The sequence below is a fragment of the Ferrovum sp. genome, from assembly GCF_027317285.1.
In the GTDB taxonomy this organism is placed as follows: Bacteria; Pseudomonadota; Gammaproteobacteria; order Burkholderiales; family Ferrovaceae; genus Ferrovum.
In genome coordinates, this window is record NZ_DAHVHV010000015.1 from 1 (window position 1) to 40,701 (window position 40,701).

Annotated in this window: 47 protein-coding genes and 1 tRNA gene; 21 read left to right on the forward strand and 27 right to left on the reverse strand. The window is 61.5% G+C overall.

The features are described from left to right. Positions 1–147: 147 nt before the first annotated feature. From M6F29_RS05015 to lipA, 6 genes are all read left to right on the forward strand, one after another. Entirely contained in the window at positions 148–2,430 is a 2,283-nt protein-coding gene (locus M6F29_RS05015) for an EAL domain-containing protein (RefSeq protein WP_298157781.1), read from the forward strand. Positions 2,431–2,494: 64 nt separating this feature from the next. Next, positions 2,495–3,604 (forward strand): D-alanyl-D-alanine carboxypeptidase family protein, encoded by a 1,110-nt coding sequence (locus tag M6F29_RS05020; RefSeq protein WP_298157818.1) that lies wholly within the window; start codon positions 2,495–2,497, stop codon positions 3,602–3,604. Beyond that, entirely contained in the window at positions 3,601–4,443 is an 843-nt protein-coding gene (locus M6F29_RS05025; RefSeq protein WP_298157782.1) for a D-amino acid aminotransferase, read from the forward strand. The genes M6F29_RS05020 and M6F29_RS05025 overlap by 4 nt, the downstream gene beginning before the upstream one ends. Continuing rightward, the gene (locus M6F29_RS05030) at positions 4,436–4,711 is read left to right on the forward strand and encodes a YbeD family protein (protein ID WP_297477342.1); all 276 of its coding nucleotides are present in this window, start codon (positions 4,436–4,438) and stop codon (positions 4,709–4,711) included. Before M6F29_RS05025 ends, M6F29_RS05030 begins: the two co-directional genes overlap by 8 nt. Positions 4,712–4,809: 98 nt before the next feature. Further along, on the forward strand, positions 4,810–5,373 hold the full coding sequence (gene lipB / locus M6F29_RS05035) for a lipoyl(octanoyl) transferase LipB (RefSeq protein ID WP_366525943.1): 564 nt from the start codon (positions 4,810–4,812) through the stop codon (positions 5,371–5,373). A gap of 2 nt (positions 5,374–5,375) precedes the next feature. Next, positions 5,376–6,302: a lipoyl synthase gene (gene lipA / locus M6F29_RS05040; RefSeq protein WP_298157784.1), complete on the forward strand. Its 927-nt coding sequence runs from the start codon at positions 5,376–5,378 to the stop codon at positions 6,300–6,302. A gap of 3 nt (positions 6,303–6,305) precedes the next feature. Here the strand turns inward: lipA and M6F29_RS05045 are convergent, their stop codons facing one another. Genes M6F29_RS05045 through M6F29_RS05070 form a run of 6 tightly spaced genes read right to left on the reverse strand, consistent with a single transcriptional unit; the run spans position 6,306 to position 12,362 of the window. Then, entirely contained in the window at positions 6,306–6,878 is a 573-nt protein-coding gene (locus M6F29_RS05045; protein ID WP_298157785.1) for a septal ring lytic transglycosylase RlpA family protein, read from the reverse strand. Continuing rightward, on the reverse strand, positions 6,875–7,969 hold the full coding sequence (rodA, locus tag M6F29_RS05050) for a rod shape-determining protein RodA (protein WP_298157786.1): 1,095 nt from the start codon (positions 7,967–7,969) through the stop codon (positions 6,875–6,877). Before rodA ends, M6F29_RS05045 begins: the two co-directional genes overlap by 4 nt. Further along, a complete protein-coding gene (mrdA, locus tag M6F29_RS05055; protein WP_298157787.1) occupies positions 7,962–9,851 on the reverse strand; it encodes a penicillin-binding protein 2 in 1,890 nt (629 codons plus the stop codon). Before mrdA ends, rodA begins: the two co-directional genes overlap by 8 nt. A 1-nt stretch (position 9,852) precedes the next feature. Further along, entirely contained in the window at positions 9,853–10,371 is a 519-nt protein-coding gene (gene mreD / locus M6F29_RS05060; RefSeq protein ID WP_298157788.1) for a rod shape-determining protein MreD, read from the reverse strand. Positions 10,372–10,381: 10 nt separating this feature from the next. Beyond that, positions 10,382–11,296 (reverse strand): rod shape-determining protein MreC, encoded by a 915-nt coding sequence (mreC, locus tag M6F29_RS05065; RefSeq protein ID WP_298157789.1) that lies wholly within the window; start codon positions 11,294–11,296, stop codon positions 10,382–10,384. Positions 11,297–11,318: 22 nt separating this feature from the next. Next, positions 11,319–12,362, reverse strand: a complete 1,044-nt coding sequence (locus tag M6F29_RS05070) for a rod shape-determining protein (protein ID WP_297455400.1) — start codon at positions 12,360–12,362, stop codon at positions 11,319–11,321. 73 nt (positions 12,363–12,435) lie between these two features. Here M6F29_RS05070 and gatC point away from each other — a divergent pair, with 73 nt between their 5' ends. From gatC to pyrE, 7 genes are read left to right on the forward strand one after another with little or no spacing between them, the layout of a single operon-like run. Beyond that, on the forward strand, positions 12,436–12,729 hold the full coding sequence (gatC, locus tag M6F29_RS05075) for an Asp-tRNA(Asn)/Glu-tRNA(Gln) amidotransferase subunit GatC (RefSeq protein ID WP_297498179.1): 294 nt from the start codon (positions 12,436–12,438) through the stop codon (positions 12,727–12,729). A gap of 9 nt (positions 12,730–12,738) precedes the next feature. Beyond that, positions 12,739–14,208, forward strand: a complete 1,470-nt coding sequence (gatA, locus tag M6F29_RS05080) for an Asp-tRNA(Asn)/Glu-tRNA(Gln) amidotransferase subunit GatA (RefSeq protein ID WP_298157790.1) — start codon at positions 12,739–12,741, stop codon at positions 14,206–14,208. Then, entirely contained in the window at positions 14,205–15,641 is a 1,437-nt protein-coding gene (gene gatB, locus M6F29_RS05085; RefSeq protein WP_298157791.1) for an Asp-tRNA(Asn)/Glu-tRNA(Gln) amidotransferase subunit GatB, read from the forward strand. The genes gatA and gatB overlap by 4 nt, the downstream gene beginning before the upstream one ends. 9 nt (positions 15,642–15,650) lie before the next feature. Next, a complete protein-coding gene (gene metX, locus M6F29_RS05090) occupies positions 15,651–16,793 on the forward strand; it encodes a homoserine O-succinyltransferase MetX (RefSeq protein WP_298157792.1) in 1,143 nt (380 codons plus the stop codon). Continuing rightward, complete coding sequence (gene metW / locus M6F29_RS05095; RefSeq protein ID WP_298157793.1) at positions 16,790–17,377, forward strand: methionine biosynthesis protein MetW; 588 nt, start codon at positions 16,790–16,792, stop codon at positions 17,375–17,377. The genes metX and metW overlap by 4 nt, the downstream gene beginning before the upstream one ends. After that, a complete protein-coding gene (locus M6F29_RS05100) occupies positions 17,374–18,618 on the forward strand; it encodes an AmpG family muropeptide MFS transporter (protein WP_298157794.1) in 1,245 nt (414 codons plus the stop codon). The genes metW and M6F29_RS05100 overlap by 4 nt, the downstream gene beginning before the upstream one ends. A gap of 42 nt (positions 18,619–18,660) precedes the next feature. After that, on the forward strand, positions 18,661–19,317 hold the full coding sequence (pyrE, locus tag M6F29_RS05105; RefSeq protein WP_298157795.1) for an orotate phosphoribosyltransferase: 657 nt from the start codon (positions 18,661–18,663) through the stop codon (positions 19,315–19,317). On the opposite strand, the gene ptsP is transcribed toward pyrE, so the two are convergent. The 12 genes from ptsP to M6F29_RS05165 form a co-directional block, all read right to left on the reverse strand. Further along, complete coding sequence (gene ptsP, locus M6F29_RS05110; protein WP_298157796.1) at positions 19,307–21,034, reverse strand: phosphoenolpyruvate--protein phosphotransferase; 1,728 nt, start codon at positions 21,032–21,034, stop codon at positions 19,307–19,309. The two genes, pyrE and ptsP, sit on opposite strands and share 11 nt — an antisense overlap. Position 21,035: 1 nt before the next feature. Further along, positions 21,036–21,305 (reverse strand): HPr family phosphocarrier protein, encoded by a 270-nt coding sequence (locus M6F29_RS05115; RefSeq protein ID WP_297455380.1) that lies wholly within the window; start codon positions 21,303–21,305, stop codon positions 21,036–21,038. Positions 21,306–21,337: 32 nt separating this feature from the next. After that, on the reverse strand, positions 21,338–22,657 hold the full coding sequence (phoR, locus tag M6F29_RS05120) for a phosphate regulon sensor histidine kinase PhoR (RefSeq protein ID WP_298157797.1): 1,320 nt from the start codon (positions 22,655–22,657) through the stop codon (positions 21,338–21,340). Between the two features lie 70 nt (positions 22,658–22,727). Further along, positions 22,728–23,417, reverse strand: a complete 690-nt coding sequence (gene phoB / locus M6F29_RS05125) for a phosphate regulon transcriptional regulator PhoB (protein ID WP_297477447.1) — start codon at positions 23,415–23,417, stop codon at positions 22,728–22,730. A 112-nt stretch (positions 23,418–23,529) separates the two neighbouring features. After that, entirely contained in the window at positions 23,530–24,684 is a 1,155-nt protein-coding gene (locus M6F29_RS05130; RefSeq protein ID WP_298157798.1) for a THUMP domain-containing class I SAM-dependent RNA methyltransferase, read from the reverse strand. Positions 24,685–24,692: 8 nt separating this feature from the next. Beyond that, positions 24,693–25,112: a CopD family protein gene (locus M6F29_RS05135; protein ID WP_366525944.1), complete on the reverse strand. Its 420-nt coding sequence runs from the start codon at positions 25,110–25,112 to the stop codon at positions 24,693–24,695. Positions 25,113–25,136: 24 nt separating this feature from the next. Then, positions 25,137–25,748 carry an alpha/beta hydrolase gene (locus tag M6F29_RS05140; protein ID WP_298157800.1) on the reverse strand — a complete coding sequence of 204 codons (612 nt, stop codon included), beginning with the start codon at positions 25,746–25,748 and terminating at the stop codon, positions 25,137–25,139. Then, positions 25,741–26,280, reverse strand: a complete 540-nt coding sequence (locus M6F29_RS05145) for a gamma carbonic anhydrase family protein (RefSeq protein ID WP_298157801.1) — start codon at positions 26,278–26,280, stop codon at positions 25,741–25,743. Before M6F29_RS05145 ends, M6F29_RS05140 begins: the two co-directional genes overlap by 8 nt. A 38-nt stretch (positions 26,281–26,318) precedes the next feature. After that, positions 26,319–27,869: a ubiquinone biosynthesis regulatory protein kinase UbiB gene (gene ubiB / locus M6F29_RS05150; protein WP_298157802.1), complete on the reverse strand. Its 1,551-nt coding sequence runs from the start codon at positions 27,867–27,869 to the stop codon at positions 26,319–26,321. Then, positions 27,869–28,450: a ubiquinone biosynthesis accessory factor UbiJ gene (locus tag M6F29_RS05155; protein WP_297477382.1), complete on the reverse strand. Its 582-nt coding sequence runs from the start codon at positions 28,448–28,450 to the stop codon at positions 27,869–27,871. Before M6F29_RS05155 ends, ubiB begins: the two co-directional genes overlap by 1 nt. Next, positions 28,441–29,175: a bifunctional demethylmenaquinone methyltransferase/2-methoxy-6-polyprenyl-1,4-benzoquinol methylase UbiE gene (gene ubiE, locus M6F29_RS05160; protein WP_298157803.1), complete on the reverse strand. Its 735-nt coding sequence runs from the start codon at positions 29,173–29,175 to the stop codon at positions 28,441–28,443. The genes M6F29_RS05155 and ubiE overlap by 10 nt, the downstream gene beginning before the upstream one ends. Positions 29,176–29,180: 5 nt before the next feature. Further along, positions 29,181–29,558, reverse strand: coding sequence for a gamma-butyrobetaine hydroxylase family protein (locus M6F29_RS05165; RefSeq protein WP_298157804.1), 378 nt, complete (start codon positions 29,556–29,558; stop codon positions 29,181–29,183). 61 nt (positions 29,559–29,619) lie between these two features. Here M6F29_RS05165 and M6F29_RS05170 point away from each other — a divergent pair, with 61 nt between their 5' ends. Genes M6F29_RS05170 through M6F29_RS05180 form a run of 3 tightly spaced genes read left to right on the forward strand, consistent with a single transcriptional unit; the run spans position 29,620 to position 31,671 of the window. Next, positions 29,620–30,294, forward strand: a complete 675-nt coding sequence (locus M6F29_RS05170; protein ID WP_298157805.1) for a YggS family pyridoxal phosphate-dependent enzyme — start codon at positions 29,620–29,622, stop codon at positions 30,292–30,294. Position 30,295: 1 nt separating this feature from the next. Then, the gene (gene proC / locus M6F29_RS05175) at positions 30,296–31,099 is read left to right on the forward strand and encodes a pyrroline-5-carboxylate reductase (protein ID WP_298157806.1); all 804 of its coding nucleotides are present in this window, start codon (positions 30,296–30,298) and stop codon (positions 31,097–31,099) included. Beyond that, positions 31,099–31,671, forward strand: a complete 573-nt coding sequence (locus M6F29_RS05180; protein ID WP_298157807.1) for a YggT family protein — start codon at positions 31,099–31,101, stop codon at positions 31,669–31,671. The genes proC and M6F29_RS05180 overlap by 1 nt, the downstream gene beginning before the upstream one ends. On the opposite strand, the gene rng is transcribed toward M6F29_RS05180, so the two are convergent. The 7 genes from rng to M6F29_RS05215 form a co-directional block, all read right to left on the reverse strand. Further along, positions 31,664–33,118, reverse strand: coding sequence for a ribonuclease G (gene rng, locus M6F29_RS05185; RefSeq protein ID WP_297455353.1), 1,455 nt, complete (start codon positions 33,116–33,118; stop codon positions 31,664–31,666). The genes M6F29_RS05180 and rng overlap by 8 nt on opposite strands. Before the next feature lie 11 nt (positions 33,119–33,129). Beyond that, positions 33,130–33,600, reverse strand: coding sequence for a 23S rRNA (pseudouridine(1915)-N(3))-methyltransferase RlmH (rlmH, locus tag M6F29_RS05190; protein WP_297477393.1), 471 nt, complete (start codon positions 33,598–33,600; stop codon positions 33,130–33,132). Next, positions 33,597–34,019: a ribosome silencing factor gene (rsfS, locus tag M6F29_RS05195; RefSeq protein WP_298157808.1), complete on the reverse strand. Its 423-nt coding sequence runs from the start codon at positions 34,017–34,019 to the stop codon at positions 33,597–33,599. The genes rlmH and rsfS overlap by 4 nt, the downstream gene beginning before the upstream one ends. Then, positions 34,016–34,669 carry a nicotinate-nucleotide adenylyltransferase gene (gene nadD, locus M6F29_RS05200; RefSeq protein ID WP_298157809.1) on the reverse strand — a complete coding sequence of 218 codons (654 nt, stop codon included), beginning with the start codon at positions 34,667–34,669 and terminating at the stop codon, positions 34,016–34,018. Before nadD ends, rsfS begins: the two co-directional genes overlap by 4 nt. Further along, complete coding sequence (locus M6F29_RS05205; protein WP_298157810.1) at positions 34,666–35,931, reverse strand: glutamate-5-semialdehyde dehydrogenase; 1,266 nt, start codon at positions 35,929–35,931, stop codon at positions 34,666–34,668. Before M6F29_RS05205 ends, nadD begins: the two co-directional genes overlap by 4 nt. Before the next feature lie 217 nt (positions 35,932–36,148). After that, on the reverse strand, positions 36,149–36,451 hold the full coding sequence (locus M6F29_RS05210; RefSeq protein ID WP_298157811.1) for a type II toxin-antitoxin system RelE/ParE family toxin: 303 nt from the start codon (positions 36,449–36,451) through the stop codon (positions 36,149–36,151). Beyond that, on the reverse strand, positions 36,436–36,669 hold the full coding sequence (locus M6F29_RS05215; protein WP_297455518.1) for an addiction module protein: 234 nt from the start codon (positions 36,667–36,669) through the stop codon (positions 36,436–36,438). The genes M6F29_RS05210 and M6F29_RS05215 overlap by 16 nt, the downstream gene beginning before the upstream one ends. Before the next feature lie 105 nt (positions 36,670–36,774). Here M6F29_RS05215 and M6F29_RS05220 point away from each other — a divergent pair, with 105 nt between their 5' ends. From M6F29_RS05220 to M6F29_RS05240, 5 genes are all read left to right on the forward strand, one after another. Continuing rightward, positions 36,775–36,927, forward strand: coding sequence for a hypothetical protein (locus M6F29_RS05220; protein WP_298157812.1), 153 nt, complete (start codon positions 36,775–36,777; stop codon positions 36,925–36,927). Positions 36,928–37,108: 181 nt separating this feature from the next. Then, positions 37,109–37,342 (forward strand): hypothetical protein, encoded by a 234-nt coding sequence (locus M6F29_RS05225; RefSeq protein WP_298157813.1) that lies wholly within the window; start codon positions 37,109–37,111, stop codon positions 37,340–37,342. Further along, positions 37,342–37,923, forward strand: a complete 582-nt coding sequence (locus M6F29_RS05230; protein WP_298157814.1) for an ATPase — start codon at positions 37,342–37,344, stop codon at positions 37,921–37,923. The genes M6F29_RS05225 and M6F29_RS05230 overlap by 1 nt, the downstream gene beginning before the upstream one ends. Continuing rightward, positions 37,923–39,293 carry an ISL3 family transposase gene (locus M6F29_RS05235; RefSeq protein ID WP_298157815.1) on the forward strand — a complete coding sequence of 457 codons (1,371 nt, stop codon included), beginning with the start codon at positions 37,923–37,925 and terminating at the stop codon, positions 39,291–39,293. The genes M6F29_RS05230 and M6F29_RS05235 overlap by 1 nt, the downstream gene beginning before the upstream one ends. A 208-nt stretch (positions 39,294–39,501) precedes the next feature. Continuing rightward, positions 39,502–39,840 carry a BrnA antitoxin family protein gene (locus tag M6F29_RS05240; RefSeq protein WP_366525945.1) on the forward strand — a complete coding sequence of 113 codons (339 nt, stop codon included), beginning with the start codon at positions 39,502–39,504 and terminating at the stop codon, positions 39,838–39,840. Between the two features lie 251 nt (positions 39,841–40,091). Here M6F29_RS05240 and M6F29_RS05245 read toward each other — a convergent pair. Together M6F29_RS05245 and M6F29_RS05250 are read right to left on the reverse strand one after the other, a co-directional pair. After that, positions 40,092–40,167, reverse strand: a tRNA-Glu gene (locus M6F29_RS05245). 194 nt (positions 40,168–40,361) lie between these two features. Then, positions 40,362–40,701, reverse strand: a 340-nt coding sequence (locus tag M6F29_RS05250) for a chloride channel protein (RefSeq protein WP_298157817.1), incomplete at its 5' end; no start/stop codon positions are given.

The window sequence follows — 40,701 nt, forward strand, 5'->3', positions numbered from 1 at the left end:
ATATCCTGGTACGAAGCAGTCTTCTGCGCCGCTTTCCCCGGGAAGAACTGATCCGTTTCGTGTTGAATGACATCAAGCCCATGATGGGGTCGGATGAAGTGCTGCATGTGACCCTGGACGTCAAGGTCCAGATACAGACCCGTGTCGATGAAATCGCTCAAGCTGGTTGATTGTCTGTTGACCGATGTGCCGCGTCGGCTCGATGGCGAGCGACCGGAAGGTACGGAAGACCCTTTCGTGGCGGTGTTTTCCGGGTCGGTCAGTCGTGGAAAATTCTGCGGGTTGGCCTCATTGTCGGACATTGCGGTTCATCCCGGCTGGATTTTTGCGGATCTGGTCGAGCATCGCGCCATTCACGCCCTGTCTTCCGAGGATTCGGTGCACTGCGCCTTGCGGGAAATGGGGCGGTGGCGGGTGGATGCCTTGCCGGTGCTGGACCGGAATGAGGCATTCATCGGCCTGGTGACCCGTACCAGCATCCTGCGCGCCCTGTTGCAGCAGGAATCCCGCCTGTTGCGGGAAACCCATCGCCTCAACCGGGAGATCGCGCACGACAAGGAACAACTGGCCTCCTGGACCTTCCGTCTGGCGAATCTGCACGAAGCCTCCCGTACCCTGCTCCAGGTGCTTGCCCATACTTCGCTCGAAGCCGACCTCCTGCAACACGGGATCGAGGCCCTGACCCAACTGCTTCAGGCCCGTTACGGCGCCATCGGCATTCTGGACGAGAAGGGCGCGCTGCTCAATTTTCATCACACCGGAATGACCGAGCAGCAGGTGGCCGGGATCGGCACTTTTCCTGAAGGTCGGGGTCTGCTGGGTGTCGTCATTCGCGAGGATACGGTGCTCCGGCTCCCGGAACTGTCCCGGGATCCGCGCAGCGCGGGGTTTCCTCCGGGGCATCCGGCCATGCATTCCCTGTTGGCGGTCCCGATTTCCCACGGGGGCAGGGTCTATGGGCGGATTTACCTCTGTGAAAAGTGGGAAGGGCAGGAGTTTACCGAAGAGGATGAACTGCTGGCCAAAAGTTTTGCCAACTCCCTCTCCCTGGTTCTGGAAAATGCCCGGGAAATGCGCGAGATGCAACAGGCCCAGCAGCACCTCGATTATCTGGCCCATTTCGATGCGCTGACCGGGTTGCCCAATCGGGGGTTGATCGAGGACCGCCTGCGCCAGGTGCTGGCCAACAGTCAGCGCCATGACCGTAAAATGGCCCTGATGTTCATCGATCTGGATAATTTCAAGGGGGTCAACGACACCTATGGCCATGCGGCGGGGGACGCCCTGTTGAAATCCATGGCAGGCGTTCTGACCGATGCCCTGCGCGAAGGGGATACGGTGGCGCGCCTGGGGGGGGACGAGTTCATCATCCTGTTGCCCGAGGTGGAATCGGTGCAGGATGTGGCCACGGTGGCAAAAAAGATCGTGGAGGCCGTCCGGGAACCGATTCGCCTGCCGGCGCTCGATCATGAAACCTGTGTGACGGTCAGCGTGGGCATCAGCATGTTTCCGGAGGACGGCCACACCCCGGAAGCCTTGATGTCCCGGGCAGACGTGGCCATGTACCACGCCAAATCCGTGGGCAAGAATGCCTTCCGGTTCTTTGCGGCCTCGCAGAATCTGGTGGTTCAGCAACGTTTGCGCCTGGAGATCCATTTGCGCAAGGCACTCGCGCGGGGGGAACTGTTTCTGGAATATCAACCACAAATCGATATCCAGGATGGACGGATCGTGGGTTTCGAGGCCTTGCTGCGCTGGACCAATGAAGAACTGGGGCCGGTGGCTCCCCTGGAATTCATCCCGGTGGCCGAGGAAACCGGAGTCATCATTCCGATTGGGGCCTGGGTTCTGCGGATGGCCTGCAGGCAAGCCAGGGAATGGCACCAACAGGGCTATTTTCTGAGGGCGGCCGTCAATGTGTCGGCCTGGCAGATCCATCACGATCCGGAATTTTTCGAGACGCTCAAACAGTGCCTGACCGAATCCGGCCTTCCCGGGGAGGCCCTGGAACTGGAAATCACCGAAAGCCTGATGGTCCAGAAGACGGAAGCGACCCTTGATTTGCTGGAGCGCATCAGGGGCCTGGGGGTGCGCTTTGCCATGGATGATTTCGGAACCGGCTATTCCTCCCTGAGTTACCTGAAACAACTGCCCCTGGACGTGGTCAAGATCGACCGGATATTCATTCACCACCTCCTCCATGACCGGAACGATGCAGCCATCGTGTCCGCCATACTGGCCATGACCCGACATCTGGGGTTGCTGGTGGTCGCAGAGGGCGTGGAAACCCGGGAACAGGTGGATTTCCTGAAAGAGCACGGCTGTCAGGAAGTTCAGGGGTACTACTATGGTCCGCCGGTTTCCGCCCCGATTTTTGCCGCCTCCTGGTTGAATTTCCTGCCGTCCGGAAAGAATGCGGCAGGAATGTGACGTGGGTCGTATAATCACGGACCAATTTCAGAGGCGCGTACAGGTCATGCGGTTATTCTTCTTGATGCTTTTGTGGGTGGGGGGGGCGACGGCGGTTTTCGCCGATTCCCCGTTGGTGGCGCCTTTCATCGCGGCTCGTGCGTATACCCTGGTGGAGGTGGAAAGCAACCAGCCCCTGGCCAGTCTGAACCCCGATCAGCGGATGGAGCCGGCCTCGCTCACCAAGCTCATGACTGCCTATCTGGTCTTCAAGGCCCTGCGGGAACAGAAAATCCATCCCGAACAGCGGGTGTTTCCCTCCGATCATGCCTGGCATATGCCCGGTTCCCGCATGTTCATTCAGGCTGGTAAAGCGGTCAGCGTCACGGACCTTCTGCATGGTTTGATCATCGAGTCGGGGAATGACGCAGGGGTGGCCCTGGCAGAAACCGTGGATGGGACGGAAGAAAAATTTGTGGAGCGGATGAACGCCATGGCCCATGGGATGGGGATGGAGAACACCCATTTCGTCAATGCCACGGGGTTGCCCGACCAGCAGCATTACAGTACGGCCCATGACCTGGGTATCCTGGCACAGGCACTGATTCGGGATTTTCCTGAATACTATCCGCTTTATGGGCAGAAGGAGTATACCTATGACGGGATCACGCAGCCCAACCGCAACCGCCTGTTGTGGATCGATCCTTCCGTGGATGGGTTGAAGACCGGACATACGGATTCTGCCGGCTATTGTCTGATCGCTTCGGCGCGGCGCGGCGAGCGGCGCCTGCTGGCCGTGGTACTGGGCACCAACAGCGATCTGGCCCGCACCAGCGAAAGCCAGAAGTTGCTCAACTGGGGGTTTCAGGCTTTCGAGTCCCGGATCCTCTTTCGACAGGGGGTGCCGGTGCGCGCCCTGAATGCGTACAAGGGAGGGAAGCCGACGGTTTCCGTGGGATTTGGACGGGATATCTGGGTGACCACGCCCGTGGGCCATGAAAAGGAGACGCGGGAAGTGTTGACGACGTTGCAACCGGTCATTGCGCCGGTGGATGCCGGCCAGAAAGTGGGCTCCCTGAAAGTCTATTACGCCGGGCAGTGGGTGAATGGGGCCGATCTGGTGGCGCTGGAGAGCATTCCGGCGGGGAATGTCTTTACGCGCAGTTGGGATGCGGTGAGGTTGATGCTGAAATGAGCCAGGTTTACCTGAATGGTGTCTTTCTGCCTCTGGAAGAGGCGCGGGTTCCGGTGCTGGACCGGGGGTTCCTGTTCGGAGACGGGGTTTATGAGGTGATTCCGGTGTATGGGCGCAAGCCCCTGGCACTGGAGGCCCATCTCGACCGTCTGGAACATTCCCTGGCGGGGATTCGTCTGGACAACCCCCTGGCGCGAACTGCCTGGGTATCCCTCCTGGAGCGTTTGATCCGGGAAGCAACGACGGACGACCAGTCCCTCTATCTTCAGGTGACGCGCGGCGTGGCCCCGCGGGACCATGGTTTTCCCGCCCAGGTCTCCCCCACCGTATTCGCCATGAGCAAGCCTTTGACGCCCGTGCCCCCGGAGTGGCTGCAGACCGGGGTGGCGGCCGTGACCCGGGTGGATGATCGGTGGCTGCATTGTGATCTTAAGACCACGGCACTGTTGGCCAATGTGCTGTTGCGCCAGCAGGCGCTGGATGAGGGGGCGGTGGAATGCCTGCTGTTGCGCGCCGGTTTTCTGACCGAAGGCGCGGCCAGCAATGTGGTGCTGGTGGTGGATGGGGTGCTGTGTTCTCCGCCCCGGAACCACCTTCTTCTCGCCGGAATCACGCTGGATCTGGTTTTGCACCTGGCAAGGCAGTTGAGGATCGCCCATGCCGAACGCCCGATTCGTGAAGAGGAGTTGCGTTCGGCCGAGGAAATCTGGGTGACTTCCAGTACCCGGGAAATGGTCCCGGTGACGAGACTGGACGGGCAACCCGTGGGGAACGGCCAACCCGGCCCCATCGGCCTTCGTTTGCTGCGTGCCTATCAGGGGTTGAAAAGCCATGGTTGAGGTTCCGCATGACGATGGGGTATTCGAGTTTCCCTGCGAGTTTCCCCTCAAGGTGATGGGATTGAGAACGGAACGCTTCGCCCAGACGGTGCTGGACATCGTCCTGCAGTTCGTGCCGGATTTTTCTGCGACAAACCTGGAGATGCGGGCCAGTTCCGGAGGGAAATACCTGAGTGTGACCTGCACCTTCAGGGCGACTTCGCGGGAACAGCTGGATGGTCTATACCAGGTCCTGTCCGGTCATCCGGACGTGGTCATGGTGCTATAGCGTTGAACGCGTTGCCCGCGGGCCGGGAAGAACGGTTTGAGCGCTGGGTGACCCGCAGTTTCCCCGCCCCGTTGGCCTATGAAACCGTTTGGCAGGCCATGCGCCACTGGACGGCTCAGCGTCAGGCGGATACCCCGGACGAGTTGTGGGGACTGGAACATCTGCCGGTCTATACGTTGGGTCAGGCAGGACAGCGGAGTTACCTGCACCACACCGGGACGATTCCCGTCGTGGAGACGGATCGCGGCGGTCAGGTCACCTACCACGGCCCGGGGCAGGCCATCGTGTATTGTCTGGTGGATCTGCGCCGGCGCGCGCTGGGCATCCGGGCGCTGGTGCACCATCTGGAGGAGGCCGTGATTTCGACCCTGGAACCCTACCAGATTCAGGCTCGAAGACGTAGGGGCGCGCCCGGGGTCTATGTCGGGGAAGCCAAGGTGGCGGCCCTGGGACTGCGGGTAAGCCAGGGCTGCTGTTATCATGGGGTCGCGCTCAATGTGGCCATGGATCTGGCGCCCTTTTCAGGGATCGACCCCTGCGGGTTGAAGGGCACGCCGGTGACGCAGACCCGGGATCTGGGGGTGACGGAAACGCTGCCGAACCTGCGCGCGGCGCTCATGCAGAAGATACGACAGCAACTGGATGGGGAGGAGAGCCGGTGAGCATGAAGGAGAAGGGGGCACTCAAGACCGCACGCATCCCCATCAAGGTTCAACCCCAGGCAGTCCAGCCCAAGCCTGCCTGGATCCGCGTCCGGATTCCCGCCGGGGAAAAGTTTCAGGCAGTGCGTACCCTGTTGCGGGAAGAGAAATTGCATACGGTCTGCGAAGAAGCCGCCTGCCCCAATATCGGGGAGTGTTTCAGCGGGGGGACCGCCACCTTCATGATTCTGGGGGATCGCTGCACGCGTCGTTGTCCTTTCTGCGACGTGGGTCATGGTCGGCCCGATCCGGTGGACCCTCAGGAGCCACAGCGTCTGGCGCGCAGCATCCAGCGCCTGGGCTTGCGTTTCGTGGTGGTGACCAGCGTGGATCGCGATGATTTGCGCGATGGGGGGGCAGGGCATTTCGTGGCCTGCATCCAGGCCATTCGGGCCTCTTCCCCCGCGACCCAGGTGGAAATCCTGGTCCCGGATTTCCGTGGGCGCCTGGAAACGGCGCTGGAACTGCTGGGTCAGGCTCCACCCCAGGTGTTCAACCATAACCTGGAAACCGTTCCCCGCCTCTATCCCTCGGTCCGACCGGGCGCCGACTATGCGCATTCGCTCCATTTGCTGCGCTCTTTCAAGGCGTTGCATCCCTCGGTGGCCACCAAATCCGGACTCATGCTGGGGTTGGGCGAAACCCTCGAGGAGGTGCGGGCGGTGATGGCAGATCTGCGTGCGCACGGGGTGGAGATGCTGACCCTGGGACAGTACCTGCAACCCACCGTCCACCACCTGCCGGTCACCCACTACTGGACGCCGGCGGTATTCGATCAGTTGGGCGAGGAAGCCCGGCGGCTCGGTTTCAGCCAGGTGGCTTCGGGGCCGCTGGTGCGCTCCAGTTACCATGCCGAAAGCCAGGCGACCGGGGCTGCGCGGACGGGTTGAGCCTCATTCCGGGAAAACCCGTTCCACTTCCACCCACGCCGTCCCCTGATTGACAAAGCCGAGTTTCCAGGCGGCGGTATACGTCAGATCGATGACCCGGTCGGATTTGAAAGGACCCCGGTCATTGACCCGTACCACCACCGATTTGTGGTTGACCAGGTTTGTGACCCGGACGTAGCAGGGGAGCGGCAGAATGGTACTTGCCCCGGTCATGCCGTACATGTCATAGAGTTCCCCGGTGGAGGTTTTCTGGTTGTGGAACTTGCGCCCGTACCAGGAAGCCAGCCCCTGAACTTTATAGGGCTTGTTGGAGAGGTCGGGGACGTAGACTTTGCCGAGGGCCGTATACGGGCGGTTGGCAAACTTGTTCAGGGGTTCCTTTCTGGGCACGGCATCAGGAATGCTGGCCAGATTGGCGGGCGGATGAAGACCTGGACCATCGGTCCGATAATGCCCTTCTTCCGGAGGGACGTGCGATACGGTTGAGGGGGGCGGGGTGGTACTACACCCGGCCAGGATGAGCAGGCCCAGACTCAGGGACAGCAGGGCTGCGCCGCGTCTCTTTCGGCAGGTCATTGTTTGACCAATTTGCGGTGGTGATGCACGCTCATCAAAAAACCCACACTACTGAACAAGGTAACCAAGGACGTACCTCCATAACTGAGAAAGGGCAGAGGGACCCCCACCACGGGTAAAATGCCGCTGACCATGCCCATGTTGACAAAGGTGTAAGTAAACAGGGTCATGGACAGCGCCCCCGCCATCAGACGGGAAAAGGGCGTGGATCCCTCATTGGCGATGTAAAAGCCACGGGTGATCAACACCAGCATGGCCCCCAGAAAGACCAATTCTCCCACCAAACCGAATTCTTCGCCAAACACGGCAAAAATGAAATCCGTGGTGTGCTCCGGCAGGAAATCCAGATGGGACTGGGTACCCTGTAACCAGCCTTTCCCCAGTACGCCGCCGGAACCGATGGCGATCATGGCCTGCAGGGTATGATAGCCCGCCCCCAGGGGATCCTGAGTGGGGTCGAGAAAGATGAGGATGCGTTTCTTCTGGTAACCATGCAGGAGGGGCCAGAGCAGGGGGAGGGCCGCCAGGGCCAGTGCGCCCAGGAGCCCCATCACTTTCCACGGCAAACCGGCAAAATAGAGGATGTAGAATCCGGAACTGGCGATGAGGAGCGCGGTGCCCAGATCGGGTTGGCGCAGGACCAGGCCCACCGGCACCAGGACCATCAGGGCTGCCACCACGAAATCACGCCAGTTCCGGGTGCGTGCACGCCACTCGAAAAAAGCGGCCAGGGCCATGGGCAGGGCCAGTTTCATCAATTCCGAGGGCTGCACATGCAGGGGACCGAGGTGCAGCCAGCGCCGGGCGCCATGACTGACTTCTCCAAACAGGGCAACCGCGATCAGGGCCAACAGGGCCAGTCCGTACAGGGGGAAGGCCAGGCGTTCCAGAATATGGGGATTGGTTCGGGCCACCAGTCCCATCACCAGGAAGGCCAGTCCCAGGTTGCGTACCTGACTCAGCACTTTGCCCACTTCCCCCCCCGAGGCACTGTAGAGCACGATCAGGCTGAACAGGACGAGGAACAGGGTGGTATGGAGCAAGGTCCGGTCCATGGGCGCGATCCAGCGGAGATAGGCGCGCTTAATCATGGGGAGCGGCAGCGGGAAGTGCAGGGGGCGGCGGGGACCGTTTGCCCAGCAGGTAATAGTCGAAAACCTGGCGGGCGATGGGCGCAGCCGTCGAGCCGCCATGGCCGCCATTTTCCACCAGGACGGCCACGGCCAGACGGGGGTGATCCGCCGGCGCATAGGCGATGAACAGGGCGTGGTCGCGATTATGTTCGGTCAGGGCGCTGGCTTTGTATTTTTCCCCCTGACGGATGCCGACGACCTGAGCCGTACCGGTTTTACCGGCCATCGAGTAGGGGGCTCCCATGCCAGCCTGGGCGGCAGTTCCCCCGGGTTTCATGACCCCGATCATGGCGTTGCGCACGGTTTCCAGGTCCTCTGGGCGGAAACTGAGGGCTTGGCCGACCTTGGGCGCGATGGGGGTGATCCGACCGGATTCCGCGTGACGGATGGCCCGCACCAGATGGGGCGTCATGCGTTTCCCCTGGTTGGCCAGCATGGCTGTGGCCACGGCCAGTTGCAGGGGGGTCGCCAGTACATAGCCCTGACCGATCCCGCTGATGACCGTATCGCCCGCATACCAGTCCTGGTGATATTTTTTTTGTTTCCAGGCGCTCGAGGGGTAAAGTCCCGCCGCTTCCCCATCCAGGTCGATGCCAGTTTTTTGTCCGAATCCGAACAGGGTGAAGAAATCATGCATCCGGTCGATGCCCATTGCGTTGGCCAGGCTGTAGTAGTAGGTGTCGCAGGACTGAATGATGGAAAGCGCCATGTCCACATTGCCGTGTCCTCCCTCGCGCCAGTCCCGGTAGCGATGGCTGCTGCCGGGAAAGGAAAAGTAACCGGGATCATACAGGACCTCGTCGGCGCTGCGCACCTTCAGTTGCAGTGCGGCCAGAGCCATGAAGGGCTTGACGGTGGAGCCGGGGGGGTACTGTCCGCGCAGGGCACGATCGTTGAGGGGATGGTCGGGCGAGGTATTCAGATCGTTCCAGTGCTCCTGGTCGATCCCGTCCACGAACAAATTGGGATCAAAGCCCGGCTGGCTGACAAAGGCCAGGACTTCGCCCGTCTCCGGGTCGATGGCAACCAGCGCCCCGCGCTGGAGGCCAAAGGCCTCCTCCGCCACTTGTTGCAGCCGGGCATCGATGGTCAGGTACAGGTCGTTTCCGGAAACGGGCGCCGTTTGAGCCAGACTGCGCAGCCCATGTCCTGCCGCGTCGGTTTCGACCTGTTCGGAACCGGTCGTCCCATGGAGGAGGGATTCGTAATGCTTCTCGATCCCCGATTTGCCGATATGGTTGGTGCCCCGGTACTGGTCGCTCAGGTCTTCATCTTCCAGATGATCCTGGTCCTCTTCGTTGATCCGGCCGATGTACCCGATCAGATGGGCGGCGTGCAGGCCCAGGGGGTAGGTTCGGGTGAGGCGGGCTTCGATGTCCACGCCGGGGAAACGGTAGCGATTCACGGAAAAGCGTGCGACTTCTTCTTCCGTGAGATGGGTGCGGATGGCAACGGGGGCCAGTCCGTGGCTTTCATCGCGCATTTTCTGGAATAATTTGCGGTCCGAGGGGCTGATGCTCACCAACTGGGTCAAGGCTTCCAGGGTGGCCGGAATATCCGGGCAGAGATGGGGGTCGATCTCCAGATCGAATTCGTAACGATTCTCTGCCAGCACCACGCCGTGGCGATCGAGGATCAGTCCGCGCTGGGGAACCAGGGGAACGATGGCAATCCGGTTGGCTTCTGCCAGGGTGTGGTAATACCGCTGGGCCACGATTTGCAGCCAGGCAAGGCGGGCGATCAGGGCCAGGAACAGAACGATGACGAACCACCAGGTGACCCCGAGACGAAAGCGGAAATTCCACCGTTCCTGGTGTGGATTGCGCAGGGGGGGCGTCATGTCAGGGGGACTGCGGGGGGGCGGCGGGACGGGGCGCGCGTTCCAGCAAGCGGGGCAGGAAGGGCCACCCCAGGGCGCCCAGCAAGGGCTGGATCACCCACCAGGACCAGTTCGGCCAGGCGTAACCCAGTACGCCGTTCACCAACCCTTCCAGCCATTGGGTCAGCAGCAGCAACATCAGTACGTGCAGCATCTGGTTGAGCCGATAAAAGGACAGAATGCGCGGCCGATAGTACTGAACCAGGACGAAGAGTGCCGAATAGGTCAGGGCGTGGATGCCGAGTACATGGCTTTGTGCCACATCGCTCAACATCCCCAGCAGGAAAGCCTTGCCGGCGCCCATTTCGGTGGGTTCAAAGATACCCCAGTAGATCAGGAGCAGCGCCGTGATATCGGGGCGTATCCACAGTCCCCAGCCTTGCCAGGGCAGAAAAAGAAAGATCAGACTCAGTCCCAGGCTGGCATGAATCCACCCGCGCGAGGGGGAAACACGCAGGGTTGCCGCAGGGAGGGAGGCCATGGAGTCCATGTCAGGGCTTTTTATGAGTCGGTTCATGAACCGGGGAATGGCGTTGGTTGTCCAGCGTGGGCAGGTTCTGGAAAGCCGTGTTGGGCGCCATGACCAGAACGTCGGGATAGGTATCGGTGCCGGCGTTGACACGCGCCGTGATTTCGACAAAGGCGGAAGAGGGATGGCGCGTGACGGAAGTCAGGGTGGCAACGGTCAATCCCCGGGGATACAGGCCATCGATGCCGGAGGTGAGCAGGATATCCCCGACCCTGACATCGGTTTGTGAAGGGACATAGGGCAGGGAAAGTTCCCCCTGATGGCCGGTTCCCATGGCCAGGGTACGCAATCCGGTGCGTTCGATTTCGACGGGGATGGTCAGGTCGCGGTTGCTGATCAGGGTGACTTCACTTTCGTCGGGGTAGACACGCGTGATCTGACCCATCAGTCCCTGATCGGTCAGGACGGGAGAGCCGGCCTGGAGACCCTGACTCTCTCCGCCTTCGAGCAGCACCTTCTGGACGAAGGGGTTGCGCGCGCTGCCGATGAGACGGTGGACCTGCCCTGTAAAGCGAGGGCTGTTCCCGAGTTGCATCAGGGCGTGTAACCGGGTCAGGTCCCGGGTCAGGAGGGTGGCTTGCTGAACCAGGGCGGCCTGTCCCAGCAATTCATGGCGCAGGGCGTCGTTCTCGGCCTGCAGGCGTTCCAGGGTGGTCAGGCGGCGGCCGAGTTCCTGCCCGGTCCAGAGAGGAACCCGAGCCAGTTCCTGGAGCGGGAGGGTCCAGATCCGCAGGATCTGGTGGACTCTTTCCAGGCGATGATAATGGTGGTCGAGAAGAATGCAGGTCAGGGCGAGCAGGCCATAAATCCCGCTCCTCAGCCAGAGAGGGGACGGGCGCGAGAACAGGTCGCTGGGACGGGATTTCAGGGGCGACATGCCGAACCGCAGAAGATCGCCATCAATCGGAGGTGAAGACCACACCCAACTTGTCGATATCCTCCAGGGCCTGACCACAACCGCGCACCACACAGGTCAGCGGGTCTTCCGCGATCAGGACGGGAAGCCCGGTTTCTTCGATCAGGAGACGGTCGATGTCGCGCAGCAGGGCGCCCCCCCCGGTGATGACCATGCCGCGTTCGGCGATATCCGCCCCCAGTTCGGGAGGGGTTTGCTCGAGTACCTGGTGGACGGTGCCGATGATGTTGTTCAGGGGGTCGGTCAGGGCTTCGAGGATCTCGTTACTGGAAATGGTGAAGGTGCGGGGGACGCCTTCCGACAGGTTGCGTCCCTTGACCTCGATTTCCCGAACCTCCGAACCCGGAAAGGCGGAGCCGATCTCTTTCTTGATCTGCTCGGCGGTGGTTTCGCCGATCAGCATGCCGTAGTTGCGGCGAATGTAGTTGATGATGGCTTCGTCGAACTTGTCGCCGCCCGTGCGTACCGAGGAGGCAAAGACCAGGCCGCCCAGGGACATGACGCCCACTTCCGTGGTGCCGCCGCCGATGTCCACCACCATCGAGCCGGTGGCTTCGCGCACCGGCAGGTTTGCCCCGATCGCCGCTGCCATGGGTTCCTCGATCAGGAACACTTGACGCGCCCCGGCGCCCAGAGCAGACTCGCGGATGGCGCGACGCTCCACCTGGGTGGAGCCGCAGGGCACGCAGATGATGATGCGCGGACTGGGCGAAAGCAGGCGGGATTCATGGACCTGGCGGATAAAGTATTTGAGCATCTGCTCAGTGATGGTAAAATCCGCAATGACCCCGTCCTTCATGGGGCGGATGGCGGTGATGTTGCCCGGGGTGCGCCCCAGCATGGCTTTGGCAGCAAGACCGACGGCCTGGATGACTTTTTTGCCATGATTCTCGCGGTCATGGCGAATCGCAACAACCGAGGGTTCATTGAGTACGATGCCCTTGCCGCGCGAGTAGATCAGGGTATTGGCGGTCCCGAGATCTATGGCGAGGTCAGTGGAAAAATAACCGCGCAGAAATTCGAACATGATGCTCCCTTGGATACAGGATCAAAGCCCCTTATGATACGCGATTACACCATTCCTTTCCACGGGAGGTTTCTTGTCTGATTCGTTGAATGAAAGTTCCCTGCGCCATCTGGCGCGTCTGGCCTGCATCGAACTGAGCGCCGGGGAGTTGGACCATTTGCCGGCCCAGTTTCACAGCATTCTGGGACTCATCGACCGGCTGCAGCAAGTGGATACCCAGGGGGTCAAACCCCTGGCCCAGTCTTTTGATCTGCCGTTGCGTCTGCGGGAGGATGAGATCACCACCCGGGATCAGCGCGCACGGTTCCAGTCCCTGGCTCCCGAAGTGGCGGACGGCCTGTATCTCGTTCCCCGAGTCATCGAATAAGGGCACCTCATGAATCTTGATGAATTCTCACTGCGTACGCTCTGCGCAGGATTACGCGAGCGTACCTTTTCCAGCGAAGAACTGACCCGGGCCTACCTGCAGCGTATCGAACAGCACAATGCGCGCCTGGGGTGTTTCATTACGGTGGACCCCGAACGTTCCCTGTCCCAGGCCCGTGCCGCCGATGCGCGTCTGGCGCGGGGAGAAGGGGGGCCGCTGACGGGGGTTCCGGTGGCGCACAAGGACATTTTCTGCGCCGAGGGATGGCTGACCACCTGTGGTTCGCGCATGCTGTCCAACTTCGTGGCCCCCTACGACGCCCACGTCATCCAGCGCTTCAATGAGGCCGGTGCGGTCATTCTGGGGAAGACCAACATGGACGAATTTGCCATGGGGTCGAGCAATGAAACCTCCTTTTACGGCCCGGTGCACAATCCCTGGCGGCCGGCGCACGTGCCCGGGGGCAGTTCCGGAGGGTCTGCGGCGGCCGTGGCGGCCCGTCTGGCCCCCCTGGCCACCGCCACGGATACGGGCGGATCCATTCGCCAGCCGGCGGCCTTCTGCGGGATCAGCGGGATCAAACCCACCTATGGACGGGTTTCCCGTTATGGCATGATCGCCTTTGCCTCCAGTCTCGACCAGGGCGGGTTGATGGCGCCCAGTGCGGCAGATCTGGCCTGGGGTCTGGGTACCCTGGTGGGCTTCGACGAACGGGACGCCACTTCGGTGGCGCGCCCGGCGGAGGACTTCAACGCGCCCCTCGACTCTTCCCTGGAAGGATTGCGCATCGGTTTGCCCCGTCAGTATTTCGGTGCGGGGGTGGACCCCGAGGTGGCGCGCGCCCTGGAGGAAGCCCTGCGCGTCTATGAATCCCGCGGCGCCCGACTCGTGGAAGTCGACCTGCCGCACAGCGACCTGTCGGTGCCGGTTTACTATGTCCTGGCGCCTGCCGAAGCCTCCAGCAATCTGTCGCGCTATGATGGCGTGCGCTATGGATGGCGTGCGCAACAGTACGGCGATCTCAATGAAATGATCGCGCGCAGCCGGGCCGAAGGGTTTGGCGCAGAGGTCAAGCGGCGCATCCTGATCGGCGCCTATGTGTTGTCCCAGGGGTATTATGATGCGTACTACCTGCAGGCCCAGCGGGTGCGCCGCCTCATCCAGCAGGATTTTTTGCAGGCGTTTGAACAGTGTGACGTGTTGATGGGCCCCACCACCCCCAGTACAGCCTTCCGTTTTGGCGACAAGGGGAGCGATCCGGTCCAGATGTACCTGTCCGACATTTTTACCATCGGGGTCAATCTGGCGGGCTTGCCGGGCATGTCCATTCCGGCGGGGTTCGATGGCCAGGGGTTGCCCGTGGGGCTGCAACTGATTGGTCCCCACTTCAGCGAGGCGCGCCTTCTGGCCATTGCCCATGGGTATCAGCAAGTCACCGATTGGCACGCCCGGGTTCCCGGGCAGGGAGAAAAGGCATGAAGTGGGAAATGGTCATCGGGCTGGAAACCCATGTGCAGTTGGCAACCCGTTCCAAAATGTTCTCCGGTTCGCCCACGGCTTTCGGCGCGGCGCCGAATGTTCAGGCCGATGCGGTGGATCTGGCCCTGCCCGGCGTTCTGCCGGTTCCGAACCGGCAGGCCGTCGCCGAGGCCATTCGCTTCGGTCTGGCGGTGGGGGCACAGATCAATCCGCGTTCGTGGTTCGAACGCAAGAATTATTTTTATCCCGATCTGCCCAAGGGGTATCAGATCAGCCAGTACGAGGAACCGGTGGTCAAGGGCGGCGTCGTGACCTTCGACCTGGAGGGCGTGCCGCACCAGGTGCTCCTGACCCGGGCGCACCTGGAAGAGGATGCGGGCAAGTCGCTGCATGAAGACTTCCACGGGCGTTCCGGCATCGACCTGAATCGTGCCGGGACGCCCCTGCTCGAAATCGTGACGGAACCGGTGATGCGCAGCGCCGCGGAAGCGGTGGCCTATGCCCGCACCTTGCACCAACTGGTGACCTGGATCGGGATTTGCGATGGCAACATGCAGGAGGGGTCGTTCCGCTGCGATGCCAACGTCTCGGTCCGGCCGCGCGGACAGGTCGAGTTTGGGACGCGCTGTGAGATCAAGAACCTGAATTCCTTCCGCTTTCTGGAACAGGCCATCCTGCATGAATTTGAACGGCAGGTCGAGTTGCTGGAAAGCGGGGGTAAGGTGGTTCAGGAAACCCGCCTGTACGACCCCGAGCGGGATGAGACACGGGCCATGCGCTCCAAGGAAGATGCCCAGGATTACCGCTATTTCCCGGATCCGGACCTGCCGCCCCTGTGTATCGATGCCGCCTGGATCGAGCAGGAACGGGCCGCCCTGCCGGAATTGCCGGCGGCTCTGGCGCAACGTCTGCAGACCCGGTTTGGTCTGTCCGCCTATGACGCCGGTTTGCTGACCGCCTCCCGGGAATGGGCCGATTATTTTCTGACCATGACGGCGGAAGGCACTCTGGACCCCAAACTCTGTGCCAACTGGATGACCGGAGAATTGGCCGCTACCCTCAAGCGGATGGGGCGGGAGGTGCAGGATTCCTGCGTGAGTGCCTCTCAACTGGCGGCTTTGCTGCGACGGATCCAGGACGGCACCCTGTCGGGCAAGATGGCCCGGGAGGTATTCGAGATCCTGTGGCAGGAGGGAGGAGAGGTGGATGCGCTCATCGAGGAGCGTGGCCTCTCCCAGGTCTCGGACAGCGGGGTGCTGGAAAAGTTGATCGATGAATTGTTGGCGGCTCATCCGGCCCAGGTGGAGGAGTTTCGCGCAGGCAAGGACAAGGTTTTTGGTTTTTTTGTGGGGCGAGCCATGAAGGCCAGCGGTGGGCGTGCCCATCCGCAACAACTCAACGAGTTGCTGCGCCGCAAATTGAGCGGGTCCTGAGCGCGCGTGATGACCCGAACCGCATCGTCCGTCGGCATCGTCTCTGCCCGGGAAGCGCATTTCGAGGTTCCCCTGCGCCTGTCCTCGGGCGCGGTATTGCCGCGCTACCAACTGGTGTATGAGACCTACGGGACCCTCAACGAACGGAAGGACAACGCCATCCTGGTCTGTCATGCCCTGTCCGGTTCCCATCATGTGGCGGGGCAGTATGCCGGGGATCCCCGTGCGGTGGGTTGGTGGGACAACATGGTCGGGCCCGGCAAACCCGTGGATACGGACCGGTTTTTTGTGATCGGGGTCAACAATCTGGGGGGGTGTCACGGTTCGACGGGCCCCGCCAGCGTGAACCCGGCCACGGGCCAGCCCTATGGGTCGGGTTTTCCGTTTCTGACGGTGGAAGACTGGGTCGAGTCCCAGGCACGCCTGGCGGATCATCTGGGGATTTCCACCTTTGCGGCCGTGATGGGGGGGAGTTTGGGGGCCATGCAGGCCCTGCAATGGACGATCCGTTTTCCGGAACGGGTCCGCCATGCCCTGATCATCGCCGCCGCCCCCTGCCTTTCTGCCCAGAATATCGGTTTCAATGAAGTGGCGCGTCAGGCCATCACCGGCGATCCCCATTTCTACGGGGGAGATTTCTATGCACAGGGCGTCGTGCCGGAACGCGGGCTGAGCCTGGCGCGGATGTTGGGGCACATCACCTACCTGAGCGATGACGCCATGATGACAAAATTCGGGCGCGAATTGATCGGAGGCACGCCCCGTTTTTCTCTGGAAGTGGAATTCGAGATCGAATCCTATCTGCGCTACCAGGGAAAAAAGTTTTCGGAACGGTTTGATGCCAACACCTATCTGATCATGACCAAGGCCCTGGATTACTTCGATCCGGCGCGGGCCACGGGCGGCGATCTGGCACGGGCCCTGAAGCCGGCGCGCGCGCAGTTCCTGGTTCTGTCCTTCACCACGGACTGGCGTTTTTCTCCCGCCCGCTCCCGTGAGATCGTCCAGGCGCTGCTGGACAACCGGGCGGTGGTGAGTTATGCGGAAATCGATTCCAACCAGGGGCATGATGCCTTTCTGATGGAAAACGAGGATTATTTTGCGGTGATGTCCGCCTATCTCGACCGAATTGCCGGGGAGTGCAGCCCATGATCCGCGCCGACTATGAACTGATTGCCCAGGGCGTGTCCATGGAAAGCCGGGTGCTCGATCTGGGCTGCGGGGACGGTCAGTTGCTGGCCCATCTCCAGCGCGTCCGACGGGTCAGCGGGTACGGCATCGAAATCGTTCCGGAGCGGGTGGTGGCTGCGTTGCGCAACGGGATTCCGGTGTTGCAGGTCAATCTGGAAGAGGGATTGTCGGGTTTTTCCGACCATTCCTTCGATACCGTGATCCTTTCCCAGACGTTGCAGGCCATGCGTCACACGGAAGAAATCCTGCGGGAAATGTTGCGGGTGGGGCGCGAAGGGATCGTCACCTTCCCGAATTTCGGTTACTGGAGACACCGCTGGCAGGTTTTGAACGGGACCATGCCCAAGTCCGCGGATATGCCCTACGAATGGTACGACACCCCCAATGTCCACCTCTGCACGTTGCGTGATTTCGAGGCGCTGTGCGCCCATAGCGGCGTACAGGTCATGGAGCGGCGCGTGATGAATCCGGCAGGGCACCCCGTGGAACTCATGCCCAACCTGTTGGGCAGCCTCGCCTATTACCGCATCCGCTCCCGGGAATGAGCGCCGGTTTCCTGAAGGCGCGTGACGGCGCCCGGTCCCTGGGCGTGATTCTCCTGCTCGGGTTTTCTTCCGGGCTCCCGCTCTCCCTGAGCGGCGCCACCCTGCAGGCCCGCCTGACCACGGAGGGGATCCCGCTGACGCAGATCGGCTGGATCACCCTGGCGGGACTTCCCTATACCCTCAAGTTTCTTTGGGCTCCCTGGCTGGACCGGTTTTCCCTGCCTTTTTTGGGACGGCGGCGCGGCTGGATCCTGGTCACCCAGATTCTGACACTGGGGCTGATCCTGGTTCTGGGGCATACCCGGAGTTCGGCTCCCCCCGTCCTGCTGGCCTCCATTGCGCTGGGGCTGGCCCTGGCCTCCGCCACCCAGGACATCGTGGTCGATGCCTACCGGACCGATCTCCTTCCCCCGGAGGCGCGCGGATTGGGCGCCAGTGCGGCCATGCTGGGTTATCGTCTGGCCATGCTCTGTGCGGGGGCCCTGGCCCTGGTGTGGGCGGCCCGGGTGGGTTGGACGGATACCTACGATGTCCTGGCCCTGGCCCTGGGGGTGGGCATCCTTGGGACCCTCTGGGCGCGGGAACCCGAGGCGCCCGACCCGGTGTCGGGATCCTGGCGCGAGACCCTGAAGGGGCCGTGGCAGGATTATTTTGCCCGTCCCGGCGCCCGTGCCCTGCTGAGCCTGGTGGTGCTGTACAAACTGGGGGATGCCCTGGCCTTTGCCCTGTCTTCCGTTTTCCTCTTGCGCGGGTTGGGTTTTGGCCTGGCCGAAGTCGGGACCATCGGCAAGGGGGTGGGGTTGATGGCCACTCTGGCAGGCAGTTTCGTGGGGGGCGCGCTGATGCTCCGCTGGGGCATCTACCGCAGCCTGTGGTATTTTGGCTGGATTCAGGGGTTGGCGACCCTGTCTTTCGCGGGATTGGCCGCCTGGGGGCACCACTTCCCGGCCATGGTGGGGGCGGTGTTTCTCGAAAACTTCACCAGTGGCATGGGCACCAGCGCCTTTGCCGCCCTGCTCATGAGTTTGTGCACGCCGCGCTATAGTGCGACCCAGTTTGCGCTGCTCTCGGCGCTGGCGGCCATCGGGCGGGTCTCCATGGGGCCGGTGGCGGGCCTGTTGTCGGAACGGGCGGGCTGGGAAGTGTATTTTTTGGTGGCAACCGTGGCGTCTTTGCCCGGGTTGGGGCTATTGCGGGTTTTGCGACGGCATATCCTGGCCCTGGAGTGCGAGCGCCGTTGATTCAATGTTTCGACCGACGATCGAGGTCAGGGGGAGATGGGGGTGAGTGATTTTTCCGAGCGTTTCATCGCCTTTGCCGTGGAACGGCAGGTGATTCGGTTTGGTGCGTTCAAGACCAAGGCGGGGCGCTTGTCGCCCTATTTTTTCAACGCCGGATTGTTCAATACGGGGGCGGCCCTGGCCACCCTCTGCGAATTTTATGCCGATGCCATCGAGGCGCAGGCGCCTCCCTTCGATCTTCTCTTCGGGCCTGCCTACAAGGGGATTCCGCTGGTGGCAGGCATTGCCATGACGCTGGCGCGGCGGGGAAGGGATGTGCCTTTTGCCTACAACCGCAAGGAAGCCAAGGATCATGGCGAAGGCGGCGTCCTGGTGGGGGCGGACCCGCAAGGGAAACGCGTACTGATCGTGGATGACGTGATTTCGGCCGGGACCTCCGTGCGCGAATCGGTGGTTCTGCTCAACCAGGCCCAGGCCGTTCCGGCGGGGGTGGTGATTGCCCTGGATCGCATGGAACGCGGCCAGACCGAGCGCTCGGCCACGCAGGAAGTGACCCGCCAATGGGGGCTCCCGGTCTGTTGCGTGGCGACCCTCGAGCATCTGGTGGCCCATCTGGACCGGGATCCGACCCAGGTCGAGACGCTCCGGCATTTGCATGCCTACCGCCGGCAGTACGGGGTCGGCGGACCTACTGGTTGAGGCGGATCAGGATTTCCTCCAGCTTGTCGGGATCGTGGGTGGAGAGGATGCGCCTGACCGGGCTCTGGAGGTCGGCCAGGCTGGTTTTCAGGATGACCTGTTTGACTTCGGGCAGATGGGCGGGATGCATGGAGAATTCGCGCAGGCCGAAGCCGAGGAGCAAACGGGTCAGAGTGGGGTTGCCAGCCATTTCGCCGCATACGGCGATGGGTTTTCCGGCTTTCCGGGCCGTGCGCAGGGTGTGGGCAATGAGCATCAGGACGGCGGGATGGAGCGGGTCGAAGAGGTGGGCCACGGCGTCGTCGGTGCGGTCGATGGCCAGGGTATACTGAATCAGGTCATTGGTGCCAATGGACAGGAAGTCCAGTTTGTCCAGGAACAGGGGGAGAGCCAGCGCGGCTGCGGGAACCTCGATCATTCCGCCAATGGGGAGATGAAGATTGAAGGGGACGGCTTGCTGGGTGAGTTCAGCCTTGGCCTGTTCCACCAGAGTCAGGGTCTGGAGCAATTCGGAGCGACTGGACAGCATGGGCAGGAGCATCTGGACCTGGCCAAAGTGTGAAGCGCGCAGGATGGCGCGGATCTGGGTCAGAAAGATCTGGGGTTCGGCGAGACAGTAGCGAATGGCCCTCAGCCCCAGTGCCGGGTTCAGGGTCGAAACGATGCCGCTGGGTTCCACGGGTTTGTCGGCGCCGATGTCGAGCGTGCGAATGGTGACCGGCAAACCCCGCAGGGCTTCGGCGACCTGTCGGTAGGCATGAAACTGTTCTTCCTCGCTCGGCAGGCTGGAGCGGTTCATGAACAGGAATTCGGTGCGGAACAGGCCGATGCCCCGTGCGCCGCTTTTTTTGACGGCATCCACGTCGCCGGGCAGTTCGATATTGGCGAGCAACTCGATCGGCGTGCCATCCAGCGTGGTGGCGCGGGTGGTGCGCAGGCGCTTCAGTTTCTGCCGTTCCAGGGACCATTGTTCCTGACGCAGGCGATACTCGGCCAGAATCTGGTTGTCCGGGTTCACGATCACGACCCCGGCCATTCCGTCCACGATCAGGAGTTCTCCCTCGCGAATCATTTGCCAGGCATGGTGAAGGGCCACGACCGAAGGGATGCCCAGACTGCGGGCCAGAATGGCGGTATGGGAGGTCGCACCGCCAATGTCGGTAATGAAGGACTGGAACGGGTGTTCCTTGAACAGGACCATGTCTGCCGGACTCAGGTCGTGGGCCACCAGAATCCGGTCAGCCGCCTCATGCTGGGCGGGCAGGTTCGGCGCAGGTTGTCCGGTCAGCGCCTTGAGCAGGCGTTCGCCCACCTGCCAGATATCGTCCCGACGCTGGCGCAGGTAGGGATCTTCCATCTGTTCGAACTGGTTGATCAGATGATCCAGTTGTTGTTTCAGCGCCCACTCGGCATTGCACCCCTGTGTTTGAATGCACTGTTTGGGGGTGCGTGCCAGCATCTCGTCCTTCAGGATCAGTCGGTGCAGTTGCAGGAAGGTTGCCATTTCGGCAGGAGCGCCTGGCGGGATTTGCCGTTCCAGTTCCTCGAGTTCCCGGGTGACCTGATGGAGGGCCTGTTCGAAGCGCTGAATCTCGGCGGGTCGCTGCTCGGGAAGCACGATGTAATGGGTGACTTCCAGGGTGGTTTGGGAGAACAGGTGCGCCCGTCCGATGGCAATGCCGTGGGCGACTGCACTGCCATGAAGCGCGAAACTCATTTCATTCGCCCTCGTCGAAACGGTTCTCGATCAAAGTGGTCAGCGCCTGGAGCGCTTCCGCTTCCTTTTCCCCGCGTGTTTCCAGCTTGATCCAGCTGCCACGGCCTGCCGCCAGCATCATGACGCCCATGATGCTCTTGGCATTGACCTGTCGTCCATTGCGTTCGATCCGGACCTCGCAGGGATAGGCCGAGGCGATTTGCGACAGTTTGGCGGAAGCACGGGCGTGGAGCCCAAGTTTATTGATGATCTGGATATCCTGGGAAGGCATGGCGGGTCTCTGGGAAAAGTCCCTCCATTCTATCAGGGCGCCGCGCTTTCGGGCAGTCCCAGACGATGGGCCGGAAAACGAAGGGCAAAGCTACTGCCTTCGTCCGGTTGGCTGTCGATGGTGAGGGAGAGATCATGATGCAGGGCGATTTGCTTGACGATCGACAATCCCAGGCCCGTTCCCCCGGTGTCCCGGGAGCGGGCCTGATCTACCCGGTAGAACCGTTCCGTGAGACGGGGGATGTGTTCGGCAGAGATGCCAATACCCGTGTCCTGCACCGCAAAGATTCCCTCGCCCCCTTCCTCGCGCCAGGACAGCGTGATTCGTCCGCCCGGTGGCGTGTAGCGGATCGCATTGGCCACCAGGTTACCGAAGGCGCTCGCGAGTTCCGATTCGATCCCCAGCAGGGTGCGCTGATCGAAGTCCCCCTGGGTATCGACGGTATGCTGACCCCGGCTCAACTGGCTTGCCATCTGCAGCATTTGGGTGAGCAAGGCAGAAAGGGGGATGGGGGTGAGCGGCGCGACTCCGGTCTGGCTTTCCAGGCGGGACAGGGAGAGCAGTTCTTCCACCAGTCGGCGCATCCGGTCGGTCTGGGTTTCCATGGTCTGAAAAATGCGTTTCCGGGTGGCGGACGGCAGTGATCCGCTGTTTTGCAGGGTTTCGATGAACCCCCCCACCACGGTGAGGGGGGTGCGCAGTTCATGGGACACATTGGCCACGAAATCGCGCCGCACCTTTTCATCCCGTTCCCATTGGGTGATGTCCTGGGTGACCAGCATGCGTTCGTCGATGCTGTAAGGAATGAGTTGCAGGGCCAGGGAGAGGTCCTGCTGGGCGCGTCGGTGCAGGGTGAAGCGCTGGTCGGGAGCGGGTTTCTGGTCCAGGAAGTTCTGGAACTCGGTCTGGCGGATGAGATAGGGCAGACTTTGCCCCCGATCCTGTTCCAGATGAATCTGTAAATGGGCTTCTGCGGCCGGGTTGCACCAGAGGATGCGGTGGGTCTGGTCAAGGATCACGATGCCGCTGGGCAGCAGGGTCAGGGCCTGCTGGAAACGATCGATGGCCTCCTGGCGGCGGATCTGGTCCTCATCGATGCGCCGTTCCAGGGAATGCAGACGCCCGAAAACCTGTTCCCAGGTTCGTCCCGGCTGGTATCCCGGGGAGAGTTTCTGTTCCTGGAGCCAGCGGTGCAGGGCTTGCAGTTTCCAGGCGTCCCGCGCGGCCACGGCCCCCATGAACAGGGCCAGCAGTCCCAGGCCCCAGGCCCAGCCCCAAAGGGCCGTGATCCCGGCACACAGGACCAGGACCGTGACGAGGACTCCCAGAATGTATCTGACAAACGACCGCATGATTCGCCAACCTGCAAAAACTGAAAATCAGAGAGTACACCCTCGCCGGGGTGGCGGGTGAGTCATCCGTTCAGACGAGAGCCGTCAGGCGATAACCCGCCCCCCGGACGGTTTGCAGGAACCGGTCATGGCCGGTGGTTTCCAGGGCAGAGCGGAGACGACGGATGTGGACGTCCACCGTGCGTTCCTCGATGAAAACGTGATCCCCCCAGACGTGATCGAGAATCTGGGTTCGGGAATAGACCCGCTCCGGGTGGGTCATGAAAAAGTGGAGCAACTTGAACTCGGTGGGTCCCAGAGGGATCTCCGCGGTTCCTGCATGAACCCGGTGGGTGGTAGGGTCCAGGGACAGGGTCTTGAAGAGGACCGGATCCTCCGTCATCTGGGGTGCGCGCCGACGCAACACGGCCTTGATGCGCGCATTCAGTTCCCGGATCGAGAAGGGTTTGGTGATGTAATCATCCGCGCCGGATTCCAGTCCGAGCAGTTTGTCCGCTTCATCGACCCGTGCCGTCAGCATGATGATCGGGACACGCTGGGTCCGCTGGTGGGCGCGCAGGCGCCGGACCAGGTCCAGGCCGCTCATGCCGGGTAACATCCAGTCCACCAGGATCAGGTCGGGAAGCATGTCCTGCACGCGCGAAAGGGCCTCCAGTCCGTCGGAGGCCACCTCGGTTTCGTGACCGGCCTGAGCCAGGTTGAGGGTAATCAGTTCCTGAATGGCGACTTCATCTTCCACGACCAGAATATGGGCTCCCAAATTCGCCTCCATAGGGGGAATCAAATCAATATGCGTGTCCATGAGGAGGTGTTATACGCCCTTCATGTGACTGTCATATTACAGCAAGCGGTGGACGCGCCCGCCCTTTCCTTCAGGTGCGATTTGATCCCTGAATCAGGGGAATGCGGAACAGGCGACATTCGAGCGCGCCATTGTAGAGCGGGGTTCGGCGCGCGACCTTGAGACGCAGGAATTTGGGAAGCGTCAGGTCGGCGCTGAACAGGCAGGCCGTCCAGCCGGCATAACGCTGCTTCAGGGTATTGCCCAGTTCAGGGTAGAACAGGGACAACTCGGCTTGTTCTCCGAGTCGTACTCCATAGGGCAAGTTGCTGAGCAGCAGCCCCGAAGGACAGGGCGGGGAAGATTCCAGGACATTGACCTGCTTCAGGGTCACGCACTCTTCCAGTCCGTCCGCGGCCAGATTGAGACGGGTGAGTTCCAGGGCGTCGCCCTTCAGGTCCCGGCCCCACAGGGGCAAGGCGGTGGGGGGCAGGACCCGGGCCCGGGCTTCCTCGAGCAGGGCGGGCCAGTGTTGGGCCACCGGCCACGAACGCAGGTGCTCAAAGGCGAAGGAACGGTTCAATCCCGGTGCGCGCTGCAGACTCTGGGCCGCCGCCTCCAGCAATATCGTGCCTGCCCCGCAGAAGGCATCGAGCAGGGGCAGTCCGGGTTGCCACTGGGCCAGGGCCAGCAATCCCGCCGCCAGATTGCGTTTCAGGGGGGCCTCCCCTCCCTCCGGCCGCGCCCCGCGTTTGAACAGCGCATCGCCGGAGGTATCCAGGGAGAGGGTGAAATGGGTGGCATCCAGAAACAGATGGACGCGGATCTCGGGCTGATGGGTGTCGATGGAAGGGCGCTGACCCTGCTGTGCGCGAAAATGGTCGCAGATGGCATCCTTGATGCGGAGCGTGGCAAAATCCAGGCTCCGCAGGGGCGAATGATGGGCCCGGGTGTCGACCTTCAGGGTTCGTTCCACGCAGAACCAGTCGCTCCAGGGCAGGCGCACCGCCTGATCGTAGAGTTCCTGTTCGGAGCGATAGGTGCCCCTGGCCACTTGCCAGAGCACCCGGCTGGCGAGGCGGCTTTCCAGATTGACGCGCATGGCCAGGCGGTAACTTCCCGTGAAACCCACCCCGGAGTCCCGGGGTTCGACGTTCCGGGCGCCCAGGGAAGCCAGTTCCTGGGACAGTACGCCTTCCAGCCCGCGCGGGCATGGGCAGAAAAAGAAAGGGTCGGAAGGATTCATGAAGAGACTCAGAAGGGTTTGAAGACCACCAGAATGACCACGGGGATGAGCACCAGTACCGGAAACTCATTGAACCAGCGGTACCAGACATGGCCGTGGGGATTCTGGTCCCGGGCCAGGGCCCTGACCAGGGCGCCACACCAGACGTGGTAGGCCACCAGCAGGGTCACGAGGGCCAGTTTGGCATACAGCCAGCCGCCCCGGTCATCCAGTCCGAAGGCCATGAACAGGCCGGAAAGGAGGGTGAACACGCCCCCGGGCGTGGTGATGCCCCAGAATAACTTGCGCTCCATGATCTTGAAGCGTTCCCGCCCCAGGGTATCCGATTCCGGGCATTGCGCGTGATAGACGAACAGGCGGGGGAGGTAAAACAGCCCGGCAAACCAGGTTACCATGGCCATGATGTGGAAGGACTTGATCGAAAGCAGCAGCACGGGTTTCTCGGAGGCAGATTAGGAACGACAGACCAGACTAACCCAGTTGCGCAACAGGATCAAGCGTTGGTGAAAGAAATGGTCGGCTCCGGGGACCACCAGGACGGGGAGATCCTGCGGTTCAGCCCAGCGCAGCACGTCCGTCAGGGGCACGGTGGTATCCCGTTCTCCGTGGATGACGAGGGTCTGGGGCGGGACGGTCCCCACCGGGAAATGGCCCACCGCAGGGGCCACCAGAACCAGACGCTGGCAGGGCAGGGTGCGGGCCACTTCCGTCATGACGAAGGCGCCAAAGGAAAAGCCGCCCAGCAGCAGCGGGACGCCGGCGGTTTCCTGCGCGGTCAGCGCGTGGAGGGCCAGCCAGTCCTCCGTTTCGCCGGGTCCCTGCGTGAAGTTTCCGGCGCTCTTGCCCACCCCCCGAAAGTTCATGCGCCAGGTGACGCAACCCAGGCCGGTGAAGGCGCGGGCCAGCGTCTGGGTGACCTTGTTGTTCAGGGTGCCGCCAAACAGCGGGTGGGGGTGGGCCACCAGGGCCAGACCGCGGACCGGCCCCGGGGGCCGGTCGACGACGGTTTCCAGAAGACCGGCGGGGCCGGGAATCAAACGGGTTTCGGAGGAGAACTCACTCATGGGCGGGCGGGTCGGGGAGACGCACGCAGGTGTGCCGGAATTGTTCGGCACGGTTCACGTACACTTCGGCATTCTGCGCCAGTCCGGCAATCTCCTGCTCGTTCAGGGTGCGGATGACCCGCCCGGGACTCCCCACCACCAGGGAGTTGTCGGGGATCTGCTTGCCTTCGGTGATCAGGGCATTGGCGCCGATCAGACAGTTTTTGCCGATGACGGCATGATTCAGGACCACCGCCCGGATGCCGATCAGCGAACCAGCGCCCACCGTACAGCCATGCAATACGGCGCCATGTCCGATACTGACATTTTCTGCCACGCTGAGGGGGGCCCCGGGGTCGGTATGGAGCAGTGCGCCATCCTGCACATTGCTGCGCCGTCCGATGTGAATCGGTTCATTGTCGCCGCGCAGGACTGCCTGGCACCATACGCTGGCCTGGTCCTCCAGAACGACCTTGCCGATGAGGGTGGCACTTTCCTCGACAAAGGCCGAGGGAGAAACTTGAGGGGCGTCTGAGCCCAGACGATAGCGCATAGTCGGTCATCCATGAGGTTGAGAAGATTAAGGGGGCGCTAATTGGCTGGACCATCCATCCAGATCATCCAGGCCAGCGCCAGCAAAATGCCAAACAGGATGCCCATGCCCGTCATCAGGAAGATCATCCAGCGCTGGGTCTGGCGATGTTGCTGACGCAACCGCGCCACTTCGCCGGTCAGGGCGTTTTGCTGGACACTTTCCTCGAGGGCGCGATGGACCAGACGGGGGAGTTGGGGAACCAGGGTGACCCACTGTCCGCCTTCCCGTTTGACGGCCTTGATCAGCCCACGCCAGCCCACCTGTTCGCTCATCCAGCGTTCCAGGAAAGGTTTGGCGGTTTTCCACAGGTCCAGTTCGGGGTCGAGGTCCCGTCCCAGTCCCTCCACATTCAGCAGGGTTTTTTGCAGCAGGACCAGTTGGGGCTGGATTTCCATCTGGAAGCGGCGGGAAACCTGAAAGAGGCGCAGCAGCACCTTGCCGAAGGAGATTTCGCGCAGGGGTTTGTCGAAAATGGGTTCGCAGACCGAGCGAATGGCCGATTCGAACTCGTTGGCGCGGGTCTGGGCAGGTACCCATCCGGCTTCGATGTGGGCCTCGGCCACCCGTTGATAATCGCGTTGAAAGAACGCCAGAAAATTCTGTGCCAGATAGTTTTTATCCTCGGCGGTCAGGGTGCCGATGATGCCAAAATCCAGGCCGATGTAACGTCCGTCCTCGGCCACCTGGATATTGCCCGGATGCATGTCGGCATGAAAAAACCCATCCCGGAACACCTGGGTGAAGAAGATCTCCACGCCGTCCCGCGCCAGTTTGGGAATGTCCACGCCCTGGGCACGGAGCCGGTCCACCTGGCTGATGGGCATGCCGGACATGCGTTCCATGACCATCACCCGGGTATCGCAGTAATCCCAGTAGACCTCGGGGATGATGAGCAGACGCCGGTCAGAAAAATTACGCCGCAACTGGCTGGCGTTGGAGGCCTCCACCATCAGGTCCAGTTCGTCGGACAGGTGCTTGCGAAATTCGGCCACCACCTCTACCGGGCGCAGACGCCGGGCTTCCTTGAACCCGTATTCGAGCAGCCGGGCCAGGGTGAGCATGAGGGCGACATCGCGCTGGATGATGCGATCCACCTCGGGGCGCAGAATCTTGACCGCCGCTTTTTTGCCGTCCTTGAGAACGGCAAAATGGACCTGGGCCACGGAGGCACTGGCGATGGGCGTGACATCGAATTCGGCAAAGACCTGGGCCAGCGGACGCCCATAGGTTTTTTCCAGGATCCGGATGGCGTCCTCTCCGGGAAAGGGCGGCACCTGATCCTGGAGGCGGGCCAATTCGTCGGCGATGTCGGTCGGAATCAGATCCCGCCGGGTGGAGAGGGCCTGGCCGAATTTGACGAAAATGGGCCCCAGGCGCTCCAGGGCCAGGCGCAGGCGCAGGGCGCGGGGCGTGCTGAAACGGCGCCAGAACAGCAGGGAGCGGCTGAGGCGGCGCAGGGGGCCCAGGCGGTCATGGGCCAGCACCAGTTCGTCCAGACCGTAGCGCAGGACGACGTAAAAGATGAAGACAACCCGCCAGATCCGCATCAGCGTAGTCTGCCCAGGCGTTGTTCCAGGCGTCCGAGGTCTTCATCCAGTTGGTGGACTTGCCGGGCGAAATGTCGGGCCTGGGCCTGACTGGGGAGCAGGTGGATTTCTTCCGTGGCGTATTCCTGGAGCATGCACCGGGAACGGGACAGCGTTTCCCGCGCCCAGGCGCCACCCTGTCTCAGAAGAAGGCCCAGGCGATGGGCGCTCCGGTCGCCCACCGCCCGGCTCAGCAATTCCTCCAGATCCGGGCGGAAATGTCGGGCCAGAAACCCGATCTCGGTGGCCAGGGCGCTGTTCCCGGAAAGATGCAGGTGGTGGAGCGCCTCTGCGGGGCGCAGGAGCAGCAGCGGCAGCGCAGAGGGCGACAGGTCGAGGGTCAGGGCGGGCACGGGCGGGCGTTCCCGGTTCAGCACCAGGGAACCGCGCTCATCGATGGTAAAAAACAGGGTCCAGGTGCCCACGTTCAGGACGAGCGTCTGTCCGGCAAAGGGACGAAGCCGTTCCAGCGCCCAGGGCGCTGTATCCAGCAGGGCATGAAGTCCGCGCGATACGATCCGGGCCGGGTCTCTCATCCCCATTTGTAGCCTCGGTGCAGGGCCACCACGCCGGCACTCAGGTTGAACCATTCGACGTTTTCGAAGCGCGCCTGGGTCATCAGGGCGCCCAGGGTTTCCTGGTCGGGATGCATGCGGATGGATTCGGCCAGGTACTGGTAACTTGCCTCGTCGTTGGCGATCCATCGGCCAATTCTGGGAATCACCTGAAAAGAATAGAGGTCGTAGAGGGGCTTGAGCGGTTCCCAGACCCGGGAGAATTCCAGGATCAGGGCACAACCGCCCGGTTTCAGGACCCGGTACATTTCTTCCAGGGCCCGCTCCTTGTGGGTCATGTTGCGTAGCCCGAAGGCCACGCTGACGCAATCGAAGTAAGCGGTGGGGAAGGGTAACCGTTCGGCATCGCATTGCAGGGTGGGAAGCAGGAATCCCTGGTCGATGGCCCGGTCCCGTCCCCGGCTGAGCATGGCAGGATTGATGTCGGTCATCACGACCAGTCCTTCCCGGCCGGTTTTTTTTGCAAAACCCCGGGCCAGATCCCCGCTGCCCGAAGCCAGGTCGAGGACGCGTTGCCCGGAACGGACGCCGGATACCTGCAGGGTGAACTTCTTCCAGAGGCGGTGCATGCCGACCGACATGAGGTCGTTCATCACGTCGTAGCGGGAAGCCACCGAGTCGAAAACCGCAGCGACCTTGCCGGCCTTTTCATCTTCTGCGACGGATTGGAAACCGAAGTGGGTGTCTGTCATGATCGTCAGTGGGCATCGCGGCTGGCGCCGGCCGCTTCCATCCGGTTGAGGTAGTCGGCCCAGTATTCCTCCTGGTTGATGCCCAGATCGAGGAGGTAGTCCCAGGAGTAGATGCCGGTATTGTGCCCGTCGGTAAAGTGCAACTGGATGGCGTATTGTCCGACCGGGATGATTTCCTGGATGCCCACCTGGCGTTTCCCGGTCTGCAGGGTCTCCTGGCCGGGGCCATGCCCCCGGACTTCGGCCGAGGGAGAATACACCCGGAGAAACTCGATGGGAAAGTGATACTGGCGGCCGTCACTGAAGGTGATGTCAAGAACGCGCGTGGCCTGCTGGAGGGTGATTTCCGTGGGCCAGGGAGTGTCTGGAGTCAAACCTGCCATAACCATTCTCCGCGATAAAGGTTAAAATCTCAACCTGTGATGATACCCTAAATGGTTTGTAATGTTCGATGTCTCAAGTTGGCAGCAGATCCAGGCGTACCTCGTTCCCTTCCGGCGGCACCGGGAAATCCGGGTGATCGCGGTGAGCAAGGGGCAGGGGGCGGCCCAGATTTGTGCCGCCGCCGAGGCAGGGGTTCGTCTGTTCGGTGAAAGTTATGTCCAGGAAGCCCTCGGGAAGCAGGCGCAGGTGGGACGCGCCGACCTCGAGTGGCATTTCATCGGGCGCATCCAGCGCAATAAAACCCGGCTCATCGCGTCACACTTCCACTGGGTTCATGGCGTGACAGAGGAGGGTCAGGCCCGGCGCCTGTCCGAGGTCCGGACGGGAGACGGTCGGCCTCCCCTGCCCATTTGCCTGCAGGTCAACGTGAGCGGGGAAGCCGGCAAGGGAGGGGTCAGTCCGGCCCAGCTTCCGGATCTGGTCGAGGCGGTGGTGCAGATGCCGGGGGTGACCCTGCGTGGCCTGACGGCGCCTCCGGCTCCCCTGCGGGGGGACGAAGCGGCTACCCGCCATCACTTTGCGGCGCTGCGCCAGCAACTGGAATCCCTGCGCGCGGCGGGCCATGTCCTGGATACCCTGTCCATGGGGATGTCGGGAGATTATCCGCTGGCACTGGAAGAAGGCGCTACACTATTGCGACTGGGAACGATTTTGTTCGGACGGCGGGAGAATTGAAATGAGTATTCTGTTTGTGGGCGGGGGCAACATGGCGGCGGCGCTGATCGGGGGGCTGGTGGCCCATGGTCAGGCGCTTTCCGATATCGCCGTGGTCGAAGTGAATGAGCAGACTGCCGCGCAGTTGAGTGCCCGCTGGGGGATCCGGGTGTATGCCACCGTGCCGGCGGACCTGGGGGGGGCCAGCACGGTGGTTCTGGCCGTCAAGCCCCAGCAGATGACCGAACTTCTGGGCGGTTTCCCCGCGCTGCCTGCCGTGACCCTTCTGGTCAGTATCGTGGCGGGCTGGACCACGTCGCGCCTTTCTGCCGGACTGAAGGGGCATGCCAACCTGGTGCGTGCCATGCCCAACACCCCTGCGTTGATCCAGGCCGGGGTGACCGGACTCTTTGCGCTTCCCGGGGTTTCCGAAGAGGATCGGGCGCGGGTCCAGGCCATGATGCATGCCGTCGGGAGCGTGCACTGGTTGACCCGGGAATCCCAGATGGATGCGGTCACGGCCTTGTCCGGCAGCGGTCCGGCCTATGTATTTTATTTGATGGAGATCCTGCAACAGGCAGCGCTCGATCTGGACCTTCCGGCAGAAATGGGAAATGCCCTGGTGCTGGAAATGGTACGGGGTGCAGCGCTTCTGGCGTGTTCTGAAAAGGATGCGCCAGCCCGGTTGCGTCAGCGCGTCACCTCTCCGGGGGGAACCACGGCGGCAGCGCTGCGGGTGCTCGAGGAGGGCGCCTGGGCGCAGGTGATGAAACAGGCCGTGCAGGCGGCGGCCCAGCGTTCGCGGGAACTGGAGGGTGCGGTTTGATGATCGATTGGGGCAGGTCGCTGGTGGATCTGGCGGGTACTTTTTTTGCCAGCATGGCCGTATTGCGCTATCTGCTGGAAGGAGGGGGGGCGAAGCGTCCCAATCCGCTCATGAAACTGGCGGTGACCTCGACGGAGTTTGCCTTGCACTGGATTCGTCCGGTCCTGGCTGCCCTGCCGGGGCGGGACCGCTCCGCTCTGTTCTGGGCCTGGTTCCTCGACCTGGTCGTGGTCCTCTCCCACCTGAGTCTGCAAGTGCTGGGATCGGAAGGGGGGCAGTGGCATTTGCTGCCCTGGGGCATGGCGCTGGCGCTGGTGGAGGTGGTGCGCCAGATCCTGTATGTCTGGATGGCCGCCGTGTTTTTGCTGGCCGTGCTGAGCTGGATCAATCCCTACAGCCCGTTGCTGGGGGCCGTGGAGGGGTTGGTTCGCCCTTTTCTGGGGGTGTTGCGGCGCTTCATCCGTCCCCTGGGGAGCATCGACCTGAGCCCCGTCATCCTGATGCTTTTCTTTCAGTTTTCCCTGACGGTCGGGGTGGGGGGGCTGGAAATGCTGGTGCAGCGTCTCATGTGAAGATGACGTCGTACTGTTCCTGGTTGGGATCGTTCGAGGTCTGCAGGGTGATGGGTTTTCCGATGAAGTCGCTGACATTGGCCAGCGTCTGGGATTCCTCGTCCAGAAAGAGGTCGGTGACCAGCGGGTGGGCGATGATGCGAAACTCCCGTGCGTCGTATTGGCGGGCAACGCGCACGATCTCGCGCAGGATTTCATAACACACGGTCTGCGGGGTCTTGAGTTGGGCGCTGCCCCTGCAACAGGGGCAGGGTTCGCACAGCACATGGGCCAGGCTTTCGCGCGTGCGCTTGCGGGTCAGTTCGATCAGGCCCAGGGAAGTAAACCCGTTGACCGTGATGCGGGTACGGTCCCGTGCCAATGCCTTGCGAAATTCCTCGAGAATGGCCTGCCGGTGTTCTTCCGTATCCATGTCGATGAAATCGACGATGATGATGCCCCCCAGATTGCGCAGGCGCAGTTGACGCGCAACGGCATGGGCTGCCTCGAGGTTGGTCTTGAAAACGGTTTCATCGAAGTTGCGGTGCCCCACGAAACCGCCGGTATTGATGTCGATGGTGGTCATGGCTTCGGTCTGGTCGATGATCAGGTAGCCGCCTGATTTCAGGTCGACCCGACGTGACAGGGCCTTTTCGATTTCCTCTTCGACGCCGAACAGGTCGAAGAGCGGGCGGGCTCCGCTGTAATGCTCCAGGAAGGGAAGTGCCTGCGGACAGTAATGTTGGGCAAACTCCACCAGTTTGGCGTGATTCTCCCGGGAATCCACCATGATCCGGTCGGTATCCTCCATGACGAAGTCGCGGATGACCCGCTGTCCCAGGCTGAGGTCCTGATACAGAAGGTAGGGGGCCGTGGCCTGACGACAGGCTGACTGCAATTCGGTCCAGAGTTGGGTCAGGTACTCCAGGTCATGTCGGAGTTCCTTGTCGGAGGTGGATTCGGCCACGGTTCGGACGATGAATCCGCCCTGGGTGCAGCTGGGAATCAGGTTCTGAAGGCGTTCGCGCAGGATTTGCCGTTCATCTTCACTTTCGATCCGTTGCGAGACGCCGATATGATTTTCCTGGGGGAGATAGACCAGATAACGGCCCGCGATGCTGATCTGGGTGGAGAGACGGGCGCCCTTGGTGCCGATGGGGTCCTTGATGACCTGAACCAGGAGGGTTTGACCTTCTGAAAGGGTCTTTTCGATGGGGCACGGGGGGTTGTCCACATGCCGCGGGGTCCAGATGTCGCCGACGTGGAGGAAAGCCGCCCGTTCCAGTCCCAGGTTGACGAAGGCCGATTGCATGCCCGGCAGGATTCGGGCCACCCGTCCCCAGTAGATGTTGCCCACGATACCCCGCGCCGAGGACCGTTCGACGTGAATTTCCTGGGGAACGCCCAGTTCCATGATGGCCACGCGGGTTTCCTGAGGAGTGATGTTGACCAGGATCTGATTGTTCACGGATGTCTTCCTCAACTGTCTCGATGATAAGGGTGACCTTTCAGGATCATGACGGCACGGTAGAGTTGTTCCACCATCAATACGCGCGCCAGACCATGGGGCAAGGTCATGCGCGAGAGCGCCAGCGGCGCGCGCGAGTGCTCAAAAATGCGGGGATGAAGGCCGTCGGCACTGCCGATCACAAAGGCCAGCGAGTCCCCGGCCTGCTGGGCTTGCTCCAGTTTCCCGGCCAGTTCCAGGGTGGTCCAGAGGGCGCCCCGTTCATCCAGTGCATGGAAGGGGGTATTGCCCAGGGCGGCCAGAAGATCGTCTGCCTCCCGGGCCAGCAGTTGGGTGCGCGTGCGCCCGTCCTGGCGGGGGGCGGCCTTTAGTTCCACCACCTCCAGGGGGAATTCCCGGGGCATGCGTGCCTGGTAGGTCCGGGAAGCATCGGTGACCCAGGCGGGCATGCGCTGGCCCAGGGTGAGCAGGCGCAATTTCAAGGAGCGGGGTCCCCGACCTGGGGCGATGCCGGCCTGAGGGGGCCTTTCCACAGGGAAGACAGGTCATAGAAATCACGAACGGTAGGTTGCATGAGATGGACGATGATGTTGCCCAGATCCACCAGGATCCATTCGCCGCTTCGCAGGCCTTCCATGCCCAGAACCCTTGCTCCGGCGTCACGCACTTCGTCGGCCACATGGTGTGCCAGCGCGCGGGTCTGGCGGGTGGAATCGGCGCTCGCGATGACCAGGGTGTCGAACAGACTGGTCAGCGCACGAACATCCAGCACTTCGATATTCTTCGCCTTGATGTCTTCGAGAGCGTTGAGTACGGTGGGCAGCAGGGAACCTGAAACGGCGGGCGAGGAAACGGGTTCCGGGGAACCCGCGGGGACGGAGGGAGACAGGGATGCGTTCATGAGCGGGGGCGGTATAAGTGGTGGGTTTCGATGTAATTCAATACAGGCGGGGGCAACAAACCCTCCAGCGAGGAAAGGGAGTGGGCCAGGGCGTGGCGGATCTGGGTCGAGGAAATGGGGACGGGAGGCATTTCAAGGCGAATCATCCGTCCGCCCGGCGAGTTCTGGAGTTCTGCCACACTGCCCTGCCGCGCATCCCAGGCTTCGCGCAGAGCGGGGCTGAGGTGTTCGACGGGCAGGTCGAACCCCGGGCGGCACAGCACGACCACATGGGCCAGTTCGAGCACCCGCGTCCATTCCTTCCAGGTGGGGAGGTTGAGGAAGGCATCGCTGCCCAGAATCAGGCAAAAGGGTTGGTCGCTGCCATAGGATGCGTGCAGTTCCTCGAGCGTGTCCAGGGTGTACGTCGGGGTAGGACGGCGGACTTCCCGCGCATCCACCTCGATGAAGGGTTGCTGGACCACGGCCAACTCGGCCATGTGCAGACGGTCTTCGGCGGAAGCGCGCGGTTGCCGTTGCCAGGGAAACCCGGCCGGGATCAGCAGGACCTTGGACAGATCCAGTTGGGCGCGGGCGAATCGGGCCATGGCCAGGTGCCCATCATGGATCGGGTCGAAGGTCCCGCCCAGTACACCAATCATGGATTTCATCCGGTGCGGATTTCCCCGTGCCCCAGCACGATATATTTCTGGCTGGTCAATCCTTCCAGGCCAACGGGGCCGCGTGCATGCAGTTTGTCCGTGGAAATGCCGATTTCCGCCCCCAATCCGTATTCAAAGCCATCGGCAAAGCGGGTGGAGGCGTTGACCATGACGGAACTGGAATCCACTTCGCGCAGGAAACGTTGGGCATGTTCCCAATGGTTGGTGAGAATGGCATCGGTATGCTGGGAACCGTAGCGGGCAATATGGTCGAGGGCGGCGTCCAGGTCGGGCACGACCCGAATGGACAGGATCGGGGCCAGGTACTCGGTGGACCAGTCTTCCTCGGTGGCGGGAAGGGCCTGGGGAATCAGCGCGCAGGTCGTTTCGTCGCCCCGCAGTTCCACGCCTTTGGCCAGATACAGGGCGGCGAGGGGGGGCAGGAGGGACGGGGCGATGGCCTGGTGCACCAGAAGGGTTTCCATGGTGTTGCAGGTGCCATAGCGTTGGGTCTTGGCATTGTCCGCCACGCGCAGGGCCATGGGAATGTCCGCGTCGGCATCGACATAAGTGTGGCAGACGCCATGCAGGTGTTTCAGGACCGGCACCCGGGCCAGGGCTGAAATGCGCTCGATCAGTCCTTTTCCGCCCCGCGGGACGACCACATCCACCCACTGGGTCAGGGTGACCAGAATGTCCACGGCGGCACGGTCGGTCATGGGCAAGACCTGGATCAGGTCGGCGGGGAGCTGGGCAGACTCCAGTCCTTCATGCAGGGCGCGGGCAATGGTCTGGTTGGAATGGTGTGCTTCGGAACCGCCGCGCAGGAGACAGGCATTGCCCGCCTTGAGGCAGAGACCGGCGGCATCGGCGGTGACATTGGGACGGGACTCGTAAATGATGGCGATGACGCCGAGCGGGACCCGCATTTGCCCCACCTCGATGCCCGAGGGACGGCGGGTCAACCCGTTGATCGCACCCACCGGATCAGGCAGATCCGCAATCTGTTCCAGGCCGATGGCCATGGCTTCGATGGATTTGACGGTCAGGGTGAGGCGCTCGATGAAGGCTGCATCCTGCCCATGAGCCCGGGCATTGGCCACGTCCTGCGCATTGGCTTGCAGGAGTTTTTCCTGATCCCGGCGCAGAATCCGGGCCGCCGCGCGCAGCGCCTGATTTTTTGCCGCCGTGCTGGCGCGTGCACCGAGCCGGGCGGCCTGGCGGGCCCGCTGCCCCAAAGCATCGAGTTGAGCGAGAAGTGCTGCGTTCATGAGCCGAGATACCCAAAAATATGATGTAGATTCACGACGCCATTATAGGAGGTTACGGCTCTTTCCGCCATGAGCCTGCATCGATGCGGGTCTGCCCATTATCCCGGGTTGAGCGCACCCAACTTCAAACGTGAGCGCGATCCTGCAGCGCTTCAGGCGTCCAAACGACTCTCACGCCTGCTTCGCCACGGCAGCACGCTGAGCGGCGAACGTGGCTTCAACCTCTTCGGCTTTGAGGCCAACGGTTCGGATTGCGAGCATCGTGCAACACAGCTAAAATGTGCACGAGATCACCCCGCACCGCATAAAACAGACCATAAGGAAACCGGGGAAGGAGGGCTCGGCGAACACCGGGAATTACCTCAGCGTAAAGTAGCGGTGCCTGCTCAAGCCGTTTTAACTGTAATTCCACCGCCGCAATGAATTCCTCACCGAGTTCGGGGGTTTGCAATTCGTACCACTCTTGAGCCTCGCCAGTTTCGCGCAACGCGCGCCGAGAAAATTTCAGGCGGAAAGCCATGAACCATCTTTAAGTCGTGACTTGACTTGGTCCCAGGAATAACCCGCTTCCGGGTTCTCCTCAAATTCCTTCAAGCGTGCTTCGAGCTCAGCCTTTAATGCCGGAGAAACTTCCACGGCTTCAGGAACCGCTGCAACGCTGTCCCAAATGAGTTCAACGAGACGGATACGTTCCTGTATTGGAAGCCCAAGAATTTCGGTAATAGAAAACCTGTTCATGTCGCAGATTGTACTCTTTTCGAAGCAAGCCTTCATCATTCCCTTATTGCAGCGTCCTGATATGGCTCAGTTCCGGACCAAGGTGCACGCGGAGGCGCGACCGGTATGAGCGAAAATCGCCTGACCGACTACCTGGACCATATGCAGCAGGCTGCTACCGATGCCTGCGGCTTCGATGTGGTGTGGGACACCGTGCAAACGGCGCTGCCAGAGTTGCTAAAACATCTGTCTGAATTGGAAAGAAAATATCCAGGTTAACTGAGTTAGACATCACGTATGACCTACCGGGGTATCCGATTTTCGTGATTGATTTTTCTCTTTTCGACCCCGATGTTAATGTCTGTTAAACCGTGTTATGTGATTGACGACCTGGGTCTTGTTTCAGTATACTGATTCCGTGTTTTGTGATTTATCAGATAAACCGGCAGGAGGCCGTGATATGCCTACAGCAGCCCGCACCGCCACCGAATCCTTCCTTGACTCCCCCGAGTTCGAGGCTGCCCTTGCCAACGACGACGGCCAAGCGGCTAAGGAACACTTGGCCGCCGGCCGCCCCATCTACTACGGTGATGATCGCTACCCGGAGGGATTGATCAAGGAATACCCGGACGGCCACAGGCAGCTTATCGCCGTCAGCGCCGAAGGCAAGGTCACTGTCATCCGGCAACTCTAATGCCTCAGTTTTGGGTCGTTGCTGGTCCAAACGGCGCCGGCAAGACGACGGTTGCGGATCGTTGGCTGGCACCGCGCATCCCAGTCGTTTCTCCCGATTCCATCGCCGCCAGCCACGGCCTGAGCCCTATTCAGGCTGGCAAAGCGGCTGTCCGTGAGGCAGACCGACTGCTGGCGGCAGGCGAGAACTTCGCCATCGACACCACCCTCGCCGGCAACAGGGAGTTGACGTTGATGAAACGTGCCGCAGACGCGGGCTACAAGGTCAACCTGATCTTCATCAGCGTCAGGAGCCTGGAGCTTTGCCAAACCCGTATCCTGGAGCGCATCGATGGTGGAGGGCATGCCGTGCCGCCCAGCGACGTGGCCCGCCGCTACCAGCGTAGCCTGGACCATCTTGCTGTTGCTATCGACCTGGCGGACCGGGTGTTCGTGCTTGACAACACCGGCAAGAAGCGACGGCTGTTGTTCTCCATCGAGCATGGCCGGGTGAAGCACCTTTCCAATCGGCTCCCGGCTTGGGCCAATGCCGCGATCCCAAGCCACCTCATTCGTTCCAGAGGCCACGACTTCGGCCGCTAATGCCCACCAATATCCTTAACCTTCCGGCCTACAATATTACGGCGTTCGAAGAGAACGACCATGATTACCATGTCAGCGCCGAGACGGTCACCATTCCAGCGCTATGCCCCCACTGCCGTTCCGACAACCTGGTGGGTTTCGGCCGCCGAGAACAGATGGTGCGAGATCTGCCCATGCACGGCAAGCGCGTGGGGCTCTATATCGATACCCGCCGCTACCGCTGCCGGGCCTGCACCAAGACCTTCTACGAGACCTTGCCAGAGGTCGACGAGAAGCGCCTGATGACCAAGCGCCTTACCGGCTGGATGGGCAAGCAGTCTATCAAGCGCACCTTCGCCAGCATTGCCGAGGAAGTGGGCTGCACTGAATTTACCGTCAGATCCGTCTTCAGCGACTATGTGAATGAACTGGAAAAAACCATCCGCTTTGAGACTCCGAAGTGGATGGGCATTGACGAAATCCACCTCATCAAGCCGCGCGGGGTGATTGCCAACATTCAGGACAACACGATTGTCGAGCTGCTACCCAACCGGAACAAGGACACCGTGGTCCGTTACCTGTCCAGATTGGACGGGCGGGATCGCATTCAGTACGTGGCCATGGACATGTGGCAGCCCTGCCGGGATGCCTGCCAGTTCGTGATCCCCCAGGCCCAGGTCATCATCGACAAGTTTCATGTGCTGCGGATGGCCAACGAAGCCATGGAAAGGGTCAGGAAGGGCCTGCGGGAACGACTGACGCCCAAGCAAAAGCGCGGCCTGACCCATGACCGATGGGTGCTGCTGAAGCGCGAGCAGGAGCTTTCCGACAAGGAAGCACTGCACCTGTCCGGCTGGACCAGGAACTACGACGAGTTGGGCATTGCGTACCGGCTCAAGGAGGACTTCTTTGGTATCTACGAGGCCAAGTCCCAGGACGAAGCCCAGGGCCGCTACATCGCCTGGAAGCGGGGTCTGACGCCGGAGGTAGCGCCGGCCTTCTTCGATCTGGTGCATGCCTGGGATAACTGGAACCCGTGGATTCTGGGCTATTTCGACCACCCCATCACCAACGCCTATACCGAGAGCCTGAACAGTCTGATCCGGGTGATGAACCGCCTGGGTCGGGGTTACAGCTTTGAGGCGCTGCGGGCCAAGATACTGTTCTCTGAAGGCGCCCACAAACACAAGAATTCCAGGCCAAAGTTCGAGTGGAAGGAGCGCCAGCCGGCTTCCAACACCAAGGCATTCGTCATGGATTTTGAGGGACCGATAGTTGGGTTTATGGGGGTTGGGACGATGAAAAAAACAACACCATCAACACATCCGGAGAAAAACTACGGGGCCGATATATCAACACTCATCCAACTTGTTGAGGCAGGTGAACTTTGAGCCAATATCAATCACGAAAATCGGATACCCCGAATATGTAGGTTATATTTGACACGGCCATTTCTTGTTTATACAATAAAGGGGATGAGCTATGAATTTGACCCAGCCAAAAACGAAAGCAACCTCGACAGACATGGTTTGTTGTTGGTCGAAGCAGACGGCTTTGAATGGGAAACTGCCGTGGTTCGCGAGGACACGCGTAGGCAGTATGCCGAAACTTAAATCTGGGACGATCATCCCCACGCTCGATGAGACCGTGGCCATCGATGCGGGTATTGCGTCTGACTCTGATGCTCGTGAACTTGAGGCCGAATGGTTTTCACAAGCCAAACCCGCCAGCGAAGCATTTGCGCCTGAAACCTATACCGCGCTGGTCGCCATGAAACGCCCACGCGGTCGCCCAAAGGCAGACGAAACCAAGGTCTTCACCGCGATTCGTCTGGATGCCGATCTTTTGGAAGCCTTCAAGGCCACCGGAAAGGGCTGGCAGACCCGCGTGAATGCTGCCCTGCGTCAGTACATCGCAGAACATCCTATTATCCGATAATCATTGCCCCACACTCCAGGCCATGGATAAGGCTGGCATGGAAACTCTAGCTGAAGAAGAAAAGGCTCAAAAATTCCTCAGTCGCGTGACCGAGAAGGATGTGCGGAACCTGCTCAAGCGGTATCCGAAAACCTTGAAGCATCAGATCAGAGCCGGGTTCAAGACTTCATCCATGGGGTGGTGGCGTCCGTCATTCTGGACCCGGAGACCCGTACAGGCGAGATTAGATACCGTCTCGATTGGGGTTTTGCTGGCGTCCCCACGGGGATTCGAACCCCGGTTACCGCCGTGAAAGGGCGATGTCCTAGGCCTCTAGACGATGGGGACAGACACCTCGAAAGGTCAACATCTTTTGATCGATGTTGTAGAGAAGCGCAATTCTATCTGACTTTTGCTGGTTTGCCAAGAGGGTGTGAGCAGTGTTGTCGGCGCGAAGTGAAAATGTTCGATTTTCCTGTTTCTGGCGCCAGTCTGGAATTTTCGGACAGGTCCTGTGGTGGTCGAAACTCCCCCTGCTGGCTTCAGAAAGAAATGGTGGGTGGACTTTGGGTGGGGTGGTCCGTCGGAATCGAGCGCGCGTAAATGGAGGGCGGGTGCAGGACGGAAGAAACGTAATGACCGGCCAGACTCGCCACCAGCAGCGCAGGGACAAGCCCGTAACCGGACGTCATTTCGCTGACCATCATCACCGCCGTCAACGGAGCGTGAGTCACGGCAGCCAGAAACGCGCTCATGCCCACCAGGGTAAAAGCAGTCAACGAAGTTTCCGGCAGAAAAGTTTGGGCCACATGGCCAGCCAGCGTTCCGAGTGCAGCCCCGATAAACAATGTGGGCGTGAACACCCCCCCCACCGCTCCTGAA

Coding starts and splice junctions, on each gene's coding strand:
- M6F29_RS05015 (WP_298157781.1), top strand. CDS start 148: ATGAAATCGCTCAAGCTGGTTGATTGTCTGTTGACCGATGTGCCGCGT.
- M6F29_RS05020 (WP_298157818.1), top strand. CDS start 2,495: ATGCTTTTGTGGGTGGGGGGGGCGACGGCGGTTTTCGCCGATTCCCCG.
- M6F29_RS05025 (WP_298157782.1), top strand. CDS start 3,601: ATGAGCCAGGTTTACCTGAATGGTGTCTTTCTGCCTCTGGAAGAGGCG.
- M6F29_RS05030 (WP_297477342.1), top strand. CDS start 4,436: ATGGTTGAGGTTCCGCATGACGATGGGGTATTCGAGTTTCCCTGCGAG.
- lipB (WP_366525943.1), top strand. CDS start 4,810: ATGCGCCACTGGACGGCTCAGCGTCAGGCGGATACCCCGGACGAGTTG.
- lipA (WP_298157784.1), top strand. CDS start 5,376: ATGAAGGAGAAGGGGGCACTCAAGACCGCACGCATCCCCATCAAGGTT.
- M6F29_RS05045 (WP_298157785.1), bottom strand. CDS start 6,878: ATGACCTGCCGAAAGAGACGCGGCGCAGCCCTGCTGTCCCTGAGTCTG.
- rodA (WP_298157786.1), bottom strand. CDS start 7,969: ATGATTAAGCGCGCCTATCTCCGCTGGATCGCGCCCATGGACCGGACC.
- mrdA (WP_298157787.1), bottom strand. CDS start 9,851: ATGACGCCCCCCCTGCGCAATCCACACCAGGAACGGTGGAATTTCCGC.
- mreD (WP_298157788.1), bottom strand. CDS start 10,371: ATGGCCTCCCTCCCTGCGGCAACCCTGCGTGTTTCCCCCTCGCGCGGG.
- mreC (WP_298157789.1), bottom strand. CDS start 11,296: ATGTCGCCCCTGAAATCCCGTCCCAGCGACCTGTTCTCGCGCCCGTCC.
- M6F29_RS05070 (WP_297455400.1), bottom strand. CDS start 12,362: ATGTTCGAATTTCTGCGCGGTTATTTTTCCACTGACCTCGCCATAGAT.
- gatA (WP_298157790.1), top strand. CDS start 12,739: ATGAATCTTGATGAATTCTCACTGCGTACGCTCTGCGCAGGATTACGC.
- gatB (WP_298157791.1), top strand. CDS start 14,205: ATGAAGTGGGAAATGGTCATCGGGCTGGAAACCCATGTGCAGTTGGCA.
- metX (WP_298157792.1), top strand. CDS start 15,651: ATGACCCGAACCGCATCGTCCGTCGGCATCGTCTCTGCCCGGGAAGCG.
- metW (WP_298157793.1), top strand. CDS start 16,790: ATGATCCGCGCCGACTATGAACTGATTGCCCAGGGCGTGTCCATGGAA.
- M6F29_RS05100 (WP_298157794.1), top strand. CDS start 17,374: ATGAGCGCCGGTTTCCTGAAGGCGCGTGACGGCGCCCGGTCCCTGGGC.
- ptsP (WP_298157796.1), bottom strand. CDS start 21,034: ATGAGTTTCGCGCTTCATGGCAGTGCAGTCGCCCACGGCATTGCCATC.
- M6F29_RS05115 (WP_297455380.1), bottom strand. CDS start 21,305: ATGCCTTCCCAGGATATCCAGATCATCAATAAACTTGGGCTCCACGCC.
- phoR (WP_298157797.1), bottom strand. CDS start 22,657: ATGCGGTCGTTTGTCAGATACATTCTGGGAGTCCTCGTCACGGTCCTG.
- M6F29_RS05130 (WP_298157798.1), bottom strand. CDS start 24,684: ATGAATCCTTCCGACCCTTTCTTTTTCTGCCCATGCCCGCGCGGGCTG.
- M6F29_RS05140 (WP_298157800.1), bottom strand. CDS start 25,748: ATGAGTGAGTTCTCCTCCGAAACCCGTTTGATTCCCGGCCCCGCCGGT.
- M6F29_RS05145 (WP_298157801.1), bottom strand. CDS start 26,280: ATGCGCTATCGTCTGGGCTCAGACGCCCCTCAAGTTTCTCCCTCGGCC.
- ubiB (WP_298157802.1), bottom strand. CDS start 27,869: ATGCGGATCTGGCGGGTTGTCTTCATCTTTTACGTCGTCCTGCGCTAC.
- M6F29_RS05155 (WP_297477382.1), bottom strand. CDS start 28,450: ATGGGGATGAGAGACCCGGCCCGGATCGTATCGCGCGGACTTCATGCC.
- ubiE (WP_298157803.1), bottom strand. CDS start 29,175: ATGACAGACACCCACTTCGGTTTCCAATCCGTCGCAGAAGATGAAAAG.
- M6F29_RS05165 (WP_298157804.1), bottom strand. CDS start 29,558: ATGGCAGGTTTGACTCCAGACACTCCCTGGCCCACGGAAATCACCCTC.
- M6F29_RS05170 (WP_298157805.1), top strand. CDS start 29,620: ATGTTCGATGTCTCAAGTTGGCAGCAGATCCAGGCGTACCTCGTTCCC.
- proC (WP_298157806.1), top strand. CDS start 30,296: ATGAGTATTCTGTTTGTGGGCGGGGGCAACATGGCGGCGGCGCTGATC.
- M6F29_RS05180 (WP_298157807.1), top strand. CDS start 31,099: ATGATCGATTGGGGCAGGTCGCTGGTGGATCTGGCGGGTACTTTTTTT.
- rsfS (WP_298157808.1), bottom strand. CDS start 34,019: ATGAACGCATCCCTGTCTCCCTCCGTCCCCGCGGGTTCCCCGGAACCC.
- nadD (WP_298157809.1), bottom strand. CDS start 34,669: ATGAAATCCATGATTGGTGTACTGGGCGGGACCTTCGACCCGATCCAT.
- M6F29_RS05205 (WP_298157810.1), bottom strand. CDS start 35,931: ATGAACGCAGCACTTCTCGCTCAACTCGATGCTTTGGGGCAGCGGGCC.
- M6F29_RS05210 (WP_298157811.1), bottom strand. CDS start 36,451: ATGGCTTTCCGCCTGAAATTTTCTCGGCGCGCGTTGCGCGAAACTGGC.
- M6F29_RS05215 (WP_297455518.1), bottom strand. CDS start 36,669: ATGAACAGGTTTTCTATTACCGAAATTCTTGGGCTTCCAATACAGGAA.
- M6F29_RS05220 (WP_298157812.1), top strand. CDS start 36,775: ATGAGCGAAAATCGCCTGACCGACTACCTGGACCATATGCAGCAGGCT.
- M6F29_RS05225 (WP_298157813.1), top strand. CDS start 37,109: ATGCCTACAGCAGCCCGCACCGCCACCGAATCCTTCCTTGACTCCCCC.
- M6F29_RS05230 (WP_298157814.1), top strand. CDS start 37,342: ATGCCTCAGTTTTGGGTCGTTGCTGGTCCAAACGGCGCCGGCAAGACG.
- M6F29_RS05235 (WP_298157815.1), top strand. CDS start 37,923: ATGCCCACCAATATCCTTAACCTTCCGGCCTACAATATTACGGCGTTC.
- M6F29_RS05240 (WP_366525945.1), top strand. CDS start 39,502: ATGCCGAAACTTAAATCTGGGACGATCATCCCCACGCTCGATGAGACC.